This is a genomic window from Pigmentiphaga litoralis (assembly GCF_014651835.1).
In the GTDB taxonomy this organism is placed as follows: Bacteria; Pseudomonadota; Gammaproteobacteria; order Burkholderiales; family Burkholderiaceae_B; genus Pigmentiphaga; species Pigmentiphaga litoralis.
Genome location: NZ_BMXQ01000001.1, coordinates 3,045,776 through 3,103,446, shown reverse-complemented (window position 1 = coordinate 3,103,446; position 57,671 = coordinate 3,045,776). Strand labels below are relative to the sequence as shown.

The 57,671-nt window shown below is 59.7% G+C and carries 48 protein-coding genes and 1 tRNA gene (2 of these 49 running past the window's edge); 25 read left to right on the top strand and 24 right to left on the bottom strand.

Annotated elements, in window-relative coordinates:
* Together IE116_RS14075 and IE116_RS14070 are read left to right on the top strand one after the other, a co-directional pair.
* Positions 1-357, top strand: partial view of a phosphoketolase family protein gene (locus tag IE116_RS14075; RefSeq protein ID WP_189613375.1) — the 3' portion only. It extends 2,025 nt beyond the left edge of the window; only the last 357 of its 2,382 coding nucleotides appear in the window; its start codon lies beyond the left edge, outside the window; its stop codon occupies positions 355-357.
* Positions 354-1,442: an acetate/propionate family kinase gene (locus tag IE116_RS14070; protein ID WP_189613373.1), complete on the top strand. Its 1,089-nt coding sequence runs from the start codon at positions 354-356 to the stop codon at positions 1,440-1,442. The genes IE116_RS14075 and IE116_RS14070 overlap by 4 nt, the downstream gene beginning before the upstream one ends.
* An 18-nt stretch (positions 1,443-1,460) precedes the next feature.
* On the opposite strand, the gene IE116_RS14065 is transcribed toward IE116_RS14070, so the two are convergent.
* From IE116_RS14065 to IE116_RS14050, 4 genes are all read right to left on the bottom strand, one after another.
* The gene (locus IE116_RS14065; RefSeq protein ID WP_189613372.1) at positions 1,461-2,525 is read right to left on the bottom strand and encodes an Ldh family oxidoreductase; all 1,065 of its coding nucleotides are present in this window, start codon (positions 2,523-2,525) and stop codon (positions 1,461-1,463) included.
* 389 nt (positions 2,526-2,914) lie between these two features.
* Entirely contained in the window at positions 2,915-5,107 is a 2,193-nt protein-coding gene (locus IE116_RS14060) for an EAL domain-containing protein (protein WP_189613370.1), read from the bottom strand.
* 38 nt (positions 5,108-5,145) lie between these two features.
* Positions 5,146-5,967 (bottom strand): PstS family phosphate ABC transporter substrate-binding protein, encoded by an 822-nt coding sequence (locus IE116_RS14055; protein ID WP_189613368.1) that lies wholly within the window; start codon positions 5,965-5,967, stop codon positions 5,146-5,148.
* Between the two features lie 204 nt (positions 5,968-6,171).
* Entirely contained in the window at positions 6,172-7,722 is a 1,551-nt protein-coding gene (locus IE116_RS14050; RefSeq protein ID WP_189613365.1) for a sensor domain-containing diguanylate cyclase, read from the bottom strand.
* A 318-nt stretch (positions 7,723-8,040) separates the two neighbouring features.
* Between IE116_RS14050 and IE116_RS14045 the strand changes: the two genes are divergently transcribed.
* Genes IE116_RS14045 through IE116_RS14035 form a run of 3 tightly spaced genes read left to right on the top strand, consistent with a single transcriptional unit; the run spans position 8,041 to position 11,998 of the window.
* Positions 8,041-9,165, top strand: coding sequence for a catalase family peroxidase (locus IE116_RS14045; RefSeq protein WP_189613363.1), 1,125 nt, complete (start codon positions 8,041-8,043; stop codon positions 9,163-9,165).
* A complete protein-coding gene (locus tag IE116_RS14040) occupies positions 9,162-9,545 on the top strand; it encodes a plastocyanin/azurin family copper-binding protein (protein WP_229828169.1) in 384 nt (127 codons plus the stop codon). The genes IE116_RS14045 and IE116_RS14040 overlap by 4 nt, the downstream gene beginning before the upstream one ends.
* Positions 9,546-9,583: 38 nt before the next feature.
* Positions 9,584-11,998, top strand: a complete 2,415-nt coding sequence (locus tag IE116_RS14035; RefSeq protein WP_189613361.1) for a putative bifunctional diguanylate cyclase/phosphodiesterase — start codon at positions 9,584-9,586, stop codon at positions 11,996-11,998.
* 33 nt (positions 11,999-12,031) lie between these two features.
* Here IE116_RS14035 and IE116_RS14030 read toward each other — a convergent pair whose 3' ends face one another.
* The 8 genes from IE116_RS14030 to bglX all read right to left on the bottom strand — a co-directional run bounded on the left by IE116_RS14030 (position 12,032) and on the right by bglX (position 24,807).
* Entirely contained in the window at positions 12,032-13,147 is a 1,116-nt protein-coding gene (locus tag IE116_RS14030; protein ID WP_189613359.1) for a glycosyltransferase, read from the bottom strand.
* A gap of 19 nt (positions 13,148-13,166) precedes the next feature.
* Positions 13,167-13,943: a class I SAM-dependent methyltransferase gene (locus IE116_RS14025; RefSeq protein ID WP_189613357.1), complete on the bottom strand. Its 777-nt coding sequence runs from the start codon at positions 13,941-13,943 to the stop codon at positions 13,167-13,169.
* Between the two features lie 19 nt (positions 13,944-13,962).
* Positions 13,963-14,688 (bottom strand): hypothetical protein, encoded by a 726-nt coding sequence (locus IE116_RS14020; protein ID WP_229828168.1) that lies wholly within the window; start codon positions 14,686-14,688, stop codon positions 13,963-13,965.
* Positions 14,689-14,746: 58 nt separating this feature from the next.
* Positions 14,747-18,157, bottom strand: coding sequence for a two-partner secretion domain-containing protein (locus tag IE116_RS14015; protein WP_189613355.1), 3,411 nt, complete (start codon positions 18,155-18,157; stop codon positions 14,747-14,749).
* Positions 18,158-18,236: 79 nt separating this feature from the next.
* On the bottom strand, positions 18,237-19,901 hold the full coding sequence (locus IE116_RS14010; RefSeq protein WP_229828167.1) for a ShlB/FhaC/HecB family hemolysin secretion/activation protein: 1,665 nt from the start codon (positions 19,899-19,901) through the stop codon (positions 18,237-18,239).
* Positions 19,902-20,400: 499 nt separating this feature from the next.
* Complete coding sequence (locus IE116_RS14005) at positions 20,401-20,763, bottom strand: response regulator (protein WP_189613353.1); 363 nt, start codon at positions 20,761-20,763, stop codon at positions 20,401-20,403.
* 17 nt (positions 20,764-20,780) lie between these two features.
* A complete protein-coding gene (locus tag IE116_RS14000; protein ID WP_189613352.1) occupies positions 20,781-22,229 on the bottom strand; it encodes an RAD55 family ATPase in 1,449 nt (482 codons plus the stop codon).
* Between the two features lie 289 nt (positions 22,230-22,518).
* Positions 22,519-24,807, bottom strand: a complete 2,289-nt coding sequence (gene bglX / locus IE116_RS13995; protein ID WP_229828455.1) for a beta-glucosidase BglX — start codon at positions 24,805-24,807, stop codon at positions 22,519-22,521.
* Positions 24,808-25,147: 340 nt separating this feature from the next.
* On the opposite strand from bglX, the gene IE116_RS13990 reads away from it, so the two are divergent.
* A complete protein-coding gene (locus IE116_RS13990; protein WP_189614641.1) occupies positions 25,148-26,665 on the top strand; it encodes a glucan biosynthesis protein G in 1,518 nt (505 codons plus the stop codon).
* Between the two features lie 18 nt (positions 26,666-26,683).
* Here the strand turns inward: IE116_RS13990 and IE116_RS13985 are convergent, their stop codons facing one another.
* The gene (locus IE116_RS13985) at positions 26,684-28,276 is read right to left on the bottom strand and encodes a phospholipase D family protein (RefSeq protein ID WP_189613348.1); all 1,593 of its coding nucleotides are present in this window, start codon (positions 28,274-28,276) and stop codon (positions 26,684-26,686) included.
* A gap of 309 nt (positions 28,277-28,585) precedes the next feature.
* Positions 28,586-28,882 (bottom strand): hypothetical protein, encoded by a 297-nt coding sequence (locus IE116_RS13980; protein WP_189613346.1) that lies wholly within the window; start codon positions 28,880-28,882, stop codon positions 28,586-28,588.
* Positions 28,883-29,177: 295 nt separating this feature from the next.
* Between IE116_RS13980 and IE116_RS13975 the strand changes: the two genes are divergently transcribed.
* Entirely contained in the window at positions 29,178-30,425 is a 1,248-nt protein-coding gene (locus IE116_RS13975; protein ID WP_189613344.1) for a multidrug effflux MFS transporter, read from the top strand.
* A gap of 57 nt (positions 30,426-30,482) precedes the next feature.
* Here IE116_RS13975 and IE116_RS13970 read toward each other — a convergent pair whose 3' ends face one another.
* The 6 genes from IE116_RS13970 to hemA all read right to left on the bottom strand — a co-directional run bounded on the left by IE116_RS13970 (position 30,483) and on the right by hemA (position 35,113).
* The gene (locus IE116_RS13970; protein WP_189613341.1) at positions 30,483-30,968 is read right to left on the bottom strand and encodes a hypothetical protein; all 486 of its coding nucleotides are present in this window, start codon (positions 30,966-30,968) and stop codon (positions 30,483-30,485) included.
* Positions 30,965-31,480, bottom strand: coding sequence for a nucleoside 2-deoxyribosyltransferase (locus tag IE116_RS13965; protein ID WP_189613339.1), 516 nt, complete (start codon positions 31,478-31,480; stop codon positions 30,965-30,967). Before IE116_RS13965 ends, IE116_RS13970 begins: the two co-directional genes overlap by 4 nt.
* Before the next feature lie 76 nt (positions 31,481-31,556).
* Positions 31,557-31,880 (bottom strand): Grx4 family monothiol glutaredoxin, encoded by a 324-nt coding sequence (grxD, locus tag IE116_RS13960; protein ID WP_179583942.1) that lies wholly within the window; start codon positions 31,878-31,880, stop codon positions 31,557-31,559.
* Positions 31,881-31,915: 35 nt separating this feature from the next.
* Positions 31,916-32,743: a peptide chain release factor N(5)-glutamine methyltransferase gene (prmC, locus tag IE116_RS13955; RefSeq protein WP_189613337.1), complete on the bottom strand. Its 828-nt coding sequence runs from the start codon at positions 32,741-32,743 to the stop codon at positions 31,916-31,918.
* A 3-nt stretch (positions 32,744-32,746) separates the two neighbouring features.
* Positions 32,747-33,826 (bottom strand): peptide chain release factor 1, encoded by a 1,080-nt coding sequence (gene prfA, locus IE116_RS13950; protein WP_189613335.1) that lies wholly within the window; start codon positions 33,824-33,826, stop codon positions 32,747-32,749.
* 6 nt (positions 33,827-33,832) lie between these two features.
* Entirely contained in the window at positions 33,833-35,113 is a 1,281-nt protein-coding gene (hemA, locus tag IE116_RS13945; protein WP_179583949.1) for a glutamyl-tRNA reductase, read from the bottom strand.
* Positions 35,114-35,354: 241 nt separating this feature from the next.
* Here hemA and gdhA point away from each other — a divergent pair, with 241 nt between their 5' ends.
* From gdhA to IE116_RS13915, 6 genes are all read left to right on the top strand, one after another.
* Positions 35,355-36,698, top strand: a complete 1,344-nt coding sequence (gdhA, locus tag IE116_RS13940; RefSeq protein WP_189613333.1) for an NADP-specific glutamate dehydrogenase — start codon at positions 35,355-35,357, stop codon at positions 36,696-36,698.
* Positions 36,699-36,825: 127 nt separating this feature from the next.
* Positions 36,826-36,901, top strand: a tRNA-Phe gene (locus IE116_RS13935).
* Between the two features lie 220 nt (positions 36,902-37,121).
* Positions 37,122-38,141 (top strand): hypothetical protein, encoded by a 1,020-nt coding sequence (locus IE116_RS13930; RefSeq protein WP_189613331.1) that lies wholly within the window; start codon positions 37,122-37,124, stop codon positions 38,139-38,141.
* A 180-nt stretch (positions 38,142-38,321) separates the two neighbouring features.
* Positions 38,322-38,534, top strand: coding sequence for a DNA-binding protein (locus tag IE116_RS13925; protein ID WP_189613329.1), 213 nt, complete (start codon positions 38,322-38,324; stop codon positions 38,532-38,534).
* Positions 38,534-38,869, top strand: a complete 336-nt coding sequence (locus tag IE116_RS13920; RefSeq protein WP_189613327.1) for a hypothetical protein — start codon at positions 38,534-38,536, stop codon at positions 38,867-38,869. Before IE116_RS13925 ends, IE116_RS13920 begins: the two co-directional genes overlap by 1 nt.
* Positions 38,870-39,082: 213 nt before the next feature.
* Positions 39,083-40,192, top strand: coding sequence for a hypothetical protein (locus IE116_RS13915; RefSeq protein ID WP_189613325.1), 1,110 nt, complete (start codon positions 39,083-39,085; stop codon positions 40,190-40,192).
* 264 nt (positions 40,193-40,456) lie between these two features.
* Here IE116_RS13915 and IE116_RS13910 read toward each other — a convergent pair whose 3' ends face one another.
* Positions 40,457-41,134, bottom strand: a complete 678-nt coding sequence (locus tag IE116_RS13910) for a MobA/MobL family protein (RefSeq protein WP_229828166.1) — start codon at positions 41,132-41,134, stop codon at positions 40,457-40,459.
* 751 nt (positions 41,135-41,885) lie between these two features.
* On the bottom strand, positions 41,886-42,242 hold the full coding sequence (locus tag IE116_RS13905) for a hypothetical protein (RefSeq protein WP_229828165.1): 357 nt from the start codon (positions 42,240-42,242) through the stop codon (positions 41,886-41,888).
* Positions 42,243-42,441: 199 nt separating this feature from the next.
* Here IE116_RS13905 and IE116_RS13900 point away from each other — a divergent pair, with 199 nt between their 5' ends.
* A complete protein-coding gene (locus IE116_RS13900; RefSeq protein WP_189614639.1) occupies positions 42,442-42,774 on the top strand; it encodes a helix-turn-helix domain-containing protein in 333 nt (110 codons plus the stop codon).
* A gap of 216 nt (positions 42,775-42,990) precedes the next feature.
* Here the strand turns inward: IE116_RS13900 and IE116_RS13895 are convergent, their stop codons facing one another.
* Entirely contained in the window at positions 42,991-43,953 is a 963-nt protein-coding gene (locus tag IE116_RS13895) for a DUF932 domain-containing protein (protein WP_189613321.1), read from the bottom strand.
* Between the two features lie 768 nt (positions 43,954-44,721).
* Between IE116_RS13895 and IE116_RS13890 the strand changes: the two genes are divergently transcribed.
* The gene (locus IE116_RS13890; protein ID WP_189613319.1) at positions 44,722-45,798 is read left to right on the top strand and encodes a Bug family tripartite tricarboxylate transporter substrate binding protein; all 1,077 of its coding nucleotides are present in this window, start codon (positions 44,722-44,724) and stop codon (positions 45,796-45,798) included.
* A gap of 662 nt (positions 45,799-46,460) precedes the next feature.
* Here the strand turns inward: IE116_RS13890 and IE116_RS13885 are convergent.
* On the bottom strand, positions 46,461-47,393 hold the full coding sequence (locus IE116_RS13885; protein ID WP_189613317.1) for a LysR family transcriptional regulator: 933 nt from the start codon (positions 47,391-47,393) through the stop codon (positions 46,461-46,463).
* A gap of 86 nt (positions 47,394-47,479) precedes the next feature.
* Here IE116_RS13885 and IE116_RS13880 point away from each other — a divergent pair, with 86 nt between their 5' ends.
* The 10 genes from IE116_RS13880 to IE116_RS13835 form a co-directional block, all read left to right on the top strand.
* Positions 47,480-48,472, top strand: coding sequence for a Bug family tripartite tricarboxylate transporter substrate binding protein (locus IE116_RS13880; protein ID WP_189613315.1), 993 nt, complete (start codon positions 47,480-47,482; stop codon positions 48,470-48,472).
* A 70-nt stretch (positions 48,473-48,542) separates the two neighbouring features.
* Positions 48,543-49,514, top strand: coding sequence for a PDR/VanB family oxidoreductase (locus IE116_RS13875; RefSeq protein ID WP_189613313.1), 972 nt, complete (start codon positions 48,543-48,545; stop codon positions 49,512-49,514).
* 11 nt (positions 49,515-49,525) lie between these two features.
* Positions 49,526-50,053, top strand: a complete 528-nt coding sequence (locus tag IE116_RS13870; RefSeq protein ID WP_189613311.1) for a VOC family protein — start codon at positions 49,526-49,528, stop codon at positions 50,051-50,053.
* 2 nt (positions 50,054-50,055) lie between these two features.
* Entirely contained in the window at positions 50,056-50,511 is a 456-nt protein-coding gene (locus tag IE116_RS13865; RefSeq protein ID WP_189613310.1) for a hypothetical protein, read from the top strand.
* Positions 50,508-51,518, top strand: coding sequence for a fumarylacetoacetate hydrolase family protein (locus IE116_RS13860; RefSeq protein WP_189613308.1), 1,011 nt, complete (start codon positions 50,508-50,510; stop codon positions 51,516-51,518). Before IE116_RS13865 ends, IE116_RS13860 begins: the two co-directional genes overlap by 4 nt.
* Entirely contained in the window at positions 51,515-51,994 is a 480-nt protein-coding gene (locus IE116_RS13855) for a nuclear transport factor 2 family protein (RefSeq protein WP_189613306.1), read from the top strand. Before IE116_RS13860 ends, IE116_RS13855 begins: the two co-directional genes overlap by 4 nt.
* 638 nt (positions 51,995-52,632) lie before the next feature.
* Positions 52,633-53,025 (top strand): hypothetical protein, encoded by a 393-nt coding sequence (locus IE116_RS13850; RefSeq protein WP_189613304.1) that lies wholly within the window; start codon positions 52,633-52,635, stop codon positions 53,023-53,025.
* A 1,224-nt stretch (positions 53,026-54,249) separates the two neighbouring features.
* Positions 54,250-55,536, top strand: coding sequence for an ABC transporter substrate-binding protein (locus IE116_RS13845; protein WP_229828163.1), 1,287 nt, complete (start codon positions 54,250-54,252; stop codon positions 55,534-55,536).
* A gap of 296 nt (positions 55,537-55,832) precedes the next feature.
* Complete coding sequence (locus IE116_RS13840; protein WP_189613302.1) at positions 55,833-56,519, top strand: response regulator transcription factor; 687 nt, start codon at positions 55,833-55,835, stop codon at positions 56,517-56,519.
* Positions 56,488-57,671, top strand: the 5' portion of a protein-coding gene (locus IE116_RS13835) for an ATP-binding protein (protein ID WP_189613299.1). Its footprint extends 184 nt past the window's final position; the window shows 1,184 of its 1,368 coding nt (coding positions 1-1,184); its start codon is at positions 56,488-56,490; its stop codon lies off the right edge, out of view. Before IE116_RS13840 ends, IE116_RS13835 begins: the two co-directional genes overlap by 32 nt.

Below are 57,671 nucleotides of genomic sequence, written 5' to 3'. Positions count from 1 at the left end.
GACCGGGATTTCGATGCGCTGTTCACCGCTGATCGCCCAGTCATCTTTGCCTTCCACGGCTATCCGTCGCTGGTGCACCGCCTGACGTATCGACGCCACAACCACGACAATATCCACGTTCGCGGTTTCAAAGAGGAGGGGACGACAACAACGCCCTTCGACATGGTGGTGCTGAACAATCTGGATCGCTACCAGTTGGCGCTGGACGCCGTGATGCGTGTGCCTCGATTGGCGGGTGAAGTGCCTCGCGCAACATCGCGATACTGGGCGCGCATCGAACGCCACAAACGCCATATTGCGGAGCACGGGGATGACCTTCCTGACGTGCGCGATTGGCGCTGGGAGGGCGTTGCATGATCGTCCTTGCGCTCAATAGTGGATCGTCCTCGTTGAAGTTCGGCGTGTATGGCGTGACGAACGACAAGGCGGACGTCTGTCTCACCGGGCAGTTGGATACGATTGAAGATCTGGCAGAACGGTTGGCGACAGCGGGCGTGCCTGCGCCGCAGGCTATAGGGCACAGAGTGGTGCACGGCGGGCCGTTGTTACGCCGCCATGTCGTCATCGACGACAGCGTGCTGCGCGACATTGAAGCTGCAATGCCCTTCGCCCGCAGGCACACGCCAGCCACGCTGGCAGTGATCATGCATACGCGCAAGGCGTTTCCAACCTTGCCGCAGGTTGCCTGCTTCGACACTGCGTTTCACGCCACGTTGCCCGACGTGGCACGTACGCTGCCAATTCCCAAGGCCTGGCGAGGCGACGGCATTCACCGCTATGGTTTCCATGGTCTGTCTTGTGAGTCGATCGTGCACCAGTTGATGCGGGAGCTGCCCGGCGGCTTACCAGACAAGGTGCTGATCGCCCATCTGGGCCATGGCTGCAGCGTCACGGCGGTCAAGGCCGGGAAGTCAGTCGACACGAGCATGGGACTCACACCGGATGGCGGCATGATCATGAGCACGCGCAGCGGCGATCTCGATCCTGGCCTAGTCATGCACCTGCTGGATGAGTGTGGCGCCAACGGTACTCGATTGCAGACGATGCTTGAGCAGCACTCAGGGCTTGCAGGTATCTCCGGGTTATCGGGCGATATGCGTCATCTGCATGCTGCCGCAGGCACCGACACCGATGCACGACTGGCCATTCTCATGTTCTGCCTTTCTGCGGCCAAGCAGCTATCCGCCATGGCCACTGCGTCGGGTGGGGTTGACCTGATTGCCTTCAGCGGTGGCATCGGCGAGAACGACGCACCGGTCCGCGCCATGATCTGCGATGCGCTGGCGTGGTTTGGTGTCAGACTGGATGACGACCGCAACGTGAGCGGGCAGGGGCGGATCAGTGCGGACGCTTCGACTTGCGCCGTGCATGTCGTGCCCTCTCGCGAAGATGAGCAAATTGCACGGCATGCAGAGCGTCTGCTGGTTCCAGCGATGGACTGAAGATCGCCTGCTGCGGTGTCAACGAGGCCAGAGGCACGCTTCCGGTGATAGGTGGTGGGCGCGTGCGCAATTGGCAAAGAGGTCCCATGCTGAGCGGGTCATCTCGAAGTGCTCTGCGCTCGCGCTCTGGTGATCCGCTTCCGGTTCACCCGGCACCATGACTCGCATCCCCGCTTCGGCAGGCGGGCAACCCGTCACATAGTCGGCAAACGCTGACCCTTCGGCGCGCTGCCAGGACGTTTGTCCGAATTTGCCCGGATCGAACAGAATGGCGAAGACGTTGTTTCGAAGGCCGCCCGTACGCGACTCTTCCGACGCGAGCGTTCCGCCGCCGCTCATGACGCCTGCGAGCAGCTCTGCCATGAATCCCAAGGCGTATCCCTTGTGCTCGCCAAACGGCAACAGCGCGCCGGGCGGAGTTCCGGTCAGGTCATTTGCATCCTGGGTCGGATTGCCAGCGCTGTCGATGAGCATGCCCTCGGGCACGGGAAGATCGGCTGCAGCCATGAGGCGGACCTTGTTTGCCGCAATGGCACTTGTCGCGTAGTCGAGCAGAAACGGCGCACGGTCTGGTGCGATAGGCATGGCAAAGCAGAGTGGGTTGGTGCTCAAGCGTGCGGTAGCGCCACCGAATGGCGCCACGAGGGCCGGCCTGCCGACCACATTGATGAATGCCAGATAGCCCAGCCCGGCATGTGCCGCCATTTCGCCGTAATGTCCCGCGCGCCCCAGGTGGTAGCTGTTCCTGACGGTCAGTATGCACAACCCTTTTTCGCGTGCGCGGGTGATGGCATGTTCCGTTGCGACTTTCACGCCATGCTGGCCATATCCTTGATGTCCGTCGAAGGCGAGCAGCATCCCTTCATCCGACATCAGTTGCGGGCGTGCATGGGCAACGAGTTGACCCGCAGCAGCGGCCGAAAGGTAGGACGGGAGGATGGACAAGCCGTGGCTTGCGTGCCCCGAGCGGTCGGCAAGGGCAAGGTGGTGCGCAACGTTGGCTGCGATGTCCGCGGGCGTGCCCGTTGCCTCAAGAATCTTTGCGGCGAGACGTTCGGCCTGGAGCGTCGATACGGTTGGCATGGTCAGATGGGTCCTGTCATAACGGGTGGATAGGACGGAGCTGCGTAGTCTTCGCCCTGCAGGTACTGCCTGGCGTGACGCTGCGCGTCGCTTGCAGCGAGCGCACCTGACGCTCGAGCTCATCGATCCTGCTCGGATAATCCATGAGGAGGGCGGCGGTGAAGACGTCACGGTCAAAGTCGACGCGCAGCTTGCTGACAACTATTGCGCGCTATCAGATTCCTGTCCGTACGGCACCGTACTTAGTCTGCAGGAAAGAAAGCCAACGTTCGACAGCACAACGCACGCGCTTAGTCAGTTTCGCTTGGGCATCAGATAAATGCGCATTCCTTTGACGCCGTAACCCCTGGCTCCGAGCACCATGTGTCGAAGTCCTTCATGGCGCTGGTCTATGTCGGCGGTGGCGCTGGCAGCGGTTGCACTGGCAGCGGTTGCGGCCGTGCCACCGCGTAGCCCTGAGCAAAGTCCACTCCCAGCGAGCGCAACTCGTCAATCACGGATTGGCTCTCGGCGTACTCTCCCACGGTTAGCAGTCCCATGATGTGACCCACACGGTTAATGGTGTCCACCATGGCGCGGTCGATGGCGTCGTTCGCGATGTTGCGGATGAAGCTGCCGTCGATCTTCAGGTAGTCCATTGGCAATGTCTTCAGGTACGCCAGCGAACTGGTACCGACGCCGAAGTCGTCGAGCGCAAACCTGAATCCCAGTGACTTCACTTTGCGCATGAATTCGGTGGCGTGGCGCATGTTGTTGATGGCCGCGGTTTCAGTAATCTCAAAACAAACCGCTCCTGGCGCTAGTTCGAACTCTTGTGCCTGTTGCTGGATGAATTCGAAGATTCCCTCGGAATTGAGCGTAGTTCCCGAAAGGTTGATAGCGCAAGTCAGCGGCGCGCCCATCTCGGCCAGCAGACCCTTGTAGCGGGAAAAGACCGAGCGGATCACCCAACGGTCGATAGCCGGCATGATGTCGTAGCGCTCTGCCGCGGGCAGGAAGCTGCCGGGCGCCACAAGCTCGCCGTCCTCGTCGATCAGGCGCAGCAGCACCTCGATGTGCCGGTCGTGAGAACTGTTCTGTCCCAGGGCTAAGTATGGCTGGTAGTAGAGCACCAGGCGATCTTCGTGAAGCGCGCTGGTCAGACGCGCGGCCCAATGCATGTCGGTACGACGCTGCGCCATATCGGCATCGCTGCGGTGATAGACGCTGACGCGGTTGCGCCCATTCTCCTTGGCGACATAACAGGCGCTATCCGCTGCCGCAAAGATTTCTGCGCGGTTGCCTGTGTCTGCGGCGATGGGCACGACCCCGATGCTGACACCCACCGTGAAGGTGCGGCCCTCCCACAGGAAGCGATGCTCTCGGACCGCTGTGAGCAGGTTGGTTGCAGTCAAGCGCGCCTGGTCCAACGAACAGTTTTCGAGCAACACACCAAACTCGTCACCTCCCAGGCGGGCCAACGTGTCGGAATCGGACAGGTGGCTCTGCAACACGCCGGCCATCTGCTTGAGCAGCGCATCGCCGGCAGCGTGGCCGCAGGTGTCATTGACGATCTTGAACTGATCCAGGTCGAGATAGCACAGTACATGGTGACGCGAAAAATTCTGTGCGCTGAGTAGCGCGGTTTCGACGCGCTTCTCGAATTCACGGCGATTGATGAGGTCGGTAAGCGCGTCGTGCGTGGCCGCCCAGGTGATGCGCTGCGCCATGCGGCGAGTGCTGCTCACGTCGCGAAAGACCATTGCACCGCCGATGATCTGGCCACCCTCGCTATGCATTGGTGCGGCTGAATCCTCGATCGCGAGCGATGTACCATCTCGGCGAACGAGTGCCACGTCCTTGCCTTCGAAGTCGATGACCCGGCCTTCGCGCATCGCCTTCTCTACCGGCGGGATCAGGGCCTCCATGGTGCTCTCGTCGATGAGGACGCAGACCTCCCCGAGAAGTCTCCCTTGTGCTTCTGCCAGCGTCCACTGCGTCAGATGCTCGGCGGTCGGGTTCATGTAGTCGATGCGCTGATCCGCGTCGGTGGTGATGACGGCGTCACCAATCGATCGCAACGTCACCCGAGCGCGCTCCTGCTGATCGAACAATGCCGTCGCGCTGCTCCTTAGGTTTTCCTCCCACCGACGCCAGGCGAACAAAACGGTCATTGCCATCACCAGCCCTGCCAGGAACACCCAGGCGGTGTGCATCGCCAGGTCGCGCCAACTTTGCCGCACACGCACCAACCCCACAGCCGTGCCGGCGTCGAAAAGAACCACCTTGCGCACCAGTACCGGCGGCCGCGGGTCATGGGTCGACTCTGCAAGTACGTTTCCGTTCAGATCGAGAACGGCAGAGTTTTCGTCGGGCATCTCCACGGGCAGGCGCACCAAAAGCTCAGTCAGGCGCAGCTCTTCGAAGCGCCACATCGTCGGATTGCGCCCGATGGCTTGGCTCACGATCTCCGCGCGTACCTGTGCCCTTACCAGCGTGGCCGCACCGGCGCTGCTCAGGCCCAGCGCCAAAAATCCCGCTGGCAGGCCGCAGGCCAACGAGATCAGGACGATCCACAGCATCGTGCAGCCGACGCGTTGCATGGTTTGCGTCGCCGCCGGCGATGTCCGTGGAGCGAGTTTCATCGGACCCAATGACCGTTCTGCGCAAGCAGCGCGCGGCCACCGGGCGAACGAATGAAGTCTACGAAGCCCTGTACTGACGGCGCGAGCGCTGCGGGCGTTACCAGGTACATGGTCTTGCTCAGGGGGTAACGGCCATCGGCGAGGGACTTCACGTCGGGCATCACGCCGTCTACAGACAGCGCCCGCATGGCGCGCTTCTCGGACAGCATCAGCGCAAGCGTGGAGGGACCGAGAGAACCGGGCACCCTCTCAATGCTGTCCGCGGTTTCCTGGTCGGTGACGGTAAAGAGCATGCCTGGGCGCTTTTCGGCAGCGTTTTTGGCTGCGCGCATTTCAGGGGACATGGCCTTGATGACTTCAGTGTCCGAGTCGCCGACAGGACGCATCACCAGTCGTACCAGGGTGCCGTCGGGCCATTTGTCGGCTCTGCCGGCGTACAGGTCGGCCAGCGCCTGAGTGGTGATGCCGACAGCCTGCGAGGCGATCGGAGTGGCAAAGATGAAGGGCGTACGGCCATATTCCGTAGCCACAAAGCCGCCCTGGGCTTCGCTGTCGAGCAGAGGTCTGGCGCTGACGCCCACCTGGATGGCGCCCGCGCGCAGCGCCTTGATTCCGCCGCTTGTGCCCAGGCTCGGTAGAACAGCGAACCTGAAATCGGGGCGCTGGCGCGAGTAAGCATCGGCCAGGATCTTCATGGTTCCCAGTGCGGCCCCGGTGCCGCCGATTCTCACTTCCTGCGCCGAGGCAGGCATGCAAGTGAGGGCCAGGAACAGGGCCGCCAGGACCGAAGGCAAAGCAACGGAGTGCAAGGGATTCATGGTGGGGAGCAGGGAGGATGGGTAGCTGGGCTTGGGGCGCAGCCGACGCGATCCAAGTTCTTTACTGGTTATCGGCACGATGGCGAAAGCCTGGAGGGCAGCGCCTCGGAAAGTGCCCGCGCCAGGCGTTGCATGATGCGCGTGCCATGGCGGCGTCGACGCTTCATGCAACGCCTGGCACGAGCACGGGACCGGGCAAACACTTCATTCATTGCAGACCATGTTTCGTCCCCTGCGCTTTGCCTCGTACAACCGGCGATCCGCGCAAACGACCAGCTCCGTCATCAGCAAGCCTGGCTGGGAAGCGGGCGTCATGGTCACGACGCCGAAACTGGCGCTTACCTGGCCCAGGGCCGAGGCCTCGTGCGCAATCTGCAGCGCCAGGATCGCCTTGCGTATGCGTTCGGCAACACCAACGGCGCCTGCATTGTCGGTACCCGGAAGGATCACCGCAAATTCTTCGCCGCCGTAGCGTGCGGCCACGTCGGCCGATCGGCTTGCCTGTTCGGACAATACGCTGCCGACGCTGCCAAGGACGACGTCACCCGCCACGTGGCCGTAGCGGTCGTTGAACTGCTTGAAAAAGTCGACGTCCAGCAGGATCAGCGACAGGCAATCCTTGTTGCGTTCCGCGCGCTTGAACTCTCGTTCCAGCGCCTCATCGAACATGAGCCGATTCGGCAAGCCCGTCAGTTTGTCCGTATGGGCCAGGACCTGCAGCCCGATATTGTTCTTCTCCAGATCGTCGGAGTGCGCGCGCAGCTTTTGATCGAGCCGGTCCCTGACTGCAAACTGTTCCATGAGCTTGACTGCAAGAAGCGCGAACATGCCGCAGATCAGCACGACGGCAGCAGCGATAAGGATGCTCGACCCCTGCCATTGGCTCAGCAATTCGTCCTTGGTTTGGCCGACGGCCACGATGACCGGGAAGCGGTCCACCCGGCGGTAGCTGTACAGGCGTTCGATCCTGTCGATGTTTGCAATCAAGACCGACGAGCCGCTTGATCGCATCGCCAACGCCTGCATGACAGGCCCTTGCGAAATGTTGGTGCCAATGAGCTGTTCGTCGAAGGGTCGGCGGTACAGCAAGGTGCCGTCGCTCAGAGCGACCAACACGGTGCCGGTTTCGCCGACGTTGAGCTCGTCATAGATACGTTCAAAGAAGTTGACTCGAAGCGTCACCAACGCGACGCCACCGAAGCTGCCATCGGGTCGGTTGATACGGCGCGATACCGGAATGACCCAGACATTCGTCGACCTGCTTTTCACAGGTGACCCGACATGCACCCCGCGATCAGCGTTGTTCTGGTGGTAGCGAAAATAGTCCCGGTCTGAGTTGTTCCCCTTGACCGGACGGCTCAGGGAAGTGGCGAGCCAGGACCCATCCGATCCGTACACAAACAGCCCATGCAGTTCCGGGCTCGTGGTCGCCACATTCACCAGATGCGTTTCCAGGCGCTTCAGGGCCGCAGCACCGGTGCCACCGATTTCCACTCTTTCAGAAAGATCGGTCAGGGCAAAGCTGGCGGTCTTGAGGGTCAGCTCGACCTGCACTGCGATCATCCGCGCGATATTGGTAGTGGCTACCTGGGCGTCTTTAAGCTGCGCGGCGCGAGCGGACAGGATGAACGAGGCCGCCGATCCGATGACAAGCAGGCATGCCAGCGCCGTGATCAGAAAGACAAGACGGGTGGCCGGGCGCTTTCTGCTGAGGTTGAGCAGATAGCCATTCGCGGCGGGGGCTGATGCGTTCAATGCAGGGCGAGCCTTTGACAAGGTTCACCACGGTACCCGAACCTGCCGAAGTCACAACCGGTGGCGCGCCATGTTGTCGTGCCGGGCCAACGTCCTCTGCGCCGGAGTCGCCAGGCACGGCGACGTGTCGGAACCCTTCATTGTCAAACGGCAGGGCGCTTTTCGCGGTGGCGCTGGAGTGTTGACGCGGCAACACAAAGAGTTACCGACTTGGCCTCAGCTTCGTTCCGGTTTGGCCGTAGACGGGAATGAGACTTTCAGAAGGCAGGCCTGACGCCCACTGAAACGCGATGCCGTCTCCGGTCGGAACGGGTCGAGGTGAACAAATCCATCCATCGCCGGGCCCGACAGTTCATAGGCGGCTGGGAACTGGCTTCTGTGCAAATCAAAAAAATGAGCGACCTTTTATCCCGCCGCGTACGCGGTGCCGCATTCCTGCTTGCGCTGTCGACCGCTGCCGGATCGTCCGCCCATGAAGCCGCCCATGAAGCCGCTCGGGCAGGCCCGCAGGCCAGTGCTTCAGTGGTCGCGGCGCAGACGGTGGACGCCTTCGACAACTTGTTTCGGGGTCCCCATCAAGGCGCGCGTGCGGTTCACGCGAAAGGGCTTCTTGTCGAGGGCACCTTCGTGCCGACGGAAGCGGCCGCTTTGCTGAGCCGCGCCATTCACTTCAAGGGTTCCGCGATTCCGGTGGTCGTGCGGTTCTCGAATTTTGCCGGGCTGCCATCGGTCGCGGATAACGACGCCATGAGCAACCCTCGGGGCATGTCGATCAAATTCCTGTTGCCCGATGGCGGTGATACCGACATCGTGGCGCATTCCTACAATGGGTTCCCCGTTGCGACACCGGAAGATTTTGTGAAATTTCTGCGTGCGCTGGGCTCGCCCGATCCGGCAGAGATCCAACGTTTCCTGCACACGCACCCGGCGGCGCAGGCTTTCGCGGCAGCGCCGAATCTGGCGCCCCACAGCTATGCGCGTGAATCGTATTTTGGCGTGAACGCTTTCCGCTTTACGAGCGAGGCGGGCGTCAGTCATTACGGGCGCTACCGAATCGAGCCCGTGGCGGGCACCGCTTACTACACCGCAGCCCAGGCGGCAGGGAATCCCCCTGACTACCTTGCGCAGGAATTTCAACACCGGCTCAAACTTGAGCCTGCGCGGTTCAGGCTGATGGTGCAGATTGCGCGGCCGGGCGATTCGACGACAGACGGCACGGTGATCTGGCCCGACGACCGTGTAATGGTGCACGCCGGGACGTTCACATTGAACCGCATCGCGCCAGACGGGGCCGCCAGACAACGCTCCATGCTATTTACCCCGCTGAGTCTGGTCGGTGGCATTTCGCCCTCCGCCGATCCCATGCTGGTCGCCCGAAACCGGGCCTATCGCGTGTCGTATGCGCGTCGCCACGCGCCTGGTGCCGAAGGTGGGGACAAATGATGGCACGTCAAAAGCCAGGTGTTGAACTGCGGACGCACGTGTCGGGCAAACGCGTCGTGTTGCTGATGGCTGCTGTGGTCTCGATCGGTTCGGTGGGCGCGGCGCAACAGGTCACGGTCGTACAGAAAAACCGCGAGTTTGCCAAAGCCAGGGTCGCAATTGCTGCGGGCGATACCGTCAGGTTCACCAACGAAGACGAATTCCTGCATCAGATTTATGCGTCGTCGCCGGGATTTACTTTCGATTCCGATGAACAGGCGCCAGGCGAGGTCGTCGACGTCAAGTTTCCGTATCCGGGCGAGTACGACGTTCGCTGCGGCATCCACCCAAGAATGATTCTTCACGTCAGCGTCGGCAAGCCTGCTGCCACGAAGCGTTGAACGGCCGTTAGCGCCTGCGGGCATCGGGAAGATCCATCGTGTCGATCCGTCTGAAAATTCTTGTGGGGTGCCTGAGCCTCACGCTGATCACGCTGCTGCTCGGCAGTTTCATGCAGCGATCGCAGCAGGAGCTGGGATCGATCGCAACGCAGATCTACGACGAAACGTTCATGGCCGTCAGCTACTTGCGTGCCTCGCAAAATGGCCTGATTGCGGTCAAGACGTCGTTCATGCAACAAGCGCTGGAAGCGTCAACCGGGCGCCAGGTGCTGGCGCTCAATGGAAACGCATCGTCGTTCACGCCGGCGATCGACGAAGTCCTTGCCGACTTGAAGGTGGCAGGAGATAGGGCCATGTCGCCGGCAGCCAAAGACGCTGCGCTCAGGCTTCGTCAACGTGTCGAACGGCTGTCGAGCCCGGCGCAGGGAGCGAACCTGTCGCTTGCGGATCTGGACGAACTGCAAACTGAATTCGACACGCTTGTAGAGATCTATGCGGGGGACGGATTCCGGTACCGAAGAAGCGTCGGAAAGCTTATCGCGGAGTCCGCACGCCAGACATGGATAGCGATCGGCGCATCCGTCCTGGTTGCTCTGGCCATTACCTACCTGCTCAGTCGGTCTATCGTTCCGGCCATCCGCAATGCAGTGCGCATCGCAACGTCGATCGCGAGCGGCCAGCTCGACAACCATATCGACACCCGAAGCCGCGGTGAAGCCGGCAAGTTGCTGTCGTCCCTTGCCACCATGCAGTCGAGCATTGCCGCGAACCTGACGCGAATCAATGGTTTGATGGCAAGACAGGTGACGGCGCACGCAGGCGAGCTGGCGGTTCAGAACGATCGTTTCCAGGCAGCGTTGAACAACATGACGCAGGGCCTCTGCTTGTTCGATGCGTCCCACCGTCTGATTGTTTTCAATCGACGGTTTGCCGAGATGTTTGGCGTGCCCGAACTGGGCCTGCTGGCCCATGAGATCACGACGGATCCGGAATTGAAGCCACTGCTCAGTGGCAGCCCGGGGACCGCGCTGTCGCATGATCTGTCGGACGGACGCGTCATCGCCGTATCGCGCCAGGACATCGCGACGGGCGGTTGGGTGGCCACGTATGAAGACATCACCGAACGGCGCAAGATCGAAGTCAAGCTTGCCCACATGGCTCGCCACGATGCCCTGACCGGCCTGCCCAACCGGGTTCTGTTCCGCGAGCACATGGAACAGACGCTTCGCCAGCAACCGCAGGAAAAAGGGCTGGCTGTTCTGAGCCTGGATCTGGATGGTTTCAAGAACGTCAACGATTCGCTGGGACATCCGATGGGCGATGCCTTGCTGCAAGTCGTTGCCGAGCGTTTGCGCAGCTGTACGCAGGATACCGACCTGGTCGCGCGATTGGGCGGGGACGAGTTTGCCGTGATCCAGAAAGAAGTGCTGCAACTGGCCGACACCCGCGCCTTGGCCAATCGCATCGTCGAGGCGTTGAATGAACCGTTCGACATCGATTCGCAGCTGATACAGATCGGTGCAAGCGTGGGGATTGCCACCCTGGACGATGTCGCCAACCCTCACGGCGCCATTGCCGCGGACATCTTTCTGAAGAGTGCCGACCTTGCGCTGTATCGGGCCAAGTCCGAAGGTCGGGGCACCTATCGGTTTTTCGAGGCCGAGATGGACGCCCTGCATCAGGCTCGGCGCAGTCTTGAAGTTGCCTTGAGGGTGGCATTGGAACGGGGCCAGCTCGAGCTGTTCTACCAGCCGCTGGTGAACACGGCGCAGCATGAGATTTCCGGCTTCGAGGCATTGCTGCGATGGAATCATCCGCAACGTGGAATCGTCTCGCCGCTGGAGTTCATTCCGCTGGCCGAAGAACTGGGACTCATCAAAAATATCGGCCGTTGGGTGCTGCACCAGGCGTGCCGCGAAGCGGCGGGTTGGCCAGAGACGGTCAAGATCGCCGTCAATCTGTCTTCGATTCAGTTCCGCAATCACGATCTGGTGGGGGATGTGGCAAGCGCGCTCAGATTGTCGGGGCTGGCGCCCGAGCGCCTTGAACTGGAGATCACCGAATCGCTGTTGCTGCAGGACAATGTGTCCGTCCTGGCCACCCTGCATGAACTTCGGAAGCTCGGGGTCAGCATTTCGATGGACGACTTTGGCACGGGTTATTCGTCGCTGAGCTACCTGCAGAAATTTCCGTTCGACAAGATCAAGATCGATCAGTCGTTCATTCAACGATTGTCCGAACAGGACTCGGTGTCCATCGTGCGGGCAGTGATCAGCCTGGGCAAGTCGCTCGGGATGTCGGTACTGGCCGAGGGCGTGGAGACCGCTGAACAGCTCAAGGTGCTGCAGGCCGAAGGCTGTTGGGACATTCAGGGCTATCTGGTCAGCCCGCCCAAGCCTGCCTTCGACACGATAGGCTTGATCGACCGCTATGCCGTGAGCACCGCAGCCTGACCCGGCGGTCGTCCGCAAGGCGCCATGGGCGCCTTACACCGCTGCCAGGAGCTTCTCAACGCCGAACGCCATGTTCTTGAGCGTCTGCCGATAGACCTCGGTGGGCAGCCGGTCTTTCATGGCGATGAGCCGCTCGCACAGCTTGATGCACAGCGGGTAATTGCCGACCCAATAGGCGCTGATCGAAAGCTCGAATGCGATCTGATAGTCGTAGGCCTCTTTCAGCACGAACAGCAGATCTTTGGTGGTGGGAATGTTGGCGGCGTTTTCCAGGAACAGATACGCCTGGAAAAATTCCGATCTGACGTTGCACATCTTGCCCAGGCTGTAGAGCGATTCGGCACGGGTGGGCCGGTATTCGAACGCATCCAGATAGGACTGCTTTGCGCTGCGAAAATCGCCTAGCTTTTCAAAGAGCAGGCCCGTTTCGTATTTCGAGCTCCACACCTCTTCGACCCAGCCTCCGGCATCGATTCGTTTTTCATACCAGGCGATGGCCAGTTCGTGATTGCCGCAGTCGCGATGGCTTTGCGCGATGTAGAAAAGGTATCGCGTGGCAAGGCCGGGATCGGTCTCGTGCTCCAGCGCCCGTTCCAGCACGCTGGCGTCATTGGCGTATTTGGCCGCCGGATCGATCAGACTTCGGGCGCCCATCCTGCGGGACAGGATGTGGTAATCCCCTTCGATGAAACCGCTGCTTGGCGCGGCCTGTGAAAGGCATACCGCGTATTCGTGGAGCACGCCCTTGTAGATCCACGTTTCGCTCGCCTTGAAGATCTGGCTGCGCCAATACGTGAAGTCGGTGCCATAACGAAGCGAATAGGAATCTGCCGTGAGCGTGTCGAGGTTCAGGTCGCCGACCAGGACATCGTCCGCATCGATGACCAGCAGGTAGTCCGCCTTGTGCCTGGCCAGGGCAAAGGCGCGGCTTCGGTTGTGGCCGAAGTCCACCCACTGTTCAGAGTGGATCTCACCTGGAATATTCTCGGATCTGAAAAAGTCGCGGATCAGTTCTACCGTGTTGTCGGTGGAACCGGTATCGCAGATGACCCAGTAGTCCAGGTGCTGTTTGATGCTGTTCAGCGTTTCAAGAATGATGTGGGCTTCGTTCTTGACAATCATGCACAGACACAGCGTGGGGTTCTTCATGGACGGTATCTCGTGTCTGCTAGGTTTTCTGCGCAATGACTTCCATGCAGACCCGATACCGCTCGCTGATGCCGTATCGCAGGGGCGTAAAGCCGCACTCTTTCAGCAAGGCGTACAGCCGTGTCCGGCTGAAGTTGTGATAGTGCTCGATCTCGCCCCAGTACGGATTGACGTCATGCTTGTCCAGGTCATCCCAGAAGATGTTTTCCAGGTTCGGCATGGAAATGAACAGGATGCCGCCGGGCTCCAGCAAGGCATGGGCAGCGGTCAGTGACGGCTTGGGAAAGGGAATATGTTCCAGAACGTCTGCCATGCTCACCACCGCGCATTTGTCGTGCAGTGCCAGGTCGGTGATGTCCTGGCTGTAGGCCTCGATTCCGAAGCCCTGCGCAATCCTGACGTTGTCGACGCGGAGATCCGTCCCGACAGGTCGGAATCCGTATTCTTGCGCGGTGAACAGCAAGGAGCAGTTGCCAAAACCCACGTCGAGCCAGCGGCCTTCGGCCGCATACGGCAGGACTTTCTCGATCATCCTGGACGATATCAGCCGATTGTGCTCGATCCCGACGCCCGCCCGCTGGTTGTCATGCGTCTTGCCGAACAGGATGCCGCACGCTTCGTCGGTGTAATAGCCCTCGGTAAAGATATGTCCGCAGTCCAGGCACTTGCACCAGTTGATGGTCGGACTCAACACGGGGTTGTATAGCGCATGCGCCGAGCAATTTCCGGTCTTGTGCGGAAAGATGTTCGGGCGTTCGCATAAGGGGCAAGACGCATACTTTATTCGTTCGTTCATCGGGACGGTCTTTCAATAATTAGCCTGGGGCGTTGCGCGCACGTGCGTGTTCCTCGACGTCATAGGTGCCGAAAACCTGGCGCGCCGAACGCGTTTCGGGCAGCACATAGACGATGCCGTCGGTCCCGGTAAATGCCGGACTGACTACGCTCAGGAAAAAGCTGAACGGTACGTTGATGCAACCATACGAGATGCGGTTGTCTTTCGGACTCGGGGTCGAGAGGCGGTCGGCCCTGCGTTCCTTGACGCTGCCCGCAACGACAGGATGCATGGATATCGCCGTGTCGTAGTCCACCCACAGGATCTCCTTGCCCTGAAGGTTGCGGTCCAGCGACGCGACGAAGCGCCCGGCCGACGTGGTGCGTTCTTCGGGCCGGATACTCGACAGGGGCCGCTGGCCGATCCCTGGAACGGCATCGTCACCGATGGCCAGTCCCAGCAGGGCAGAGGCTGCCCCGCGCAACTGCCCCTTTGCGTCAAAAACAAAAACCTTTGCGTCGACTTTGTCGACGATCACGAAAGGCATACCGCCGTGATCGCCGGAGTCGACTGCCCAGTCGGCCACGTGCCGCGCCACCTGGGAAGGAAGCTCCTGCCCGAACTGGGCCCGCTTCGGTTCTTTGGCGCTGCCGATCGCCAGGTCCGGCTGCTGCGCAGCCGGTTCTGCCCCAACGGCGGACTGACCCGCAAGACAACTGAGCAGCAGACAAAGGACAAGCTCGCCCTTGCCCATCATCGTTGACATCGAACGGGGGTGTTCATGGCGGCTGCTCAGAGGACGGTGGTCGTGACGTGTGCGGATATCAGTTGCGTTCCGGTTTGGGCGCACGCCTGGGCGCGACATAAGGCAGGGCCGGCTGCGCCGCGGGGAGTGGCGGTCGCACGGCGGGCGGCGCTGGCGGAGGAGCGGCCGGGGGCGCTGGCGGTACCACGGTCAGCAGTTCAGCCGGCGGCGGTGCGATGACGACCGTCGGGAACCCGGGCTCTTGCGGCGCCAGCGGCAATACGTTCAGAGGCGGCCTTTGGGGAAAGACCGGAAAGGGGAAGCTGGATGACTGGGGCGACGGGGCGGAGCCGGTGGTACCCGTCGCGCCGGTGGTGCCGGTTGCGCCAGTCGTTCCGGTTGCGCCGGTGGTGCCGGTAGCGCCAGTCGTACCTGTCGCTCCAGTCGTGCCAGTTGCGCCGGTTGTTCCGGTGGTGCCAGTTGCGCCAGTCGTACCTGTCGCGCCGGTAGTGCCGGTTCCACCCGTGGCGCCGATATCGCCGGTCGTACCCGTTGCTCCAGTCGTGCCAGTTGCGCCCGTCGTTCCGGTTGCACCGGTTGTACCAGTTGCACCGGTCGTACCGGTTCCACCCGTGGCGCCGATATCGCCAGTCGTCCCGGTTGCACCGGTGGTGCCAGTTGCGCCAGTCGTTCCGGTTGCACCGGTGGTGCCTGTTGCGCCAGTCGTTCCGGTTGCACCGGTGGTGCCCGGTGCGCCAGTCGTTCCGGTTGCACCGGTGGTGCCCGGTGCGCCAGTCGTTCCGGTTGCACCGGTGGTGCCCGTTGCACCGGTCGTTCCGGTTGCACCGGTAGTACCCGTCGCGCCAGTCGTTCCGGTCGCACCGGTGGTGCCGGTTGCACCCGTGGCGCCGATATCGCCAGTCGTCCCGGTCGCTCCGGTAGTGCCAGTCGTTCCGGTTGCACCGGTAGTGCCCGTTGCGCCAGTCGTTCCGGTTGCACCGGTGGTGCCAGTTGCACCGGTCGTTCCGGTTCCACCCGTGGCGCCGATATCGCCAGTCGTCCCGGTTGCCCCGGTAGTGCCAGTCGTTCCGGTCGCACCGGTGGTGCCGGTTGCGCCTGTCGTTCCGGTTGCACCGGTGGTGCCAGTTGCGCCAGTCGTTCCGGTTCCACCCGTGGCGCCGATATCGCCAGTCGTCCCGGTTGCCCCGGTCGCCCCGGTCGCCCCAGTCGTTCCCGTTGCTCCCGTTGCGCCGATATCGCCCGTCGTTCCGGTTGCTCCGGTCGTACCCGTTGCTCCGGTCGTACCCGTCGCCCCTGTGGCGCCGATATCGCCCGTCGTACCCGTCGCCCCGGTGGTGCCAGTAGCCCCGGTCGTCCCCGTTGCGCCAGTCGCGCCGGTAGCCCCCGTCGCCCCCACAGGTGTGGGCAGATACACGCCTGTCGTCAAGGAGGCGTTGGTCAGCGTGAAGTTGCCCGAATAATCGATCGGTGGCGTGCCTAGCGGGTTATAGATCAACACTGCCGCATTCGGTCCGGTCACGGCCGCAACCGGGGTGCCGGGTGCGAATACGACGGTACCTTCCGTGTTGGCGTCCAGGCCGGCGACCAGGATCAGGTTGCCCCGGGTCGTGGTCACGGCTGCCGTGTCGACGTTCACATTGCGCCCGGCGTTCGAGCGGAAGGATCCGTCCGTGGTCGTCACGGCGGTCAAGGGATGCGCGGCATCCTTGATCAGGTTCACATCGCGTCCGGACGTGGCAATGAAGCTGCCATTGGTCATCGTGACCGGGGCGAACAGCGTGACGTCGCGTCCGGCGTTGGCCGCCAGGCTTCCCCAGTTGGCCGTAATCGCCTCGTTCACGATCACGTCCTGCACGGCATTCAAGGTCAATGTCGATACCGGCAGCGCGCCAGGTGTCTTGGTCCAGCTGATCGGCGTGTTGACGGTGATATCGCCGGCGCCGGTGCCCGTGGCATTGGCCGTGACGATGCTGACGTTGGTGCCCGCGCTCAGGGCGGTCACGAGGTCGGCAACGTTGACGTTGGCCGTGCTCGCATTCGGATCGGGAGTGAAGACGCTCCCGACAAAGCTGCCGCCGGTGGTGGCTGAATTCGTGATCGTCACGTCGGCCGGATCGAGCAGCCACATTCCGCTGGTGCCGTTGACTGCCGATGCGCTGACCCGCAGGCCGGCCACATCCAGCGCGTGTCCGGACGTTTCGATCAGGCCACCGTTGCCGGCTTGTGCCCCGCCGCGCGCTGACAGGCTGCCGTAGGCGCGCGTCGAATTGTTCGCCCACAGCACGACTTTGCCGCCGTTGCCTTGTGTGAGGGCGTCGGCCGCAATGCGGGCGTCGGCACTCAGGTAGGTGGCGGTCGCGTTGGGTACGGACGCATCCTGACCCTGGTAGCCACCGCCGACGAGCACCGTGCCGCCGCCCGCATCGCCGGAAGCGTCGATCTTGCCTTCGAATATCCCGACATGGTGCCCGGTGGCCGTGACGCTGCCACCGGTTTGTCCGGTGGCCTTGCCGGATGCGTCAACGGTGCCGCCAATGCTGACTGTGCCGTTTTGCATGCCGCCGAGCAGCCGGATGACGCCATTGTCGTTCTGCAGCGTCTGCGCCTGGATCACGCCGGTGTTGTTGACGGCATTGGTAAGCAGGTTGCCCGCGACCTGCGTGGTCAGCAAGACCTGGCCGCCGTCTGCCTGAAGCAGGCCGCCGTTCTGGACCAGTGCGTTGGCCGCGCCCTGGCTGATCACCACATTGAGCAGCCGGTCGCCCGCGACGTCGAGCGTCATGGCCGTGCCAGCGGCCAGCGCAACCGTACCCAGCCGGGCGTTGATCGTGCCCTGGTTGCTCACATTGGCGCCCAGCAGCGCCACATAGCTGCCGCTGGCCACGTTGATGGCGCCCAGGTTCGAGACGCTGCCGCTGTCGTTTCCGGAGAACTCATACAGCCCCGCCATCAGGTTGGCATCCGTCAGGTTCAACGTGGACGCCACCAGGCCGCCCACGTTCACCGACGCGCCCTGGCCGAACAGAATGCCGTTCGGGTTGACCAGGAAGACCTTGCCGTTGGCGCTCAGACTGCCCAGGATGGCGGACGGATCCGCGCCAATCACACGGTTCAGCGCCACGGAACTGCTTCCGGGCTGCACGAACTGCACCGACTGGCCCGCCTGGATGTTGAAGCTTTGCCAGTTGATCGCCACATTCGCGGTCGTCTGGTTGATGACCATGTTGCCTGACGTGCCGCCAATCGTGGCGGCACCGGCCGACACGACGCCGCCGGTAGGGTCGGCGTACACGCGGGCGCTACAGGCAAGCATCACGCACAGGGTCAGGGTCTTCAGACGGAAGCCGGCGCCCGGGCTCATGCCCAGGGTGCCAGGAAACGCTCGCTTGCCAGCACTGCGGCTTTTTTCCGAGGCGGCAGCAACGGTGCCGGTCTGGTCATCCCACATGGAGCGGTGAATTGGGTTCATGGCGATCTTTCAAATGTTTTTTTCAGGAATGCGGGGACACTACGCGGGCACGGCAGCACGGCTGCCAGGGGGCAGGGGGTCAAAAATATTTGACGGCCTGCACCCAGAAGCGGCCCGATTTATCAGGCGCTGAAGTGGCCGTTCCGCCGCCCAGCTTCCGGGCGTATGACGTCCTGATCACGAAATTGTTGGTGGCCAGCCAGTTCAGCCCGACGCCAGCGCCGCTCAAGGTGCGATGGTTGTCGCCCGTCGTCCAAGGGTTCTTGTTGGTGGTCACGCGGCCGGTATCGATAAAGCCGATCAACTGCATCTGGCCCAACATCTGTTCGGACACCCGCGGCAGGAGCCACCGGGCTTCGACCGTCGCCAGATAGCCCTGGTCGGCATAGGCCTCGCCCGTCGGGTAGGCGCGCACGCCGTTCATCCCGCCAAGTTCCATCTTCTCGGAGACGTCGAGGTTGTCTTGCGCCAGCTGGCCACGGATGCCGGCATACAGCGAGACAGTGTTCGTCACGCGCTGCAGCCGCATGGCGTTGAAGCCCAGCTTGGTGAAGTGGCCGTTGGTCCGGGCGGTCTGCGCGTCGAAGTTGCGCACCGACGCCGTGTCGATGTCGACGTTGCCGGCATAGCCCGTGATGCCGTAGCTGTTGAAGCCGCCGCCACCCAGGCTGTCGCGGTGATCCCCGCGCAGGGTGGCCATCAGCACCTGCACCTTTTTGTCGGTCACGCTGTTGAACGCATCGACCCGGTCTTCAAACGTCTTATGGTCAAAGCCAAGCAGGGCGTACAGATTGGTGTTGCGCGAGCGGATCAGCGGATAGCTGCCATAGATGCTTGCGACGCGTGCGTTCCCATGCGCGTCCAGGCTGGCGAATTCCTTGCCAAGTTCATAGCCCAGCCAGCTGTAGGCCACGCCCGCCGTCGCCTTGCCAAACTGCATCTGGTAGGAACCGCGCATGTAATTCAGGCCTGAACCCGACGTCAGGACCCGCAGCGAAGCGACGTCGCCCAGGCCGGCCGCGTTGTTCAGGTTGACGGTGGCTCCAAGGCGGTATTCGCCGGTATAGCGGTTGCCGCCGTTGTCTGCGTCGATGCTGCCGGTGACACGTTGGCCAGGCAGCACGTCGACGATCAGGTCAGACGCGCCGACTGACGCGCCGGGTGTCAGGGTCGAACTGACATTGACGCCCGGTATATCGGAAAGCAGCAACAAACGGTTTTCCAGCGGCGCAATGGCCACGGTGTCGCCCGGGTTGATTCCTTCAAGGTGGCTGGCGATCAATCCATCCGACAAATTGGTCTGATTGCGCACCTGTACCTTGCCGTATTCACCTTCCATTACTGCAATGGTGACAACGCCATTACGGATTTCCTGGGCGGGTAAATATGCCTGGGCGACAAAATAACCGCGATCGCGATAATGCTCGGTAATTTTTCTGGCCAGGCCTCGCAATTCACCCAGCGTCAGCTGGCTACCGGGCGTAAACCCTGCCACCGCAACAAGCTCGCTTTCGGGGTAAAGACGGGCACCCGTAATCGTCAGGGCATTGACCGTGATTTTCGCCGTGTCCTGCGTGGCCGTGACCTGCGGGGTGGCGGGCTCGCGAGGGAGGGCGAGCGGGGCGCGTTCCGGAATGGGAGCCGGGGGAATTTGCTGCAGCTGGCTGCCCGCGCTGGGGAGTTGCTGGGCATACGCACTGGGACTCAAGGCCATGAGCACAAAAGGCAGGATTTTTATTTTCAAGACGATGTGCCTTTGGCATTGTTCATTCTGAGCTGGGTTTTCCCAAGTCAGGATCGGTGCTTTCGGGAAAATCGAACGATCGTCCCGACTTGTTTATCGCGCAATATGCGCACTGTGAGTGAATTAGATACGTAAAACGGTTGAGCAAGGGCGAGTCAATGAAGTTAATTAAGCCTTGTGTTATCCCAGAACGTTAATTTAACTATCTGCAATCGATAACATTCACGGGTGCAGGGGGTTTTCTCCTGCACCAGCGTCGCCCGTGTGGCTATTTTGAGAAGACTAGTTGGGTAAAACAGCGATGTAATCCGCGCAGGGCAAGTGATGTTTTTAAGGGATTAATATCGGCGGCGGTTGGCGGGCGACCGGATGGCGAGCTGCGGTCGCACGATGTGGTCGCACGTATCCACGCCATGACTAAGCTGCCTGGCGCGCTGGGGTGGCAAACGAAAAAGGGGATTACGCGGCAGCGGGAGGACCCGCGCAGCCGTCCAGGCGCTCAGGCCGGGCCGGCCAGCTCTTGGACCTGTGCCAGCAGATCCGGCAAGGAATAGGGTTTGTCGAACACCCGGGCAAACAGCTCAGGATGCCGTCGTGCAAGGGCGCCCTGGGCGCCGCTGACGAGGATGATGGGCAGATCCTGGTATTCGGGTCGGGCCTTGAGGTCCTGGGCAAGCTCCAGGCCGGTCATGAGCGGCATCATGAAGTCGGTAATGACCAGCGCGGGAGGCGATTCCAGGATCAGCTCGAGCGCCATCTTGCCGTGATAAGCGAGCGCGACCTCGTACCCTTCGTCCTCGAGGGCGAAAGCAAGGACGTCTACGAGCAGGCTCTCGTCATCGACTACCACGATCTTGGTCATAGGATGCCCGCTCCGCCCTAGTCGACCCGGGGAGCAGGCGCGCGCAGCTCGTCCAGGGAGGGATTGGACGCATCGAACTTGCCGCAAGCGCGCAGCCCACCCTGGCCGACCGCCACCTCGTACATCGACGAGGGATAGTAGCCGTCACGGATCTTGAGGATGCCCACCACGCGACGCAGGTCGGCGCCGGCCGGATGCTGCTGCAGGAGCAGCAGGTTGTCGACGATGCCAGAAATTTCGGGTGTCGGGCTTTCGGTGCTCAGGCCGAACAGATTGCGCGTTTCCCACGTCGCAAGGACGGTGGCGCCGCGGCCCTTCAGTTCGTTGCCAAGCGCCGAAAAGAATTCGACGACGCGCGTCTTGTCGAGCATGGTGCGTTCAAGGGCGCTGTAGCCGTCGATCACGACGCGGCACGCGTTCACCGCGGCGACCGCGTCGAGCAGGTCATAGGCGATCTTGTCGACCAGGCTTTCGGTCAGCGGCCGCCAGAGCAGGGTGACCGCCTTCGAAGCCACCATCGATTCCAGATCGATGCCGATGGCATTCGCCTTGCGGAACAGTCGCTGCGGCGATTCAGCAAAACTGATCATCACGGCAGGGTCTTCGGGCGTCGCAAGCTTCAGGAACGACAGGCCAAGCGTCGTCTTGCCGGTGCCCGACGGTCCCATGGCGAGCGTCACCGACGCAGCAGGCACACCGCCGCCGATCAGTTCGTCGAACCCGTCAACGCCGCTGGGCAGGCGTTCGGGGGGCGCGGCGTCCAGCATCGACGGATGCGACAGCAGGGCCTCGAGGCGCGGAAACACCGCCATGCCGCCCTGCGTGATCTCGTAATGGTGCAGGCCGGACAACGCATTGCTGCCCCGAGACTTGGTGACCTGCAAACGGCGCGAGGTGCGCGCGCCGGCAAAGTCTTCGTGCAGTTCGATCACGCCATCGACCATGGTGTGTTCGGGACTGGCGTCGCCCGGCTGGGCGCTTGTCAACAGCAAAATCGTGCAGCGGGAAAACGCGGCGTTGGCCTGCAGTTCGGCCACAAAGGTCTTGACGTCGAGCGAGTCGTCGGCGGCGTCGCGCGCGGTCAGCAGGCCATCCACCACCAGCATCGTCGGATTGCGCCGCGCCATTTCCTTGCGCAGCATGGTCACGACGGCGTCCAGCCCTTCCGACCGCAGGGTCTGGAACAGGCTGAGATAGATCATGTTGCTGCCAACGTGCTGGGCGTCGTAGAAGTCGAGCGTCGAAAGGGCCTCGAACAGGCGTTCATGCGATTCGGCCAGCAGCGTCACGTACATGATGCTGTTGCCTTCGCGGGCCTGGGCAAAAGCGACCTGGTTGGCCAGGATGGTCTTGCCTGCGCCTGGGCGGCCACGAAGGATGTAAGACGCCCCTTCGACGAACCCGCCGCACAGGATGTCATCGAGCCCGGGAACGGCGCTCTCGAGACGCTTCAAACGGTTCACCACGTCGTCATTCCTCAGTCTTCATGCGCGCTGGCGTTGCGCTTGGGGGCAGTACAGCGTCAAGGGAAGGGCAGCCGCGAGGGCGCGTGCTGCAGGTCCGATGCTTCATGGAAACCTTTGGTCTGGAACGAGTGGGGAGCCGCTACCGCGCGGGGCGTCCGGGATCCCGCAGGGCGGATCGAATCGACGCACGCGGGAAGGGCGCCGCGACCGGTGCTCAGCGGCAAATAGTAGCGTGAGCCTTGGCACACTGCCGTGGCATTTGGTAACGCCCTCTGCGCGCGCGGTGGGGTCACCGCAGGTCAAACGTCGCCTCCTGCACGTTCTGCGAATCGAGACCGATCTGCACCGCGAATCGCCCGGCTTCGGCCACATGCTGCAGGCGGGCATTGAAGAACTTCAGGTCGTCTTCATCGAGCGTGAACCTGATCGTGCGGCTTTCGCCCGCCTTCAAAGCCACCTTGCGGAAGTCTTTGAGTTCTTTTTCCGCGCGCACCACCGAGGCGGCCTCGTCATGGATATATAGCTGCACCACGGTTTCGCCATCCCGCGCGCCCGAGTTGCGGACCGTGACGGACGCGTCGAGCTTGCCCTTGCGCGCCATGACCGGCGCCGACAGCGTGATCGGCGAGACGTCAAAGTCGGTATAGCTCAGGCCGTAGCCGAAGGGGTAGAGCGGGCCGTTGGTTTCTTCGAAGTACTGCGAGGTGTAGTTGCCCGGCTTGCCTTCCACGAAGGGCCGGCCGACACGCAGGCGGTTGTAATAGGTCGGGATCTGTCCCACGGACCGGGGAAACGACACGGGCAGTTTGCCCGATGGGTTGTAGTCGCCGAACAGCACGTCGGCAATGGCGTGCCCACCTTCGGTTCCGCTGAACCAGGTTTCGAGCACGGCGTCGGCATGGGCCTGCTCCCACGTCAGTTCAAGCGGACGCCCGTTCATCAGCACCAGCACCAGCGGCTTGCCCGTGGCCTTGAGCGCTTCCAGCAGCGCGCGCTGGCTGGGAGGGATGTCGAGCCGGGTCCGGCTGGACGATTCATGCGACATGCCGCGCGATTCGCCCACCGCGGCCACGATCACGTCGGCTTCCTCGGCGATCTTGACCGCTTCGGCGATCATGTCGGCGGGCGAGCGCTTGTCCTGGACGATCTCGGGATTGTCGGTGTCCAGATAGTTCAGGTATTCAACGATACGTTCGTCATTGCTGATGTTGGCGCCGCGCGCATAAATAACGCGCACCTTGTCGCCCGCCACGTCCCGCAAGCCCTGGCGCAGGGTGATCGCCTGCTTGGCGACCCCGGCGGCGGACCAGCTGCCCAGGATGTCCAGCTGTGAATCGGCCAATGGCCCGACCAGGGCGATGGTGCCGCTTTTTTTCAGGGGCAGGGTCTGGTTGCGGTTTTCCAGCAGCACCATGGACGCGCGCGCCACCTGGCGGGCCGCCGCGCGGTGCAGGCGGCTTTCGGCGTTGACGTCGGCCGGATCATTCGCGGCCACGCCGATGCGGCGGTACGGGTCGTGGAACAGGCCCATGTCGTATTTGGCGCCCAGCACTTCGCGCACGGCATTGTCGATCTCGCGGATCGACACGGCGCCGGACTTGATCAACCCTGGCAATTCCTGCAGGTACAGGGCGTCATGCATGCTCATGTCGATGCCGGCCTTGATGGCCAGCCGCGCCGCTTCCCGGTCGTCCTGCGCCACGCCGTGCCGCACCAGCTCGGTAATGGCGCCGTGGTCGCTGACGGTCACGCCCTTGAAGCCCCAATCCTTGCGCAGCAGGTCGTGCATCAGCCAGGTGTTGGACGTGGCCGGCACGCCGTTGATCGAATTGAGCGCGACCATGACGCCGCCCGCGCCGGCGTCAATCGCCGCGCGGTAGGGGGGCAGATAGTCCTGGTACATGCGCATCGGGCTCATGTCGACCGTGTTGTAGTCGCGGCCGCCTTCCACCGCGCCGTACAGGGCAAAGTGCTTCACGCTGGCCATCAGGCTGTCGCGGTTCGCAGCCGAGTTGCCCTGGAAGCCGCGCACCGTGACCTTTGCGATCTCGGAGACCAGATGGGGGTCTTCGCCAAAGCCTTCGGACATCCGGCCCCAGCGCGGGTCGCGCGAGATGTCGACCATGGGCGCGAAGGTCATGTCAATGCCGTCGGCGGTCGCTTCGATGGCGGACGTGCGCGCGCCCAGCGCGATGGCGTCCATGTCCCAGCTCGACGCCTGCCCCAGGCTTATCGGAAACACCGTACGGTGGCCGTGCACGATGTCATAGGCAAAGAAGATCGGGATGCCCAGGCGGCTGTGCTTGACCGCGGCGTCTTGCAGGGGCCGGTTTTCACTCGGGGTCACGGTATTGAAGGTGCCGCCGATGCGGCCCGCCGCAATTTCCTGAAGGATGCGCGGCTGCGGCATTTCGGTGCCGATGCTGATCAGCCGCAACTGGCCGATCTTTTCTTCCAGCGTCATCTTCTTGATGAGACCGGCAATGAACGCCGGCTTGTTGTCGAGCAGCGCAGCAGGCGTGGCCGCCAGGGTGGGAAGGCTGACCAGGCTGGCGACGAGCGCCAGCGAACACAACATTTTCATGGGATGACGATCTCGGACTGGCAAGCCGCCAGGGTGCCCGGTAAAGGGACGGTGCGCGGCGGCTTGCACGTTGATGCGGTGATGCGGCAGGGACCTATTGTAATTGCGCTACCTTGCGAGCGCCTGCTCACGTGCTCAGCCAAGGCCATCGAGGCCGTTCTGCTATGGTTTACCCGCGGCGGCGGCCCGTCATCGTGATACCTTGCGGGTGGCGGACGACCGGCTGTCCGCGATCCATCGCAAATTTCTGGAGATTTCCGTGGTCTTTTTTGCCATCAGAGCTTCCGTGCGTCGTCCTTCGGTGCTGACCTCGTTAAGCCTTTCATGTCTCGGCATGCTGCTGGGCGCCGCACAGGTCCATGCCTTCTCGCTGGACGACGTGACTGCCAAAGCCAAGGCGCTGGTGGACAAACCGTACGCCGCGCCGGCCAGCAATCTGCCGCCGGTGTTCAGCCGCATGCAGTTTGCCGACTACATGAAGATCCAGCCGCGCGCCGACAAGGTGGAGTGGAAAGACCTCGATACGCCGTTCAAGCTCAGCTTCTATCACCAGGGCATGCATTTCAACACCCCGGTGCGCATCAGCGAGATCACGCCGCAGGGCGTGCAGGAAATCCGCTACGACCCCGAACGCTTCCACTTTGGCGACCTGCACTTCGACAAGGAGCAGACATCGCGGCTGGGCTATGCGGGCTTTCGCGTGCTGTACCCGATCAATCAGAAGGACAAGCAGGACGAGATCATGAGCGTCCTGGGGGCCAGCTACTTCCGGGTGATCGGCAAGGGCCAGGTGTATGGCCTGTCGGCGCGGGGACTGGCGATCGACACCGCACTGACCAGTGGTGAAGAATTCCCGGCGTTCCGCGAATTCTGGATCGAGCGGCCCAAGCCGCAAGACCGCCAACTGGTCATCTACGCGTTGATGGATTCGCAGCGCGCCACCGGCGCCTACCGGTTCACGCTGCGACCGGGGGATGACGCCGTGCTGGACGTGCAGTCGCGGGTGTTTTCGCGCAGCAGCGTCAACAAGATCGGCATTGCGCCGCTGACCAGCATGTTCCTGTTCGGGCCCAATCAACGTACCGACAGCACGCAGAATTACCGGCCTGCGCTGCATGATTCGAACGGCCTGGCGATCCATACCGGTGACGGCGAATGGCTGTGGCGTCCGCTGAACAATCCGCGCGATCTGGCCGTCAGCACTTTCCGCGTCAACCAGCCCAAGGGCTTTGGCCTGCTGCAGCGCGGCCGCGAATTTTCGCGCTACGAAGACCTGAAGGACCGCTACGATCTGCGCCCGAGCGCCTGGATCGAGCCGCAAGGCGATTGGGGCAAGGGCCAGGTCGAACTGGTCGAGATCCCGACCCCCGACGAAACCAACGACAACATCGTCGCCTTCTGGACGCCCGACGCCAAGCCCGCCAAGGGCCAACCCATGCAGTACGACTACCGCATGCACTGGACCATGAACGAGCCGGCGCTGATCGACAAGGACATCGCTTATGTGAAGCAGACGCTGCGCACTGCGGGCGAGATCACGCAAGCCAACCTGATCCGTCACCTGGACGGCAGCGTGGGCCTGCTGGTCGACTTTGAAGGTGCATCCCTGGCGAACCTGCCGCCCGACGCGTCGGTGCGGCCGGTGGTCAGCTACAGCGGCAATGCCGAGATCCTGCACCAGTCGCTGGAACGCAATCCGGTCATCCGCGGATATCGCATCAACCTGCGGGTGAAGGTCAACGATCCGACCCAGGCCGTGGAACTGCGTGCGGCAGTGGCGCAGGGGGACAAGGTCCTGAGCGAGACCTGGAGCTACCAGATCCCGCCCAACTCGGTCACGGTGGGGCGGTAACCAGGGCTCGCTGATCGGCTACAGCAGCCAGTCGATCGGCAGCCACGACAACACCCGGATTGCCAGACCCTTGAGCAATCCGGTGTTGGGTTCCGAGTCGTAGCGCACCTGCTTGCCGTCTTCCCAGGCCAGCCAGTACATATCGCCCTTGTCGTCCAGCCGCACCTCGTACGAGACCTGCGGGATCTTTTCGTCGAAGGCGGCATGTACGGCGCTGGTCAGCTTCGGGTTGTCGATCACGAAGCCGAGTTCGGTGTTGAGCTTTTCCGATCGCGGGTCGAAGTTGTACGACCCGACGAACATGCGCTTGCGGTCCACCGCAAAGGTCTTGGCGTGCAGGCTGGAACCGGAGCTGCCCAACGGGCCGCCGGCATCCGACGTTTCGGCGCCGGGTTGGCGACGCATCTCGTACAGCGTGACTCCCGCTTCCAGCAGGGCCTTGCGGCGCTTGGCATAGCCGGCATGTACCGGCGCCACGTCGGTGGCTTCCAGGGCATTGGTCAGGATGCGCACCTTGACCCGGTCCTGGGCGAGCTGGCTAAATGCTGCCGTTCCCGTCTCCGCCGGCACGAAATAGGACGACACCAGGTCCAGGCTTTCCCGCGGCGTATCCAGTATCTGCATGATCCGCGGCATCATCAGCTTGTTGTCGGGCGCCTCGCCCAGGCCCTTGCGCGGATCGTCGCTGATCATCCGCACCTTGCTCCACTGAAATTCGATCTTGCCCTCGTACAGCGAGTCGAGCAGGCGAGATTCGTCATTGGCTTTCCGGTAGCGGTTGGCCTGCGGATTGTCTTCGGCAAGCGGCGGCAAAGCCTCTTCGAGCGGCACCGGCTTTTTGGAAGCCAGGATGCGGTCGATGGGATAGGCCGACAGGCTGGCCCAGTACCGGTCGAAGTCTTTCGACATGTCCGGCACGACAGCGCCCACGGCAATGACGTCCAGGTCGGCAAAAACCACGTCGTCGGTGGCGCCAAAGTACTCGTCGCCGATATTTCGTCCGCCAACGATGGTGGCCTGGTTGTCGACCGTGAACGACTTGTTGTGCATGCGCCGGTTGGCGCGATCAAAGTGCGTCAGGTAGCCAATCGCCTTCGGGGACCGTACCGAAAACGGGTTGAACAGGCGCACTTCGATCTTGGGGTGGCGGTCGAGCGCAGCCAGCGCATCGTCCAGGCCCGCCGTGCCGTTGTCGTCCAGCAGCAGGCGCACGCGCACGCCGCGCTCGGCCGCATCATGAAGCGCCCGCAACAGCAGCGTGCCGGTCGCGTCCTTGTGCCAGATGTAGGACTGCACATCGATCGTGCGTTCCGCGCCCTGTACCAGCCGCATCCGGGCGGCGAAGGCTCCGCGCGCGTCCGACAGGGGGCTGATGCCAGTCAGCCCCGGGTTGGCGGACGCCGCGCCTGCGAGCGATCGACCGATGCGTGTGCTTGCACCTTCGGCCGCGCTGATCGCCTGGGATTCCATGCGGCCTTCCTGGGACGGCAGCGCGCATCCGCCTACCGACAGGGCGGTGGCCAGCAGCAAGGTAGTACAGGAGGCGCGCCACCACGCCACGACGGATTGACTGCGGCCTGCGTACAGGCGTGGAAGGTCCTGCCCGGTCATGTAAGGCTCCCTGACCGGGGCAAAAAGGCAAAGGCGACAACAGGCATTCGGTCAACCTGGAAAGAGACGCTGCACGCCGCCGGCGGCCCGGGGATCGGACCGCTACGGATGGGCTGGAAGGTTGTAGCACGGCGCAGGGCTTGCTGATGAGCCACGCAAAACCGTTTACGCCTGTAACCGTCCGATAGAAACTCCAGGTGTCACGTGCTGTGTTCCAGTCCAAAGGGCCGCCGGCCGCCCATGCGAACCGAAGGCGGACGACGACGGGCCCAAGACGCGCTGCCGCCGGGGTGGCGGCCCGTGTGCGCGTTAGCGGAAGCTGCCGCCGACGATGCGGCCCTGGTTGTCCAGCTGCGCAAAATAGCGGCTGTTGTTGTTGCGCATTTCCATCGTGGCAATGTCTTGCGGCAGCACCAGCTGGACATCGGGATACATCCGCCGGAACGCCGACGGCGTGGGCTGCGTCGCAATGAAGTTCTGGAACGTGCCCACGTTCGACACATAGCCCCGGACAGGCTGCGGTTCGGCCAGCGAGACATTGCTGCCGCAAGCGGACAACGACAACACGGCGGCAAGCGCGGCGGAGACAAGAAGCAGATGATGCATGGCGGCGGGACCTTGTGGCGAGGTGGCCTTCGCACGGGGCGAAGTCGGGTGGGTCACTGTCGGATGAGTCATTATGCCTGCGACGTATGGCCCAGGGAATCCGTTGATGGGGTGGCGCAAAGATGGGCCTGCGCCACGGTGGAATGAGCCACAGAGGCTCAGGGTCACCCGCCGGGGCGGGCAGTTGCTAGGGTAAACTCGAAGGCCCCCTCCAGGGCGCTGCCTGGCGTGCGCGGGTCCGGTCCACGGCCGGGCTCGAGGCCCGCGCCAGGCCACCCGCAGCACGCAGTGACCCATGCGCATCCGTCCCGATTCCGTCGCCTTCATTTTCCTTCTTGCGGTGCTGTCTGCGTTGCCTGCCCTGGCGACCGACATGTCCTTGCCGGCGCTGACGCAAATCGGCGCGTCGCTGCAAGTGTCGCCGTCGCGGGCCGCGCTCACGCTAAGCGTGTTCCTGGTCGGATTTGCCATCGCCCCGATTGCCTACGGGCCGCTGGCGGATCGCTACGGGCGCCGGCCCGTGCTGCTGTTCGGCAGCACCTTGTTCACGCTCGCCAGCGCCGCCTGTGCGATGGCCCCGACGCTGGAAGCGCTGCTGGCGTTCCGCGCCATCCAGGGCGTGGGGGCGGGGGCCGGCATGGTCATGTCGCTCACGATCGTGCGCGACCTGTTTGAAGGCCAGTTCGCGCGGGCGCGGCTGTCGTACGTCGCCACGGTGCGCATCGTGGCGCCCATGATTGCGCCCACGCTGGGCGGATGGGTGCTGGTGATGTTCGACTGGCGCGCCATCTATGTGTTCATGACGATTGCCGGTGCGGTCGTGACGCTGGCCGTCTACCTGGGACTGCCCGAAAGCCGGCCCGCGTCGACGATGCTCAAGAGCCTGTCGATTCCCGCGCTGGCCAAGACCTATAAACGCGTCATCAGCCACCCGGTCGCCTTCGGCAATGCGGCCGTCAACGCGCTGACCTTCGGCTGTCAGTTTGCATACATTACCGGGTCGCCGTTGCTGATGATGGAGACGCTGGGCATGTCGGCGCAGGGCTTTGGCCTGGTGTTCGCCGGCACGGCGTTCGGCATCATGCTCGCGTCGATCCTGAACGGCCGGCTGAATACCCGCGGCGTGTCACCGCACCGCTTGCTGAAGGTGGGGCTGGGCCTGTCGAGCGGCACGTCGCTGGTGCTCGCCGTCATGGCTTTTACCCACACCTTGCCCTTGGGCTTGCTGATTCCCGTCTTGATGGCCAATACGTTTTCGTTCGGGCTGATTGCGCCCAATGCTTCGCATGCGGCGGTCGAACCGGTGCCGGAAGCCGGTGGGGTGGCGTCGGGGGTGGTGGGCGCGCTGATGATGAGCGTGGGCGCGGTGTCCGGCTCGCTGGTGACCTTTTTCTACGATGGCCACACCGCCCGCGCGATGATGGGCGTGATGCTCGGATGTGCGCTGCTGGCGCTGGGCATTTACACCTTCTGGGTGCGCCCGCATGACAAACGGTGGCGGGCGGAGAAGGCGGCGACAGCGGCGGCGCCGGTGGGGCGGTGAGACGGCGGCGATTTATTGCAGAACGCTTGATCGCAGAAGGCTTTACCGCAACGCGCTTTACCGCAGGACGAACCCGCCCACCTTGCCATCACGCGCGATCGTCAAGGTCGCAATGATGTCATCGCCATTGTCCTTGAATGAGATCTTCCACAAGGAAAACTCGTAGCCCTGCTGCTGATAGTGCGTCAGGCGATCGGCGGTGTAGCCGGCCTGCAGGCGGGGGCTCAACTGAGTCGACACGGCGTCGAACGCCGCCTTGTCGAGCTTGCCGAAGTTGGCGTTGCCCAAGCCCACGAACTGCTGGTAGTCCTTCGCCTGGATCGCGGCGAGCAGAGACATGACCGTGCGGTCTTCGAGCTGCGGCGTGATGGCAACCGAGGCGCCGCCGGAGGAGGACGCACCAGACGACCCCGCGGCAGGCGCCGACGATGCCGCCGGCGACCGGGCAGAACCCGCCGCCTGGGCCGCCATGACCGCTGGAGCCGCCAGGCATGCGCCTGCTAGAAGGCAAGCACTCACAGCGCCGCGCAGGGGAGTCATCATTCTTTTCCTTCGGACAGTTGTCGCGCGGCAATGCGCCGCAGGCAGTCGTGCGCCGTGCCAATCACCACATGGGCGCTGCTGCACGCCAGCATCAGGTTCAGATTCATGCCGAAATCCTCGACCAGCATGCCCGCGTCGTCGTATTGCGGACCGTCCAGCACGGGATCCGTGTCCGCCCACTGCTCGACCAGGTTGCGAGGTTCGCTGGTGTAGACCCAGATCTCCTTGCCCAGGGCCGCGGCGTAACCGACCTCAAACGCCGTGCCGGAATCGGGCTCGCGTCCACGAAAGGGATTCAGATTGGCCATGACCGCATCGCAATCCCGGATCATGGCCACGTTCGCCTCGTAGATCGCGCGCGCGGCAGCCTGGCCCGACAGCTCGGCCTTCATCTCGTTGTCGAGCGGAAAGCAGCCGGTCAGGCCCAGTTCGCTGCACAGGGCCTGCAGACTGCGGCCGAACGCCGCCGCATCGGGCCGGAAGACATCGGGGCCGGCAAGATAGATTTTCATGCCGGTCTCCGGATGAGGACGTCGGGATGGGACGGCAGGGGGTGACGCCAGAGGGGTGTCGTCAGAGGGGATCGCGTCAGACGACGCCGGCTTCCGCCAGCATCTGCTTCAGTTCGCCCGTGCTGTCGAGCTCGGCAATGATGTCCGAGCCACCCACGAATTCACCCTTGATGTACAGCTGGGGAATCGTTGGCCAGTTCGAAAATTCCTTGATGCCCTGGCGAACCTCAGCGTCTTCCAGCACATTGACCGTGGTCAATTGCTTTACGCCATTAGACTTCAAGAACTGGATGGCCTTGCCCGAAAAGCCGCACTGCGGAAACTGCGCAGTGCCTTTCATGAACAGGACGACCGGGTTGTCGGTCACGGTTTCGCGCAGAAATTCTTGTACGTCGCTCATGGCGAACCTCACGTGCTAGGAATTGAATACATCGATTATAGGTACCCGCCGGAAATCCGTTCGATGTCCGACAGGTCACGGCGACTGCTTACTCTCTGGAAACCCGCGGCCACCAGCAGTTCGCGCACGGCGGCTGCCTGGTCCCAACCGTGTTCCAGCCAGAGGCTGCCCCCGACATTCAGATACTGCTTCGCGCCGGCCACGATGATCCGCACGGCCTCGAGGCCATCGCGAAAGTCCGTCAGCGCCTGCCGCGGCTCGAAGCGCAGATCACCCTGGTCCAGGTGCGCGTCGCTCGACGAGATATACGGCGGATTCGACACGATCACGTCATAGACCGCCGGGACGCCGGCCGAGTTCAGCGCATCGAACCAGCTGCCCTGCGCACAACGCACGCGCGCTCCCAACGATATGGCGTTCTTTTGCGCCACCGCAAGGGCGTCAGCGCTCACATCGGTCGCAATCACGTCGGCATCGGGCCGGGCCAGCGCCAGGGAAACGGCGATCGCGCCGCTGCCGGTGCCCATGTCCAGCACGGCGGGGCGGGTCTTGCCCTGCAGATCGGCAAGAGCGGTTTCCACCAGCACCTCGGTATCGGCGCGGGGGATCAGCACCGACGGCGTGACCCGGAACGTATGCCCCATGAATTCTTTTTCGCCCAGCAGGTAGGCCACCGGTTCGCCTGCCCGTCGTCGTTCGGCCAGTTGCTGGTAAGCGCTTACCTGTTCATCCGTCAAAGGATCGGTGTCATGCGCGATCAGCCAAGCCCGATTCACCTGCAGCGCATGGCCAAGCAGCACCCTGGCTTCAAGCACCGGCAGCCCGCTGGAAGCAATCAGCGCGCGGACATCGGCAGCTGCCACGGCTTATTCGTCGCCCAGCGCGGCCAGCAACTCCGCCTGATGTTCCGACGCCAGCGCCGAAATCACCTCGTCCAGGTCGCCGTCCAGCACGTTCTGCAGCTTGTACAGCGTCAGGTTGATGCGGTGATCGGTAATTCGGCCCTGCGGGAAGTTGTAGGTGCGAATCCGTTCCGACCGGTCCCCCGAACCCACCAGGCTTTTGCGCTGCGCGGCTTCCTTGGCCTGGCGCTCGCGCACTTCCTTGTCCTTGATCCGCGCGGCCAGCACCTTCATGGCCTTGTCGCGGTTGCGGTGCTGCGACCGGTCGTCCTGGCATTCCACCACGATCCCGGTCGGCAAGTGCGTGATCCGCACGGCCGAATCGGTCTTGTTCACGTGCTGGCCGCCCGCGCCGCTGGCGCGGAAGGTATCGATGCGCAAGTCGCTGGTGTTGATGTTCACCTCGGCCACTTCATCGGCCTCGGGCATGATCGCCACCGTGCACGCCGATGTATGGATGCGGCCCTGCGTTTCGGTGGCGGGCACGCGCTGCACGCGGTGGCCGCCCGATTCGAACTTGAGCCGGCCGTAGGCGCCATCGCCCGCAATGCGCACGATCGCTTCCTTGTAGCCGCCCAGCTCCGACTCGCTTTCGGACATGACCTCGACCTGCCAACGATTGCGCTCGGCAAAGCGGGTGTACATGCGCAGCAGGTCGCCGGCAAACAGGGCGCTTTCGTCGCCACCGGTGCCCGCGCGCACTTCCAGGAACAGGCTGCGGCCATCGTCGGGATCGCGCGGCAACAGCAACACCTGCAGTTCCGCCTCCAGTTGTTCCAGCCGCTGCTTGCCGCTCTTCAGTTCGTCTTCGGCCAGACCCTTCATGTCCGGGTCGGACAGCATCTGCTGCGCCGTCGCCAGGTCCTCTTCGGTGCCCGTGTACGCGCCGAACGCCACCACCACCGGCTCGAGCTCAGAGCGCTCACGCGACAGCTTGCGGAAGGTGTCCATGTCCTGGGCCGTGTCCGGATCGGCGAGCAGGCCGTCCAGTTCGGCAAGGCGTCGAGTCAACTGCTCGAGCCGGGACCGCATCGATGCTTTCATTGAAGGCTAGTGGTCGTTACGCGAGGCGCGTGACGTGAAGAGGCGCGGCAACAAGGCCAGCAACTGCTTGCGGTCAGCGCCGTCGCTATGGTTTAGCGCGGCCAGCGGGCCGTGAAGATACTTTTGTGTCAGCCCGTGGGCCAACTGCTCCATGACCTGCTCGGGATCATCGCCCCGCGCCAGCGCCTTGCGCGCCCGGTCGAGTTCGGCGGCGCGCACAGCGTCGGCAGTCTGATGCATGTACTGGATCACCGGCACGACTTCGCGCGAGTCCATCCAGTGCATGAAATTCTGTACCCGCGTCTCGATGATCGCCTCGGCCTGCGTGACGGCCGCCTTGCGGGCATCGGTTGCGGTCTGCACCAGCCGGCCCAGATCGTCCACCGAATACAGGTAGACGTCGTCCAGCCGGCCCACTTCGGCTTCGATATCGCGCGGCACGGCCAGGTCCACCATGACCATCGGGCGATGCCGACGGGTCTTGGTCGCGCGTTCCACCATCCCGAGGCCCAGGATAGGCAGCGAACTGGCGGTACTCGACACGATCACATCGAATTCGCACAACCGGTCCGGCAACTCGCTCAGCCGCATGGCGCCGGCCGAAAACTTCGAGGCCAGCGTCTCGGCCCGCTCCACCGTGCGGTTTGCCACCACCATCTTTTTCGGACGGTGGGCAGCCAGGTGCGTCGCACAGAGTTCGATCATCTCGCCCGCGCCGATCAGCAACACGTTGCATTCTTTCAGGTCGCCGAACACCCGCTCGGCCAGCCGCACCGACGCAGCCGCCATCGACACCGACTGCGAGCCGATCGCCGTTTGCGACCGCACTTCCTTGGCGACCGAAAACGTCCGTTGAAACAGCTGATGCAGCAGCGTACCCATCGACCCGGCGTCTTCGGCGGCACGCACCGCGTCCTTCATCTGACCCAGGATTTGGGGTTCGCCCAGCACCATCGAATCCAGGCCGCTGGCCACGCGGAAGGCATGACGCACGGCGTCGTCCTGCATGTGGCGGTACAGATGCGGCTGCAACTGGCTGCTGTCGAACTGACGAAAGTCCGCCAGCCACGCCGGCAACTGCTCGGCGACGCTGGAATCGGCCGCACAGTAGATCTCGGTCCGATTACAGGTGGACAGGATCGCAGCTTCCGTCACCGCGCCGCCAAAGGCCGAACGCAGGCCCGCAAGCGCCGGTTTCAGCAACTCGATAGGCAGCGACACGCGCTCGCGCACCGAGACGGGGGCAGAGACGTGATTCAGACCAAAGGTAAGGACGTCGACAGACATGGCGGGATTCAGGCGCCGCTTGACTAGCGGCTTAGCCTTCCATTATAGGGCAGCACCCGCGCAGGACCGAATTGTATTGGGCGAACAGGGTAATAGATCACGCCTATCGGCTAGCGTTAAGGCGATTACAGCGTCTACGTGAATACCCATATTGGTGCGTCAGGTGGAGTCAGGCATGATCCAATGTGGTGCGCCGTAGGTAGAAACGCGGTGAACTCAAACGCACGGAGACTCCCAACGCATGATCGACGAAAAGCTGCAGCCCATCCTGAACGAAGTCATGAACCGAAATGCCGGCGAACAGGAATTCCACCAGGCCGTCAAAGAAGTGCTGGAAAGCCTGGGCCGCGTCATCGCCAAGCGGCCCTACTACGCCGACAACGCCCTGATAGAACGGCTGTGCGAGCCTGAACGCCAGATCATCTTTCGGGTGCCGTGGATCGACGACAACGGCCAGGTCCAGATCAACCGCGGCTTTCGCGTCCAGTTCAACTCGGCGCTGGGCCCCTACAAAGGCGGCATCCGCTTCCACCCGTCGGTCAACGTCGGCATCATAAAATTCCTGGGCTTTGAACAGACCTTCAAGAACGCCCTGACCGGCATGCCCATCGGCGGCGGCAAAGGCGGGTCCGACTTCAACCCCCGCGGCCGGTCCGACCGCGAAGTCATGCGCTTCTGCCAGTCGTTCATGAGCGAACTGCATCGCCACCTTGGCGAATACACCGACGTCCCCGCCGGCGACATCGGCGTGGGCGGCCGCGAAATCGGCTACATGTTCGGCCAGTACAAACGCCTTACGAACAAATATGAGGCTGGCGTGCTGACCGGCAAGGCCCTGTTCCACGGCGGGTCGCGCGCCCGCCGCGAAGCCACCGGCTACGGCGCCACCTACTTCGTCGAACGCATGCTGGCCACCCGCGGCGAAACCTTCGAAGGCAAACGCACCGTCGTCTCCGGATCCGGCAACGTCGCCATCTACACCATGGAGAAAGTCCTGGAATTCGGCGGCATCATTGCCGCATGCTCGGATTCCAACGGCTACGTGGTCGACGACAACGGCATCGACCTGGACCTGGTCAAAGAGATCAAGGAAGTGCGCCGCGGCCGCCTGTCCGAATATGTGAAGCTGCGCGGCGCAGGCGCCCACTACATCGAAGACGGTTCCATCTGGGACGTCCCGTGCGCCGTCGCCATGCCCTCCGCCACGCAAAACGAACTGACCGGCCGCGACGCCAAACGCCTGATCACGAACGGCGTGATGGCAGTAGGCGAGGGCGCCAACATGCCGTCCACCCCGGATGCCGTGAAGCTGTTCCAGGACGCGGGCGTGCTCTTCGCCCCCGGCAAGGCCGCCAACGCCGGCGGCGTGGCCACGTCGGCACTGGAGATGCAGCAGAACGCATCGCGGGATAGCTGGACGTTTGAGAAGACCGAGACAAGGTTGGCGGAGATCATGCGCGACATCCATGATCGGTGCGCCGAGACGGCGGACGAGTATGGGGCGCCTGGCGACTACGTGCTGGGGGCGAACATTGCGGGGTTCGTGCGGGTGGCGGAAGCGATGGATGCGTTGGGGGTGATCTGAGTTGACCAACGTCAGCGCTGACTATGCAAAAGTTGGGTCGACGTTTTGACGGCGCCGAAAATTCGTGTATTATTTCGTGCTGTTCAGGGCGCGGCGCAAAAGCAGCGGTCTGGCAGGAAAGCAGTACGGCCTGGTAGCTCAGTCGGTAGAGCAGCGGATTGAAAATCCGCGTGTCGGTGGTTCGATTCCGCCCCAGGCCACCAATAAATTCAAGCACTTAGGCCAACTCGTAGGAGTTGGCCTTTTTGTTTTTGGCCGGCATGTAGGCGCTGTGTAGGCATTTCCAGTCAACATTAGTCGCTGTTCATCAACATCCCGACCTCAGATCTGCGGTCTGTTCGATGATCTGCCATTGACGTGAGGACGTATGTCTTCGAAAAACATTGGCTGTTCCACCACTCGTCTTCGAGGCCTCGGCCCATCATGGAAACCCGATCGCTCACTGTGACCCTAACGGAAGTCATCGACTCCGTCGCTCATCTGATTCCCATCCCAACCGAAGTTCTAGACCAAATCGAAGTGGCGGCTGCTTCAATCGGTATAGCGCCGGATTCGGTAGGCAGGGATGTGCTCGAGGGGCTTCTGAGGTCCCGACTGCATAATCTTTATCGACTAGAGTTTGCTGCCGCATGCTTGCACTTCTTCCTTCTCGAAGCGTCAAGTTTGCCAGATGCCTCTCCGACTTGGCGGCATCGCGGGGCAACAGGGATGCCTCTGAAACTTCAATCAGACGACCAAAAGCAGAGAGCATTTGCATACGTCGAATTGCAGAGCCTCTCTGCAAGGCAAGCTTTCGAAGAATACGTGATGCGGTCAACTGTTGATTGGCTCCCTGACGTTGCCTTAAGGAACTTCAAAGTGAAATTTCAAGAAGAACAGAGATGGGGAAGTGCTCTCGAATTTGCACGTAGTGACATATCGACGTTCTTAGATCATTACGGGATACCTCATAGCTTGGTTGTAACGATGCATGGTGATGAGCAGTCCAAAGTAACGCCGGATAAAGATGAGGGCGAACAGCTTCCTTACTTGGCAACAGGCGAAACTGCAGACATTTTTGCTTCGGTGGTTTGGACCCGTGCGCAGTGGGCAGGCAAGCTTAAAAAACCGAGTTCATGGTTAGCACGTGCACGGCATGCTTCGGGGAGCCCGGGGGATAAAGACGGAGGAGAATGGGACCCAGCTGAAATTGCAATCGCGTTGCATAACGGAAAAATAAGAAAACAGACGAACGACGTCTCAGAATTAGTAAGCCTAGAGGACCTTCGAGGCATAGACTGCCTATTTGAAACAATTCCGAGGCTCCGCGCATTCCGCGGAAAATGGATGAACTTTGCGCAGACTTTGGATAACGACGCGGTCGATCCTCAATACGGCGATGTCAACAAAAAACGCTGGGAGGCGATGCTTAATGCAGGGTTCATGGCGAAAAATAAGCGTTAATTGCAGCGTTGCGTATTTGTTTCCGCGTCAACGCTAGCGTGCTAATGCAGAGACTACCTCTGCATTAGGCTGCAATGTTGAATAGGTGCTCGCAATGGTCGCGGCGTGCACTGTTAGTCGCAAAGCACTCCACTGGGCGCCTTGACCATGTGCGTACTTCTCATTCAATGGAGGCGCGTCATGTCGACCGTTCACAACCAAAGTGTTGTACTAAGCAATTACTTCTATAGCACCGCAGAAGCCGCCACGCTTCTGCGCGTGCGTCCCCAGACACTTCGTAAAGCCTATTCCGCTTCAGGCGCATATTTCGGTATTCGGCCACGAAAAGCTAAAAATGGGCGTCTGCTCTGGGCAATCGAATCCGTTGTCAAGATGGCGCAAGGAGAACTCTAATGGAGGATTCCTCTCAACCAGACGCATCTCAGAACGTCGACTTCCAAGCTCTTCTGAGTGAACTTGCATCCCTGCAACCGAGAAAATCGAAGCAGCGTGAAGAACAGTTTGCCCAATGGTATCCAGGTATCGCTCACGCGATCGCGCGCAACGTGCCGCAGAAAGACATTTTGGTATTTCTAAAGCGTCATGGCCTGAATTTGCACGCGAAGTCTTATCGCGAATTGCTCGATGCCGAACAAAAGCGACGCAGCGATCGCAATATTCACATGGGCTGCGCTCACTGCGGCGCCGATTTGCCGCCGTCACGGCAGGTGTACGAGCTCACGGAATAGGGCCCGGACCGCATCAATAGGGTGCGGTCCTCCAATACATCTTAGGCCCGTCACACAACTTAAACCCACGCATGTCGTGGCGTGGCCACGTCCCTTCAAAACTCAGGCGCCAGAGCAGCGCTCTGCGTTGATGCGCGCACATCGAGATCAGGATGACGGGGCCTCGCCAAGCTAACTTGGGGTACATGTGAATAAGGAAAGAGGTAAACACTTATGCCAATAGACCAACACGAAGTCCCTCAACTACTCAAATTCCAAGATATCACCCGGAATACCGAACGCGATATGGTGAACAGGCCGGCGCAAGTGATCATAAAAAATAGCTTCGGACTGCTGTCGCCCAGTCTGCTGACCCTGCACCAAATGTGCAAGGAGATCGCAGCTCAGAAATACTCTGTACGCTTCATTCAGGTCCGCAGAGGCGTTCGGTCCTACGCCCGGCCGATAGCGCAAACGCTCCGCTTTTTTCGGTGCGTGCGTCACGTCCTGAAAGTTCGTGCACTTGATGAGCGCTATACATTTGGCCCCTACCTGAACACGGTACGCGAGGCATTCAAGGAGCATAGGCTTCAAATTGAACCCTTCGAGTTTCGCGGACCGGATACGTGGGAGAACGATCGAGGCATGACGCATGCAGAAATTTTTAATGTACTGGTCGATCACGTCGCAAAAATTTTCTCAACGAAGACGTTCAGAGAGGATTTGCGTTCGCAGGAGCGCAATGCGAACCGCAATGAGATCGCAGGCCTGCTGCTAGAAGCTAAAGCGTTTGAAGATGAACGGCAGTGCCTTGTATTAACTATGCATTTTGGGTATGACGAACAGCATCGATCGAGGGCTACGCTTCAGCAATTGCAGCAAGATCGTAAACGGTTCTTCAACAACCGCCGTAGCAATGAAGTTCTTCGCGAGATCGTGAAATACATCTGGACAGTTGAGCATGGCGACGAAACGGGTCTCCACCTGAGCGTTATTTTCATCTGTCACCTTTGCGCGCGCAGCGAAAGCGGGTTAGCTGAGTTCATCGGTTCGTATTGGAATAAATTAACTGCAGAAAAAGGTGCATGGTGGCCAAGTAATGTGGAGCGAATCATTTCGGATAAAAAGTATATTTACATCCGATGCTCGGGGTTGGTCGATCGAGATGACGAGGAAAAACGTAAAGCGTTACGCATGACCATCCGCTTTACGGCCCAAAAAAACCTCTTTCTAAAATTGGTTGGCGATACCCGCTTCAAACAGTTCGGAACGAGCGCGCTGCTTCCTAACCGCCAGTCTCCGTCGCACGATGTCGTTGTTTCATCAAACATGGGAACTGCCTAATCGGAAGAGGCGCAAAATGGTCAATAATCACGAGGTATTTGATAGGGGGAGCTTTGATGGTGACAAAGATATGTTCAGCGAGAACACGCCTTCGCTGGAAGACTAACAAAATGCGAGAGCGTAGCTGCGACGGAATAGGACTAACGGGGCTGCATAACAAGTTAAATTGAAGAGAAAGGCCGTTGAAGCGCATAAGGTACTTAACAATCAGGTTTCGCCTTTTTGAGTTGTCTTATTTGGAACGTTCGCTATTGGTTGCTCGATCTAGCAAGCAGTAGCAACTTCATCAGATTGACGATTGTGAGCACGAGCTTTTAGGTAGGCCTGACGGTCGTGTTCTGGCAAGTTTCGTAGAAGGCTAGGGCCGAGGTGGCGTTCCGGTGGGCGGGCAATGCCTCGGTCTTTCAAAGATCGGTGATCCACACGCGCCGAATGTCCGGCCTGTTCCAGTGCTGCGTTTTGTAGATCGGCAAACTTTTTACGGGTCTCAATTAGAGCTTCGCTTACTTCTGCTCGCGTTTTCCCTCCAGTACCCTTTCTACGGCCGCCCAATTCGGGCTGTCGCGGATTGTGGCGCATGAACGTTTGAGAAGGGGGCCTCTCGATTCCATCGTCGGCTCTATCGGAAAACATTACATGGGCGTGCGTGTTGGGGAGGCCTTCAAGAGATGAGGTTGGACAATGTAGGGCCCACTGATACGGCCGCGGCCCTACTATTTCCTGAACGTAAGCAGAGACTAGGTTGAGTTGTCCCTGGTTTGAGCATTCGTTAGGCACCGCGATAATATGTTCTCGATATACGGCGCCATTCTCGCGTTCGTGCTTGTCTGCTTCTTTCCAAAATACAAATGGGTCGTCATGAGCCCAATTTGGTAAGTTACCGTGTTCCGTAGCAACAAGGTCATCTTTGGTTGCGAACTGGCCTTGTCGTGATATGTACATTGCGTGCGCTACCGCGCGACCCTTTTTGCCGGATTTAACTCGAAGGTGGAAGCTCGCCATATGTCCTCTGCAACGTAATAAAGCCAGTAACGTGGGACGTTCTGGCTTAATTTAGTAAACGAAATTGATCGATTTTTGAGAAAGGGTAAGTGCGCGAACGTTAATACCCCCCCCCTGATGCTTGCCATAGGCATTATGTTAAGACGATCAGTTTCGAACTTATTTAAAGGTGATCTATCTCGCTGTATTCTTTCTCCATATAAGGTAGGCACTATGTAAAAAATCCACACCGCTGCTAGGTGAACATCGGTGGCAATGCCTACTGCACTATCTCTACCAAAAAAAACTTTATACGTAAGAGCACCTGGCTACCAGCCAGATGCTCGCAGTTAAAGACTTAGATTGAGGTAGGCGGAGAAGATTAGGCAGGGAGATCCGAAATTCTAAAATAGGTCTATCTGCGACAGGACATCGCGTGGGATAGGGACCTATGCGCTAACTGCTGAGCGAGGCGCTGTGAGTCCTCTGTAGGGTGGGGCCTGCCCATCGCGGTCTCAAGTGATTCCAGACGTTGAAGGCCATACTCTTGTTCCAGACGTTCAAGTATGCAGTTGCAGCCTGCTTTGTTGCCTCCTGATTGCATGCAACTCGCGAGGAACTGTCCTTGAAACTTGGAGCTTGATCCAGAACAAGCAACCAAAGCGCCAAGCGCAATGGCAACAACAACAGTGCGTATCGTCATCTTCATTCCTCAGGACAAGACGATGGCTTCGCCAATGACAACGCCCGCCACGAGACCAAATAGCTGAGGGCCAACCGACCAAAAAAGCTTCAACCAAATTAGACTCGCCATGCCGCCCGATGTCATGACTACGTCTGGCTGCGCGAATTTGCGAACAGCATTGCCTACAAGCGCCCCTACCCAGCCAAGTAGCGCCCCAGCAATAACGGCCAAAATCTTCGCTCCAAACGATGCTCCTAGTACCAACGCCGCTGTATTCACAGAGCAAAAGAAGATAGCCGTAACTAAGGCTACGACTGCCCAAATAAGATTTGCATTGGTTAACGATTTGCTGTTGCTAGTTTGTTCGTTGCTATAAGCATTCATTTCTTTTCCTTTGGGGCAAATTCACGAGCGCTTTGCATCGGCTCGCAGGAGTGAAAGCAAGAGAGATCCGCCTCTGCCTTAGAACAACCATATCGGCAGTCAACTCAATAAGTTGAGTACCAACTTATTGAGTACTTCATCTTTGTTTGTTGTTGCCCAACTATGTAGGTCGGGTCACAAGCAAGTATTGAGGGAAGGTATGGAGGGGTTGGCGGAGGCCATTGGACGAATCGTTGCTAAGCGGCGCGTCGGTTGTGTACTTACGCAGGAGCAGGTTGCTGAGCACTTAGGCATCGGTGTCGAGGCCGTGTCTCGCATAGAGCGTGGGGTTGTGATGCCAACTGTGGCGCGCTTGGCAGAGCTCGCAGACATCTTCCAATGCAGCCTCGGTGACTTGTTAATGGAAACGAGTGTTAGAGCAAACGATCAGGCCGAGCGCTTACAACAGCTGATGGCAAAACTGAGTGCGCCAGATCGGGCTCTAATCGTAGAGTTGGTTGAACGTTTAGCAGGTCGTTTGAGCCGCAAGTAGATTGACGCCGCTAGTGTGGGCGTGATGCGCCATGGCACCGTGGAGCGTCATTGCGGAGTTGTTGGCGTGTTCTTGTCCGCAAGCGTCTATGGGTCAAGCTGTGCAGATACAGATAGCGGTCGCAGCCGGTTGTTACGGTGAATCTGATGGTGCAACTAACTACAGAGGCGTCGCTGCTGCTGAAAGCAACGCGCGGCGCCTCATAGCCCCTGTTTCTCAAGCAACCAGCAGCATTGCTTCATTCCATGCACGCTGTTTGAGAGCGGCACCTTGTCCGAACCATGCGGCATCGCGTCGATGATCACCGCTACGCGCTTGACGCTGGTGATCGACGAATTCCGTCACGCTGTTGACCAAGCCCCATGCGGTGGCCGAGGCCGACGATAAGGTTGCACCTCGCCCCTTCCCAGCGAACAGCTCGTGAGCTGCTCGGACTGCGCGCTCGTTGACCACTCGAGCGTCCATGGAGACTTCGCTGCCAGGATAGGTGAGCACTCGTCGTAGAAAGCCCTCTGCTGCAGAAGCGGAGACACTGCACTCCGAAAGTGCTCGCATGCGGGCGATGAAGTCGTCCCAAGTTGCAGTAGCAAGTCCAAGCTGGCGCTTCACAGCCTTCGGATCAAAGTGACTCCGGTGAGGCACCTTTACGACGCCTTGTTTTTCGCCAAGTGCAATCGCCAAGGTGTTGTTGCATACAACTCGGACAGACGTGAACTGGGCCGTGGTGGCCAACGTACCGTCGCACGCGGTCGCCAGCAGCAGATAACCATGGACTCGATCGTTGCCGGCCAGAGCGGTGGTGTGCCCTGTACGAGCAAGCGCCCAGAGTTTTCGGCCTTCCTTTAGAACACCCGCGGTTTCCATTTCGTAGCCGCCCACCTCCGTTAAGTCTCGATAGAACTCCAAGATCTCCGAGGGTTGAACGACTTGATATCGGTTCGAGACGATCGACAACGGTGCCTTAGTGTCTGACCGATATAGCACCTTCTGATCGGGAAAAACGCCATGCTCTTCCGTTCCATTGTCTTCGGTGTCAAAGCGGACGTCAGCCGCTTCGATCTTCCAATCCATTCCGGCTTGCTCTGCCCAGACTTCGAGAGGCTGTTTAGGTGCGAGTCGATTGCCTAAGCCATGCCAAGGCGTCTCGTTCACATAAGCCATAGATTGCACAAGGTGCATGTCGTTCCTTTTTTTTATCCGGCATAAAGGCCCGGCAGTCGCCGGGCGGAGTACCAAGTTGCGAATCCGCTTTAGAAGGCGTCTCGTAGGTGTTGGCAATGAGAACAATGAGTTTTTGGATCCCCCTCATCAGCGAACATTTGCCGAATGACAGTGCCAACTTCATACCCGCGGTTACTACCTGTCAACGCAGACGCGATGGCAAGCTCGAGGCGACGTAGATGGCTCCGGAGAGGCTCGTTTAGAGCTTCGCTATGAGTGGTCGTCGGTGCGGCGGTTATCAAGGCTCCGTTCGACTTGCGTAGTAACCCTGACACTAGACCCATCACGAGACCAAGGTGCCTCATGCGATCGAGAGCGTCGCGAAGCGGGGCGCCGCATTTTTGGCATTTGAGCGTGCCGCCCTGACTGCTTGTGCTCTGTCGATCTTGGTGTGCTCGCTCGGCCAGCTTAAAGGGCCGAGTACGGGTCGCTTGAGTTCGGTCTCTGTTCTTAATGCTCATAGCACCGACCTCTGAGACCAACTTCTATAGCTTGCAAGTCCGCTCGCCAGCGCGCCTATGCACACACAGATGGCGAACGAAACGAGCAACTCGAGGGGGGAAATAATCTGCATCTATACACTCCTGTGTTGGCGCAGGCCCCGTTTGACGCGCATTTGACGCGTAACGAAGCCAGCTCAATGAAGTGATATAGGTCTGAAAAAAAATGGGATTTTTATGCCAATGATGTTGTTGTGGACGTTCACATAACTGATGGCAGTTTCAGATGTTCGATAGCACCCAGTCGATCGCTTTGCCAACTGAATGCACAGCACTGATCACCAAGTGCAAGTCACGGATATCAACGGAATCCAGATGCTGCTCGATCGCGATCGGGGACGGCTGCTGCCGCAGGCGTTCGCGAGCGCCGATGCCGACGAGGTCTGTCTACCGGGCGCTTCGCGTAGAGCGTCGGGAGGCGCTCATAATCGGCCGCGGTGTCAAAGGGCTCACTCCTGATAGGAAAGGCCGATCGCTGGCTAAAGAACTGGCGGTAGCCTGGGGACAGTCGGTGATCTTCGAGAACCGCCCAGGCGCAAACACCATCATTTCGTCACAAGCCGTCGCGACAGCCGAACCGGATGGGCATACGCTCCTGTTCGCCATTGATGCCACGATTACGACCAATCCGCACCTATACAAGAAGCTGCCTTACGATCCGGTCGCGGACTTCGCACCGGTCACGATGCTGACAACTTTCGGCACGCTGCTTGTCGCCAACTCGAGTGTCAAACCAGACACACTGGCTGACCTGATCGCAACGGACAAGGCATCGCCTTCATCCATCAGTTATGCCTCTATCGGATTGGGCAGCCAGATGCATCTCGACTCGGAAATGCTTAAGTATCGGACCGGCACGCGGTTCATGCATGTCCCGTACAAAGGCATTCCGCAGATGACGCAGTCAATATTGCAGAACGAAACGCAACTAGGCTGGTTGGGCGTTTTTACAGCAAAGCCGCTGTTGGAATCCGGCCGTCTCAAAGCGTATGCCTATGGAGGCAAGAAACGATCGCTAATGCTGCCTAATGTTCCGACCTTCTCCGAGCTGGGTTATCCCGATGTTGGCGTGAATGTCTGGTATGGATTACTTGCCCCTGCCAAGACGCCGCGCGCGGTGGTGGAGCGCATCAATACAGATGTGCGCGCGGTGCTCGCCGACTCGGCTTTCGTAGCTGCGAACATGGAGCCAAAAGGCTACGAGCCGGTTGGGATGAGCCCGGAGGCATTTGCCCGTCACATCCGTGACGAACTTGCAACTCGCAAGACTTGGGTGAAGGTCGCCGGGGTCGAGGCCGAGTAAAGGCAGGACAGCCGCAGGTTGAAGCACAGTTAACGTGTGTATAAACTGAGCTTCGACCTGCCTTTGCCCAAAGACTACCTAGAGCCAATAAACAGTGGGCAATTGACTGTTCCGGTTATCACACCGACGTCGTCAATGCGCTATTCGTCTCGCCCAGGGAAAAACCTCTAAGAGACCGTATGGAGGGCTGGCTGAACTAGCTGAGCTTTCAACGAACGTCGCGTGCACGCCGCATTGATGTCACTAACGCGATACGGCGGGGGATCAGCCCTACGATGGCTGCGGCAGGCATCCTATCGACAGCCAGCGCAAGCTGAGACCGAGTGTTGCGGGAGCTGCCGTCATGCCCCTGGACACCATCCATTGGAACTTGATCCCCGACGCGGTCTTCGCGGGCAAGTCGACGCCCTCACAGAGCACGACACCCTATCAATTGTCTTGGCCAAATTGATCAAGTCTATGGGAACGTCGATGTGATCGCATCGGCCTGCGAACTCGCGAAGACCTGAATGCAGAAGACCCGGGGTTGCTGGCGGAACATCGCTTAAAGCGTTTGTTCGTTGCTTGGACATCTTCAGCGGTAGTGTCGTTCTACCGTTGACGTTAGCTAGCCCCCTACCGAACTGCCATCTCCTAGGGTGTAAGTTCGATCCGATGCGCAACTACGCTGAGCATGGCGCCCGAGCGCCCGGATATTCGTGGAACAACTCATGGAGCAGACGGCGGAGCCATACGTGACCAGCGTCTTGGTGATAGCGCTCGTGCCAAAAAAGATATACGGGAGTGCTAGATAGGCTGAACGGGAGCGGGTGAATCGTAATGTTCTGTGAACTCATGATCGACGCTACTGTTGCAGAGACTGTGACAATCAAATCAGTTCTCTCCAAAATGGCCGGTATACCGAGGTACGTCGCGACTTCTAACGCAATCCGCCGCTTTAATCCGTGTCGCTGAAGTGCCTTTTCAAGTGCTGAATTCGTGCCAGTGCCAGACTGAACAAGTATGTGTCCACACTGAGCGAAATGTTCCACGGTCAACCCGTTTTTGAGCAAGTCGTGATCCTTGCGTGCGATGCACACGTAGTCGTGGCGCCACAACTTCTGGCGATAAATGCGATGTTTGAATAGTGACGTGTTCCCCCACATCGCCATGTCGGCGACCCCCGCTTGCAATACGTGGGCACGCTCTTCCGGTGGTGCCTGCACTGCACGGATGGTTATTTTTGGTGCATCGGTAGCAATCCGCTCCATCAACTGCGGAAGGATCAAGGCGACCGCCACATCTGGCATCAACAAGGTGAACTGTCGGATAGACGATTCCGGCGAGAACACTGTAAGCCGTTCTATCGCGTCGTTCAGGAGTCCGAGTGCTTGTTGCACTGGCAACGCCAGGGCCAGGGCGTGCGGCGTCGGTTCCATCGACGATCCAATCCTAACAAACAACGGGTCATTACACAGATGCCGCAAACGATTTAAGGCATTGCTCACAGCCGGCTGGCTAATGCCCAGGCGCGCTGCGGCTCGCGTGACGCTGCGTTCGGCCAGTACGCAATCGAATGCAACTAGTAAGTTCAAATCGAAGGCTTGAACATTCATGACGCTTATTCCCGGAATAGCCACCAGTGATTGGACTAATGCGACCGTCAAACCTAGAGTAGATGAATAACTTAGAAGGTGGAGACATGATGATGCCCAAAGTTTTAGCTAGTGCAAGCCGGCGTTGCATCACGGCGATTGCAGCATGCCTGTTGACCTGTTCCGCCTCGTTCGCGCAAGAGTTCCCGACTCGAACTGTACGACTCATCGTCCCTTATGTGCCAGGAAACGGCGCTGATATCGTTGCTCGGATTGTGGCAGAGCAGCTCGGAAAAATCTGGGGTCACGCAGTTACGGTGGACAACAAACCAGGTGCAAGCGGCATCGTTGCGATGCAAGAGGCGAAGAACTCTCCAGCCGACGGTTATCACTTAGTACTGGGCGATGTGGGAACCTTGGCAATCAATCCTCACCTTTATCGGACGCTGCCTTACAACCCAACTAAAGACTTCACGATCGTCACCGACCTACTAACTACACCGTGGGGGTTTTTTGTCCCTCGGTCGGGATCAATTCAGACCCTTGAGGACCTTGTAAAAGCCGCCAAAGCACAGCCGGGGAAACTTACCTATGGAACGTCGGGCAAGGGTGCTCCTAACTCGATGGCCATTGGTCTGCTTAAGCTCAGATTGGGTATCAATATGCTTGAGGTTCCTTACAAAAAGACGTCCGAGGTATATACAGGAATCGCAGCCGGGCGACTGGACCTAATGGCTGGATCGATGGCAACGATCGATGCATATAAAGATCGTATGACAACTGTGGCGCTAGCCGCGGACGAGCGATCGCAGCATTTTCGCGAAGTGCCGACGCTCTCCGAGGCATCAGGCATTCCAGATTTCACCGTCACAGCGTGGGCGATGCTGGTCACACGATCCACTGTACCCCCGGCAATAGTCCAGAAAATAAGGGCGGATGTAATGCGGGTGTTCGAGTTGCCCGAGGTTAAGACGAGGATTGAGCAATTGGGTATGAAAGGGGGCGGTAAGCAGGACGTGAAAACATTAAACCAGTTTGTGGCTGATGAGGCGCAGCGATATGGCGCGGTAGTCTCAGCTGAGAAACTCGAAATGCAATGAGCTGGCCTCGTTTCGCACCTATCGACACTGGTCCTTTGCCGAACCTGCCAACTTGAAATGTGTGACTGAAATGAACATTGAAGATGAGTGCCTGAGCTTGGTTGTGAAGTCGATTCGACAGCGGCCGGCTTTTGTGAAGGAGTTCGAACTACGAAGTCCTAATGGACTCGAGTTGCCGCCATTTGAGCCTGGAGCACATGTGGAAGTGGTAACCGGCAACGGCACTTGCCGCGCCTATTCCCTCGTTAATCGAAGTGATGAACGTAACAGGTATGTGATCGCGGTCCAACTTCGCTTAGGGAGCACATCCGGCTCGCAGTACTTACATGACTTTGTAGAAGTTGGAGACCAAATAGAGGTTGGAACACCGCGGAACAGCTTTCCGCTGGATATCTCAGCATCGGAGTCAATCCTCGTTGCCGCAGGCATCGGGATCACCCCCTTATTGTCGATGGCTAGAAAACTGAAGGCGTTGAACTGCCGCTTCACGCTTCATTACATCGCAAAGTCGATCAATGAGATGTCTTTTCTTGACGAAGTGATGGATGAAGTGGGAGCCAACGCAGTGGTTCATCCCACCCGTGCAACGGGTCTGGGTCGACCTCGCCTGGACCAATTGGTTGGTAATTATGCCGTGGGCAAGAAATTGTACGTTTGTGGTCCTAGCGGCATGGTCACCGCAGTGCGGAATCACTGTGTTTCCTGGCCGGTAGACGCGGTGCGATATGAGTTGTTTGTTAATCGGCGGGGTGGAACCAGAAAGATCGCACAACCCGCCGAAAGCTTCCAGGTAATGCTTGCAAGGTCGGGAAGGGTGCTGAATGTGCCTGCCGACGCCACTCTTTTGGAAGTCTTAACCGGAGAGGGTATCCGCATCCCCTCCGCATGTGCCTCAGGATATTGCGGAACTTGCGTAGTTCCTCTCTTGGCAGGCAATGCAGATCACCGAGATACCGTCCTAACCCCAGCAGATAGGGTAAATCGAATACAAACGTGCTGTTCGCGGGCACAGAGCGGCGAGCGGCTGGTAATTGATCGATAAGGTGGCTAAAAATGAACGAAATTGACTTCCATAAACTTCCGTACCGATCTGAAAGCCCCCACATCAAAACAAGTTCAATCGTATGCGGCTTGGTAGCGTCGACTGATCTCGACGCCACTCAACGTTTCTATGAAGATATGCTCGGTTTAGAGTGTGTGCGCGTTTCCAACGAAAGGATGCTAGCGCGCGACGGCGCTTCGATCGTAGGTCCCCGTAAAGGTAACCCATCGTGGTTACTTGACGTTCGAAAGCGGGCGGAAATCGAACGTCCTCAGCGGGTGCTCCATCATTGGGGTATCGACCTCGTCTCGAAGGCGTCCGTTGAAGCTATGCACAATCGCGTTCAGACATTTCAAGCCGATTACGGCATAAGACAGATTTTTCAGCCGCAATTCCAGCACGGCTCATACGCATTCTATCTGCAAGATCTTGACACGAATTGGTGGGAGTTCCAATTTGTACCGCAGAGCAGAAAGGCCACGAAGTTCGTGGTCGGCGACTTTGTTGATCCTGCCTTTGATCGACAAGGAAAGGATTGAATATGGATAACGTAAAGCTACGAAATCCTTTCCCAACGGACGTTAGCGAAGGGCTGTCGCATGGGACTCTCGAGTGCTCCGACATTATTTCCTCAAGAGGGTTATTGCGGGATTTTCTCGGTTTGCAGACATTGCGGCACTCGCAGCCGTCCTACACTACATGGCGTGGTGACCCAGGCCAGTTCATCGCCTGCGTGGACGCAGGCCCCGACTTTCAAGCACAAGGTGTAGAAAATCGCTGGGAACTATCCGTCGAATCCGAATCAGATTTCAGCGCCGCATACGAAGCTGCTGCCGATGCGCTCACCTTGGGCAAATTCCGTCATGTAAGTGCAGTTACCGATCAAGATGGCTTTCCGTGGTTCTCCATCCAGGATCAGGATGGTAATTGGTGGGGTATCAGCAATCGCCAACGAGACTGGCTTAACAACTTCTTTGACAATGGTGCCGACCTATGAAGCTCCTTACCTTCCTGTTAGACGGCGGTACTGAGCCTGGGGTGATGATTGACGACACTTGGCTCGTCGCACTGAACCGGTGGCACGACGTCTATTCAATCGGCGAGGCCACTCCGCATTCGATCAAAGCCATGTTGGAGCAAGGGGACGGCGCCCTGGATTCGATTAGGTCTATTACCCATCAGGTTATGCAGATGGCGCCGAAAGAGATGGAATTAGCGAAGCAACGTCACGTTTTGCTTAAAGTGTCGGACATTTGCTTCGCGCCACCGATCGTCGATCCTGGGGTCATTCTTATGAGTGGCGGAGCTTATCGCAGCCACGCTTTGGAAATGAAAGTCAAAGAACCCGAGACCCCTACAGGCTTTATAAAAAGCAGTCATGCGGTAATCGGATCCGGGGATGCTATCCAACTTCCGAACGTCGCGCCTGACATGGTTGATTGGGAAGGCGAATTTGCATGTGTCATCGGGCGCCCATGCCACGACGTATCCGCGGTTACAGCTTTGGATTACGTTGCTGGATACACCATTGTAAACGACGTGTCTGCGAGAGATTGGGTGCGCGGCTTACTTAGCGCAGACGGAACTCCAATGGAAATCGCCCGGCGCGCGGGGCTTAACCATCTTGGCAAACAATTCCCGACATTTTGCCCTATCGGTCCGTTCCTTGTCACAAAGGATGAGCTTGATTTGGATAACGGCTTAACCATTACAACTCGCCTGAACGGAAAAACAAAGCAGTCCGCAAACACGCGTGACTTATTGTTCCGTGTGGCTGAAACCGTATCTTATTTTTCCCAGTGGCACCGATTTCTGCCAGGTGACGTGATCACAACAGGGTCGCCTGCTGGCGTCGGATTTGCAGCGGTCCCGCCATGCTTCATGAAAGGTGGTGACGTTATAGAAGTCGAGGTTGAAGGGGTCGGTATTCTACGAAATCGGGTCGCCGCGCCGAGTGGTGCAGTTGAGGGGCGTGCAGAAGAAGCTCTATGGAGACTTAAATGAACGCTGATTTTGTACTCATTCGCGATAGTGTGCTCGAAGACGAAGTACTATCCCGACTGCCAACGAGTGATGAAATCGCAGCGAGATGGTTGTGCCAGAATCTTCATTACGCAGGTTTTGCTTATACTGATTTTGGCGTCGCGAAGCGCATATTGAAATTCTATGCCCAGTCCTTTTTAGGGGTGGTCGATGGGGTTGAGATGGATTTCGAGGGGAGAAAAGCGGCGGCCGAGACGCGGGAGTCAAACAAAGAGAGAAAGACGCGTCACGTGGCAAGCAACTATCTCTTCAGGCTTGTTGATTCAAACAGCGCTTGCGCAATCTCCATTGTGTCGCTTTACTTAGAAGACGATTGCACGACTGTCGGCGTGACGCCACTTGTTCTGGCGGACTGCGCGGAGCGATATGTTAAGGAGGAGGGTATTTGGCGTATCAGCTATCGCTACCTTGAGCCGGTGGCTGGCGCTCCCCGCTAGGCCCGCAGCCAAAGAGTCGGTCGGCTGAGACCACTGATGGGAGACAAGACGTCGCTCAAGTCGGCAGGCCCTAGCTATCGAGATGCGCACTGCTGCCGATCGGCATGAAAAAAACGCAGGCGCGCTGCTACCAGCAAGGTCAATACGGTGCTTGGTCGCCCTAAGACGTTTTGAAGCTTGGTGCAGGGGGGCAGCATTAGCAGCGAATGTGGCTGCCTTATTTGCCCAGCGGGCGTGGCTGAATGGCGCACCGTCCGGTTTGGCAAGCGGCAGGTCGATGAAGTCTGCAATAGGCGTGTGGAGCGCGTGAGTACCGGTGGGTCGTCCCACTGCAACCTACCGCAGTTGGTGGCTGTCCAATGCTGTCTATTGAGGTGACTTATCACGCAAATGAGCAACGAGTCACGTCTGTTGATTGGCCGTTCAAATCCTGGAACAGATCAGTCGCGGCCGAAACGCTGCATAAGGGTCCGGCGGCAATGGGGGCGCTCATTCAGCAAGCGACGGTTGCTGGAAGAGATGTTCCAACGACGTGTGAAGCCCCTCAATGAGGAGCGGTTGCGACTGCTGGATACCGCCATTGCCGGTCCGCAGGAGCAACTGCTGCAGGGGTGATCCGGGACCAGTGATCCGGGGAATTGCGTCGAGCGCCGGCCGACAACGAACCCGGCGAGCATTCATCGCTCGTTCTGACTCAATTCCTCGCCCGTGTGTACTCCATTCCCGGCGAGAAGGACTTCCTCAAGGCCGACTACTACCCGGTGCGCAGGCGGTTTGTGCTTGCGCTGCAGATGTGCCTGCGAGGGCTTCCCTCGGACGATCTGCTGTGGCGCTATAACATGTTTGTTGGCCCGCTGATGTATGCGATGAACGGGCCGCAGCGGATGACCAGGCGGCCGTTGGTCTTCGGTATCGCGAAAAGCACCGTCAGGCCAAAGGCCTGCATTCGCCAGATGACTGCTTTGTTGGTCTCGGGATTTCACGCTCCGCGACACGACAGCGAAAGCGCGGCAAGTGGAGTGGCGCGATAGGCTTTGTACAGGCAGGTCACCCACCAAGCTGCAGGCGCGATCATCGGGTCTCTCGCCGGCTCAGCCCGAGAAAGGAAGTCCAAGACGGCGGTCTAGCTCCGGGCATTGAGATGGGCACGGAAACCCGCCCGCGCGGCTGGACCGAAGCAGCCGCGGTCAGCTTACCGACGACGACGGGATGACCGGTCGTGGAATTGCCCTTCGAGCAGCGCACGGGACTCAGATATTGAGTCTGATTTGGAACCACCGTGATGCATGGCCGTTGTCTATCCACCTTGATAGAAGTCACCGCAGCTATTTGCGCGCTACAGCGATGTATCGAAACAGCGAGCAAACGATTCCGCCGACTAGAACTCGGCCGATGCCGATGGCATCGGTTTTGCCTGCAGGTACCAAGTGGAAGACAGATGTCGCTTTCCCGCCATGCGACATAGGCGCGCCGGTTCTTGCTTCTGTAGCAATCCCTGCATCCGGAGGGACGTCTCAACATGTTCCAAAGATCAGAGAACCCTAGCCGTGCTGATGCGCATTGTCCTCGTCCCGTTGCGACGTTCCGACACGTTTGTAGTGCACGCGCTGCTTATTCTCTCTGACGGTATGCGCTCCGCGCTGCGGGTGCCCACAGACGTTATTACGGAGATCTGCATACCTGTGGCAGTACGCTGGCTTGTCTTCAGACTAGATGGCGGGCGAGTATGCGAAGTCCACCAGCACTTGCAAGAGTCTAGGAAAGCCGACGCGATTCAGATGTGGGTCTGAACTCTGGAGGATTCGCACATAGCGCTTTCTGTGGAGGCACGAAGACGGTGGCCGGAAAAGTAAGCGCCATCCGTAAGGATCGGGAAAGACACCTTGCCATACAGTGACGTTCCTCAGCGGGCGGAGACATTACACCTATCCCACCTGCCCGACCAACATCACCGCATTCCGCGCGGAATAGCTACTAGTATCGCTGCCGCGATAAATTTCCATCACTGCTGCACTCCGTGGTAATGGGGAGGTACCACGCCACCGCCTAGCGCGCCTCGAACAGCTTGCTGCATGGCCCGCAAGGAATGGGAGCGGGCCGAGTTCGATGCTACAGGGGCCATGCCTACTAGATTCAGAATAACGCGCACGCCGCTATTCCGGGCCTGCCCATCCTTGATGCGCGAAAACACTCGTTGCCCACAGCAATGCCAAACGCCGCTTGGCCTGTGAATCAACTCCTAAAATGGAAAAATTATGTCGAAAGTGTCCAAACTGCTGTTGTCATTTTCGCTTGCTCTAACGATCACTGGTTGCGCGAGTATTCCAAAGAGTGAAATCCCGGAATCCCGGTTCTCGTCGCTGGATTGTCAGTCAATTGCCGGTCAGTTGGATCAAGCGCAAGCAACACAGCAGCATGCTGATCAGGCAAAGCGTAGCTCCTGGAAAGTTATCATCCCCATCGCCATCGGTGTTCGCTATTTCAATGCGGCCTATGTGAAAAATGAGGCAGAAAATAGAGAAGCCCAACTCTTAGAGGAGCGCCAGGCGAAGGGCTGCCCGCTGGTTTCTGGTGCGACCGAAAGCATTTCAACCGTACACCCTAAGAAAATGACACCCCTATCAGTCATCTCGTTTCCATCACCCCATGATTGGCCCATCTGGGTAGCGCAGGAGCACGGCTACTTCGACCGCAACGGAGTAGCTGTTTCACTGATCCCAACCGCTGATTCGAAGTTTCAGCTGACCGGCTTGATTGACGGCAAATTCGACATCGCTATGACGGGTATCGACAATGTCGTCGCCTACATGGAGGGGCAGGGCGAAGCGCCCACCCAGGCAACCCCGGATATTTTCGCCTTTATGGGAGCTAGCAACCAGGGGTTCCTGCGGCTGGTGACCTTACCGGAGATCAAAAGCGTCACTGACCTCAAAGGCAAACAACTTTCGGTTGATGCTATGACGACCGGCTACGCATTTGTGCTGCGTAAAGTACTGGAGGAAGGCGGTCTGAAAACCTCCGATGTAGAGTTTGTCAGCGTCGGTGGACTGCGAGAGCGCTACGAGGCGCTGACGGAAAAGAAGCAGGCTGGAACGCTTCTTATCTCGCCATTGCATGCGGCAGCTCAGCAAAAGGGATTTAACGTCTTGGCCAACACCGAAGATGTACTCGGTCATTATCAGGCTTCTGTCGGCGCCGCGCGGCGAGACTGGGCAAAACAGAATGAGGCCGCGTTGGCCGGCTATATCCGCGCATACATGGACGCTACCGCTTGGCTACGTAATCCTACTAATGAGACGCAGGCAGTTGCAATCCTGAGGAAGAATATGCCGAGCATGACGATACCGATGGCCGCACAGGCATATGAAGTCCTGTTAAATTCGGAGAATGGACTTGATCCTCGCGCACAACTCGACATCGAGGGAATAGAGAAGGTCCTGGCACTGCGTAGCGAGTATGCCGAGCCAAGAAAGTACCTGTCCGAAGCCAAAAAATACTACGATCTGCAATATCACGCAGTCGCAGTCGGCCTAGAAAAGTAGCTTGAACACTACTGAAGCGAGTCCATCCACTACGCGCTTAGCATCTAATCCTCGCCAGTCACGGACTACCCACTGCACATGTAAGTGTTCAGTCCGGTAAGTGTTGAGTAAGGAATACTCAGACAATCGGACTTCTGAGGCGGCATTATCTCGGTTTGGCAGATGACCGATGCGGCCTCCTAGGTAAGTTACACCCAAGCTCTCATGAAGGAAGGGATGTCGGTAAATCAATTGCGGCTTTTATTTGATAGCTCAAGCCGGACTTGTGCGGTTTTCAATTGTCTTCTTGGTCTGCGATGAGTCGAATTCTTTTAGTCGAGGACCATGAGCGACTTGCCCAACTGGTTTGCAAAGGACTAGCGGCGGCCGGAATCGCCGTCGATGTGACTGATTGCATTGATGCGGCTCGGACCGCGATCCAGAGAGTGCCTTATCAAGCGTTGGTAATCGATCGCGGACTGCCGGACGGTGACGGGCTTGTCTTGCTACAGCATTTGCGCCGCGCCGGGATCGGCTTGCCCTGCCTAGTCTTGACAGCGCGAGATGCGTTGCATGACCGCGTGGAAGGTCTAGAAGCGGGCGCCGATGACTATCTCCCCAAACCGTTCGACATGGGTGAACTGGTCGCGCGTGTGCGGGCGTTGCTGCGCCGCCCGGTGGAGTGCCGTCCTCTCTACCCCGTTCAGGGTGATCTGACTCTACGACCCGATGCGGGCATCCTGTGCTGCGGGGACGAGAGCGTGACGCTAGCCTCGGCGGAGATGCATATCATGTTGCAGCTCCTGCGCAAGCATGGGGAAGTCGTACGCCGCAGCACGCTGGAAGCGGTTGGGTGGGGCTTGGGCGAAGCAGTCACTCCGAGCGCGCTTGATGTCGCCCTTCATCGTATTCGCCGCAAGTTGCTTGCTATTGGCTCACGCCAGCAAATCACTAATGTGAGAGGTATCGGCTATGTCCTTCGTGAAGCCGGCATGGCTCAATAGCCTTAGCCTAAAAGTGCTGTTCGCCTACATTGTAGGGGTGATACTGAGCATCCTGCTCGTGGTGCTGGGCGCTTTCCTGCTTACGACCTTCCACAGGGATTTCTTGCTCAAAAAGGATCTAGCTCAACACACACGAGATCTGGCTGACGCTGTCCGATTTGACAACAAGGGAATCCCAATTGGCCTAGGCGCCGACCACGATAGCGACCAGTGGATATATCAGAGCCTGAATCAGGAAACGGCCTACCGCGTCCTGGACGAGTCCGGGCGTTTGGTTTTAGTTTCTGCTGCCGGGGAGGAGTTCTGGCCTCCTAGCGAGGCTTGGCGGCCTGGACGGAACACACTGTCCTTCGAGCGCTCTGGAATACAGATGCACAGTTTCATCGAGCCTATCGAGCACCACGGAAGAACCTGGTATCTCCAGTTCGCAACCAGCACACGGTTGATGAATTTCATGTATCAGGAGTTCACTTTGCCGTTCATGGGAGCTGGGGTTGCTCTGTTCAGCTTGGTGCTCCTCTTCGTCTTCGGGGTTTGTGCATATGTCACCCTGGGATACACGCTCAGGCCATTGCGAGAATTGTCGGAGTCCGCAGCTTCGATCTCACCGCGCGTGCTCCACGCTCGGTTGCGAACCGCTGCGGTACCGCGAGAGATTGCCCCTCTGGTGGACAGCTTCAATCATGCACTCAACCGATTGGAGCGCGGATACCGCCTCCAGCAGGAATTCCTCGCCACGGCAGCGCATGAGTTGAAGACACCGCTGGCATTGATCCGTGCACAGGTGGAGCTGGGAGAAGATAGCGATGACCGGGTCTCGTTGCTCGGCGATGTCGAGCATATGACGCGTCAAGTGCAGCAGCTCTTACTGCTGGCGGAGGCTAGCGAGGTGCAGAACTACAATTTCGCACAAGTCGATGTGCAAGAAGCGGTCGAGGAGGTCATTACCTATCTGCAGCGCATGGCGGTGACTGCAGATGTGCGTGTAACCCTTGTTGGCGAGGCCTTTGGGGCGCGATGGCAGGCTGACCGGGGGGCGTTGTTCACTTTGTTGAAGAACCTGCTGGAGAACGCCATCCAGCATGCCCCGCAAGACACGGAAGTGCAGGTGGATGTGGGCCCTACCGTCGTGACGGTGCGCGACTGGGGGCC

Bases quoted from the DNA above. Each gene is read 5' to 3' on its own strand.
- IE116_RS13925 (WP_189613329.1), top strand. From the start codon at position 38,322: ATGTCGACCGTTCACAACCAAAGTGTTGTACTAAGCAATTACTTCTAT.
- IE116_RS13990 (WP_189614641.1), top strand. From the start codon at position 25,148: ATGCTGCTGGGCGCCGCACAGGTCCATGCCTTCTCGCTGGACGACGTG.
- IE116_RS13910 (WP_229828166.1), bottom strand. From the start codon at position 41,134: ATGTACATATCACGACAAGGCCAGTTCGCAACCAAAGATGACCTTGTT.
- IE116_RS13840 (WP_189613302.1), top strand. From the start codon at position 55,833: ATGAGTCGAATTCTTTTAGTCGAGGACCATGAGCGACTTGCCCAACTG.
- IE116_RS14015 (WP_189613355.1), bottom strand. From the start codon at position 18,157: ATGAACCCAATTCACCGCTCCATGTGGGATGACCAGACCGGCACCGTT.
- IE116_RS13970 (WP_189613341.1), bottom strand. From the start codon at position 30,968: ATGATGACTCCCCTGCGCGGCGCTGTGAGTGCTTGCCTTCTAGCAGGC.
- IE116_RS13965 (WP_189613339.1), bottom strand. From the start codon at position 31,480: ATGAAAATCTATCTTGCCGGCCCCGATGTCTTCCGGCCCGATGCGGCG.
- IE116_RS13875 (WP_189613313.1), top strand. From the start codon at position 48,543: ATGAACATTGAAGATGAGTGCCTGAGCTTGGTTGTGAAGTCGATTCGA.
- IE116_RS13870 (WP_189613311.1), top strand. From the start codon at position 49,526: ATGAACGAAATTGACTTCCATAAACTTCCGTACCGATCTGAAAGCCCC.
- IE116_RS14030 (WP_189613359.1), bottom strand. From the start codon at position 13,147: ATGAAGAACCCCACGCTGTGTCTGTGCATGATTGTCAAGAACGAAGCC.
- gdhA (WP_189613333.1), top strand. From the start codon at position 35,355: ATGATCGACGAAAAGCTGCAGCCCATCCTGAACGAAGTCATGAACCGA.
- IE116_RS14065 (WP_189613372.1), bottom strand. From the start codon at position 2,525: ATGCCAACCGTATCGACGCTCCAGGCCGAACGTCTCGCCGCAAAGATT.
- IE116_RS13915 (WP_189613325.1), top strand. From the start codon at position 39,083: ATGCCAATAGACCAACACGAAGTCCCTCAACTACTCAAATTCCAAGAT.
- IE116_RS13985 (WP_189613348.1), bottom strand. From the start codon at position 28,276: ATGACCGGGCAGGACCTTCCACGCCTGTACGCAGGCCGCAGTCAATCC.
- IE116_RS13880 (WP_189613315.1), top strand. From the start codon at position 47,480: ATGATGATGCCCAAAGTTTTAGCTAGTGCAAGCCGGCGTTGCATCACG.
- IE116_RS13885 (WP_189613317.1), bottom strand. From the start codon at position 47,393: ATGAATGTTCAAGCCTTCGATTTGAACTTACTAGTTGCATTCGATTGC.
- IE116_RS13930 (WP_189613331.1), top strand. From the start codon at position 37,122: ATGGAAACCCGATCGCTCACTGTGACCCTAACGGAAGTCATCGACTCC.
- IE116_RS14060 (WP_189613370.1), bottom strand. From the start codon at position 5,107: ATGCAACGCGTCGGCTGCACGATGCTGTGGATCGTCCTGATCTCGTTG.
- IE116_RS13860 (WP_189613308.1), top strand. From the start codon at position 50,508: ATGAAGCTCCTTACCTTCCTGTTAGACGGCGGTACTGAGCCTGGGGTG.
- IE116_RS13895 (WP_189613321.1), bottom strand. From the start codon at position 43,953: ATGCACCTTGTGCAATCTATGGCTTATGTGAACGAGACGCCTTGGCAT.
- IE116_RS14020 (WP_229828168.1), bottom strand. From the start codon at position 14,688: ATGTCAACGATGATGGGCAAGGGCGAGCTTGTCCTTTGTCTGCTGCTC.
- IE116_RS13845 (WP_229828163.1), top strand. From the start codon at position 54,250: ATGTCGAAAGTGTCCAAACTGCTGTTGTCATTTTCGCTTGCTCTAACG.
- IE116_RS14040 (WP_229828169.1), top strand. From the start codon at position 9,162: ATGATGGCACGTCAAAAGCCAGGTGTTGAACTGCGGACGCACGTGTCG.
- IE116_RS13900 (WP_189614639.1), top strand. From the start codon at position 42,442: ATGGAGGGGTTGGCGGAGGCCATTGGACGAATCGTTGCTAAGCGGCGC.
- IE116_RS13905 (WP_229828165.1), bottom strand. From the start codon at position 42,242: ATGAATGCTTATAGCAACGAACAAACTAGCAACAGCAAATCGTTAACC.
- IE116_RS14070 (WP_189613373.1), top strand. From the start codon at position 354: ATGATCGTCCTTGCGCTCAATAGTGGATCGTCCTCGTTGAAGTTCGGC.
- bglX (WP_229828455.1), bottom strand. From the start codon at position 24,807: ATGTTGTGTTCGCTGGCGCTCGTCGCCAGCCTGGTCAGCCTTCCCACC.
- IE116_RS13865 (WP_189613310.1), top strand. From the start codon at position 50,056: ATGGATAACGTAAAGCTACGAAATCCTTTCCCAACGGACGTTAGCGAA.
- grxD (WP_179583942.1), bottom strand. From the start codon at position 31,880: ATGAGCGACGTACAAGAATTTCTGCGCGAAACCGTGACCGACAACCCG.
- IE116_RS13920 (WP_189613327.1), top strand. From the start codon at position 38,534: ATGGAGGATTCCTCTCAACCAGACGCATCTCAGAACGTCGACTTCCAA.
- IE116_RS14005 (WP_189613353.1), bottom strand. From the start codon at position 20,763: ATGACCAAGATCGTGGTAGTCGATGACGAGAGCCTGCTCGTAGACGTC.
- IE116_RS14055 (WP_189613368.1), bottom strand. From the start codon at position 5,967: ATGAATCCCTTGCACTCCGTTGCTTTGCCTTCGGTCCTGGCGGCCCTG.
- IE116_RS13890 (WP_189613319.1), top strand. From the start codon at position 44,722: ATGTTCGATAGCACCCAGTCGATCGCTTTGCCAACTGAATGCACAGCA.
- IE116_RS14025 (WP_189613357.1), bottom strand. From the start codon at position 13,943: ATGAACGAACGAATAAAGTATGCGTCTTGCCCCTTATGCGAACGCCCG.
- IE116_RS13980 (WP_189613346.1), bottom strand. From the start codon at position 28,882: ATGCATCATCTGCTTCTTGTCTCCGCCGCGCTTGCCGCCGTGTTGTCG.
- hemA (WP_179583949.1), bottom strand. From the start codon at position 35,113: ATGTCTGTCGACGTCCTTACCTTTGGTCTGAATCACGTCTCTGCCCCC.
- prfA (WP_189613335.1), bottom strand. From the start codon at position 33,826: ATGAAAGCATCGATGCGGTCCCGGCTCGAGCAGTTGACTCGACGCCTT.
- IE116_RS13975 (WP_189613344.1), top strand. From the start codon at position 29,178: ATGCGCATCCGTCCCGATTCCGTCGCCTTCATTTTCCTTCTTGCGGTG.
- IE116_RS13855 (WP_189613306.1), top strand. From the start codon at position 51,515: ATGAACGCTGATTTTGTACTCATTCGCGATAGTGTGCTCGAAGACGAA.